The following is a 57,671-nucleotide window of genomic DNA, read 5'->3' as shown; positions in this document are numbered from 1 at the left end:
AGCAAACCTGGTATTTTTAGTTTTAATGCAGCACAGATCACAAGTTCTATGAGGGGACAGTACCGTGCTGTTCAACCCTATGAGAAACTTAGTCTGCAACCAGGTGAGCAAGGACTTTCTTTGGTGATAGAGTTGCCAATGGATGCGCGTATTGATGACCGAGTTAACGTTGTACTAACAAAGCACGGTGAGCGAAATGCGAAGTGCGAGGTCTCTTTGGTGGTTGATCCGGAGTCTTATCTCACTAAGATTGTAGAAATCAAAGTAAAGCAATCGCTTGATGCAGGTCCTTACTTTATGCAATTGAATCTAGTGGGACTCCACGATTACCTAAAGAATGCGGCTGAGTTTGATATCATTTTGAATGAACGAATTATCGTAAGCGAGCCAGTATCTGAAGTGGTTACAACTCAGACTACTGGCTTCAAACGTATTTTTAACTCGGCGGTCAGCGCTGTATTATCCGTTTTTTAGCGACTATGTTGGTAATGAAATCTTACCCATAGAAAAAGGCAGCGCATCGCTACCACCTGATACGGTTTCATTCGCAAGTAGGGCAAATAAGGCGGCCTCTTTGGCATCAGGGTTGATACCCAGTTGTGAGAAATCCTTGATTAAAACACGGTTATTCAAATGGCTTTCAATTCGCGCCATTAAAAACACATTATGAATTCCACCTCCGCTAACATATAGCTCTAATTCAGTTGTACCAAGCTCGTTCACAGCATTTGCGACAGTGATAGCTGTGAATTCGGTCAGTGTCGTGATGATATCTTCATGATTATAATCTTTTCCGTCCAATGCATGATGCACGAAGGTTTGATTAAATAACTCTTGTCCAGTTGATTTTGGAAGTGGCATATCAAAGAATTCGTGTGACAGTAAGGCTTCGAGAAATGGCAATTGAATTTTTCCACTTGACGCAATCTCACCATTCTCATCAAACGGCAGCCCTAATACGTGGCGACAATATTGGTCTACTAATGTGTTTCCTGGACCGATGTCACTACTCATACTCTGCGCTAGTGCACAATTTTTTGGCAAATAAGTAAGGTTTGAAATACCGCCAATATTGAGTAAAACCCTATCGATACTTGTGTGCGAATATAACAAATAGTCACCATATTGCACGAGAGGGGCTCCCTCATATCCTTTGGCGATATGCTTTTGTCTAAAGTCTGAGATGGTTATGATGTTCGTTTTTGCCGCAATAATATCGCCGTCAACGATCTGCAATGTGCTATTTAATTTTTCAACGTCTGCAAAGGCCTGTTTTGGACAATGGTAAAGTGTTTGTCCATGACTCGCTATTAAATCAACAGTGTCGGCTGCGACTTGCCATTCTTTCAAAGCATTATTGATTAGACTTGCATACAACTCGCCTAGCCACGCATTTAATTGACATAACGTTTTAAGACTTACCTGTGATTTAGACGCATGGTCACTGAGAAGCTGCTTTTGCGAAGAGTCGTATTCTATCGTGGTAAATTGTTCGACTGTTAGCTGTGTTCTTTTCCCTGCACCTTCAATTTTACATAACGCAATATCTAATCCATCCAATGAGGTACCGCTCATAAGTCCGACTATATATTTGGTCTTTTTTTCCGCGATCGTGGCGAGTTTAATAATATCTGTTTTCATTTATAATGCGCGCTCCATGATCAATGCTTTTGCCTGTTCATACTTTACGCCGGACAAGCTGCCAAATCCTTCAAGTTGTCTGAATTTATATTTAGTAAAATAGGGGCAATTTAAGCCTAGTAAAAACAACGTTTTGAGGTGAGTAGAAAAATTTACGCCGCGTTGCGATGCAAACTGCGAAGCGTCTCTTAAAATATTTCGTGTTGTTTCAATATCTAATTCCCGGCTCTCTTGTGCATTGACGATCAAATGCTTACCGCTGCAGACCCCGCAGTGACCGCATTGTTCTGGTGCGTGCATATCGCCGAAGTAGCTGGCAAGCGCTTTGTGATAGCATGAAGTTAGCTGGAAAAATTTGAGTAAATGTCTTAGCCGTGCAAGTTCGCCTTGCTCTTTAATTTGTGATTGCTGGTAGAAAGACTCAACCAGTTCATTAATGTTAACTTGTTGGATAGGCTTTGAATAAACCGACGTATATTTAGCGACTTTTACGTCAATCAATTGTTGGTTTTGCAAATACTCAACGACTTCTTGGGCTTTAGCCTGTGGGATGTTTTGCTCGCTTAATGCTTGATGTGAAAGTAATCCCCATTTCTTTTTGAATTCAAAACACGAGAATAGCTGAGTCAAAAACCGTTGCCGCTCAGGCGAGTACTTGGCTAATATTTTATCTTTGTCTTGGCTGAATGCGATGCTTAGCTCCGCAAAATAGCTGTAGTTTACTTGTAAGTAACCTTGCAGTTCGAGCTGGACAATAAGTGTTTTTAGTACCAATTGATTAATATTGGTTTTATAGGCGAGATCGTATTCATTGAGGTGAAAATCTTTAGCTGGATCACCGAAAAGTTCATTAAAAAGCAGCGTTAATGACTCTCGCTCTAATGTACTGGCATAAACGAAGTTCTCTAATGTGGCAATTTTTTCATTATTAATTAAAGCAACGCAATGTGCATTCTCGCCATCTCTGCCTGCCCTACCCACCTCTTGGCTATATCCCTCAATAGATTTTGGCATATCATAATGTAGTACCCAGCGAACATCGGGTTTGTCTACACCCATACCAAATGCAATGGTAGCTACAACGATAAGATTAGCTTTCGCTAGAAAATCTGCTTGAATTTGGGCCTTTTTCTCGCTCTGCAATGATGCGTGAAAAGCTTCTGCAGGAAAGCCACAAGCAGTTATCATTTTTGCTACTTCTTCTGCTTGCTTTTGCTGCGTGACATAAACGATACCAGCGCCTTTTGCCTTTTTTAAAAAGGCGAGTAAATATTCGTCTTTTTGAGATTCGCTAATATGCGCCGCACTTAAGAATAGATTCTTCCTGTAAAAGCCCGTTCTAATGATATTTTGATCGGATACATCGAATTTACCCGCCATATCGCGTGCAACTTTATTTGTTGCTGTCGCGGTGAGTAATAGCACTTGGTTGATACCAAGTTCATGGCGATATTTGGCCACTTTTAGGTAATCTGGCCTGAAATTATGTCCCCACTCAGAAATACAATGCGCCTCATCAATGACAAGAAATGAGATATTGCTTTGTGATAACAAGGTACGTGCTTTTTGGCTATTAAGCCGCTCGACTGATATAAAGAGGACTTTAAGTGCATTGTCTCGCACCGCATTTTCTATGCGCAACGTTTCCTCTTTGCTTTGAGTACTATCAAGACAAGCAGTCGCAACTCCTTTACTTTGTAGGTAATCTCGTTGCTCGTGCATTAGTGCTAATAGTGGTGAAACGACTAAGCACATTCCTTGCTTCAATATTGCTGGTAACTGATAACACAACGACTTGCCTGCACCAGTTGCAAAAATAGCGATTGCATTTTGGCCTTGAAGTATAGATTCAATGACTTCCGATTGCCCCGGGCGAAGTGTCGTATGTCCAAATGTACTTTGTAGTGTTTGAAAGAGTTGCTGCTGTTGAGTCATCCTGAATCTTTTCTATATTTTTCTGAGATATTCGCTATTGTGCCATTTAAATTGGTGATTGCTTCATTAACGCGCTCAATGTCACTACGCTTAAATGCATGACGTCCAAGCATAAAATGTATAGCGTTATCGTTAACTACATAAGGGTGTAGCTGAATGCTTTGGTAGCCTAGCTTGTTGATATAGTAGTAGCCTGCGTCCTCATCTTCAATCAGAAAATCGACGCGGTTTTTAGCCACCATTTCTATTCGCCGGTCTAAGCTCGCGATTTCAAATAAACGCCTGTCGTACCAATCGATTTTTTTTATTTGTTTCACTTCCTCACCGTAGTAGGCTCCAGGATTGGCCGTGAATGTATAGCCTGCAGAAAACAACTCGATTAAGTTGCTATCGAGATCTATTTCCTTGTTAGCAAACAAGCGCATTTTTTCACGCCGATATGGCGAGGAGAAGTAAGCGATTTTTGCTCTATCAACGCTAAAACTTGCGGATGGCAGGACATCAATTAAGCCCTTTTCTAGCTCAGTGATCCCACGAGCCGATGAAGGAAGCTGAATGAACTCGATACAAAACCCTGCTCGTTCAAAAACTGCTCTAGTGATATCTACGTCTATGCCGTAAGGACGAGTGCCATACATAACAAAAGGCGGCCAGCTAGAGCCAATGCCGATTTTTAGGGATGGCTGATCCGCGCAGTCGGACGCGTAGCTTTTTGGAAAAACTAAAACGAATAATAAAACGGATAGACGAATAAGCACTGCCAGAACTTATGACTCTTTTATGAAGTTCATTATGTCATTATGAAAGACCAAGCAGAAAAAGAAAGAAGAAATTGGTGATAAAAGCCAGATAATGGGTAACTTTATGTTTATGTGAATAAAAAATGAGCTTGACTGGCAAGCTCATTAATTGGGGATGGTTAGATTAGTTAGTTACTGCCTTCCATACATCAGCGGTTCCAGGTTCTTCACCTTGAGTCCACCATTTTGCTTCAAAGACATTGCCGTTATGAATTACTCGGTCGCCACCGACATATACTGTAGAGCGATCCCAAGTCGGGTATTGGGCGCCACCGTCTTTAATCGTAACATTAAATGTTGTATCAACAGCGTTCACCCCGTCTGATACGGTAACAGTTACTGGGACGGTTGTGTCGACAGTGACATTTGCAGCAGTAATAGTCGCTGAGCTACCATTTGCTACTACGCTCAGCTCGGCTGGTGCACTCCAGCTATAGCTAAGCGCTGCGCCTTCAGGGTCAGTTGCTGACACATTGACAGTAGCCGAGGCCCCTTCATTAACCGAAATATCTGAAACCGGTGTAACGACAGGCGCTGCATTTGCACCTTCTGGGTTTACAACAACAACGATTGTTTTGGTTGTTGATAACACGCCATCATTGACCGTTACAGTCAAGTCGTAGCTTGTCTGTTGATTGACTGAAGGCGCGGTTACAGCGACAGCTGCGGTGTTGTTAGCAGATAAAGCCAAACCAGGCGCAGCAACCCATGAATAGGTTAATGGATCATTGTCTAAATCGCTTGCTTGCGCATCGACATTCACAACCTGACCTGAGGTCACATTGATTGGTCCAGAAACTCCGATAGAAGGTGCACGATTAGGGATCTCACCTGCTGTAAGGCCATCATACATTGCATTGAGAATGTCGCCATTATCAGCGTCAATTTCCCAACCAAATAAACCAGCCAGTTGATGAGTGTTTGCATACTGACCTTTTGCGATAACGCTGCGTGGGCTATCGTAAGTGATGAGTTTACCGTTACTTCTGTTCCAAACATATGCTGCTTGTGCTTGCTCATCGTAGCCTACTTCATAACCATTAACACCTGAACCACCTTGGCCTACAGCGTTCGCTGCAATTGCTTTATAATCCATAATGCCTGGTTCCCACACGCCTTCAGAGGTGGAACCTGTCAATGGGCCATTGCCCGGCGCCGTCATCGGATTACCAGGAATGGTTGCATTTGCATCTAGCACACCTTCCCAGCCGCGGCCGTACATTGCAACGCCCATAACGAGCTTAGAGGGCTGCACACCTTGTTGAAGTAGCAATTGAATTGCATGGTCGCCAGTATATGCCGGGCCTTTGCGTGGCACACCATTGTCGTCAACGCCTGTCCCGTTACATTCATCAGTACTGAGATGAGAGCCACAGTAGATACCGGTTTGATGACCCGTTTCATTGTTCCAAGCGCCATAGAAGTCATAGGTCATCGCAAAGATATAGTCCATATACTGCTGAGCAGCTTGGTAATCTACATCTTCAATCTTGTCATAACCTGCACCTATTGCAGAAGTGAGCTCATATTGACGGCCGGTTTCAGCTTCTAATTCATCTAGCATTGCGCGAAGCTCTTGCATTAGCGCCACATAGGCTGGACCGTCGTTAATTGGATCGCCTAAGTCTGGATTTGGACCATCACCACCTGGGAATTCCCAGTCGATATCTACACCGTCATAAAATTTCCACGTTTTAAGGAATTGTTTTACAGACGCAACGAAAGTGTCGCGGTTTGCTTTATTTGTAAAGCCATGGAACGGATCAGATAGCGTCCAACCACCCACTGAAGGCAGAATTTTAAGGTCTGGATAACGTTGTTTTAGCGCCATTAATTGAGAATATACACCGCGAATAGGATCTTTTGCATCCACCCCTGGCATAGACTTTTGCACTGCAGCCCAAGGGTCGTGAATGACGACTTCATAATCTTGAGAGTCAGCACATGCAGTTTGAAGCGCTCTCCAACTATTACCATTTTCGATGGATTTTAGCGACTCGTTAGGTCCGCAAATCGGAATAAAGCCATATAAAATGTGCGATAGGTTATGAGCTGGGATCTTAGTTACGTCGTAATTACGGCCATAAATGCCCCATTCAACGAAATAAGCACCCGTTACACGGCCTGGTATTGTACCGTTATTACGGTTGTTCGGATCTACATTCATAGGAAGTGGCGCTAGATGTGCACCGTCAGTGTCGGCAATGACGATTTCTTTCCCTGCGCTTCTTGCACATATGGTACCTTCACACAGTTCTAAATAAAGCTGATGGCGACCCGATTTAGTGTAGGGGAATTGTACTACTCCGCTTTTAGTACCAGCTGCAAGCGTACCTTGGTTTACGAGTAGATCATCAAAATATACTTTATAGTTATCACCGCCAGAGCCACTCCAAGCATTCCATTTGATGCTAATATCGACAACATCTTTGGCTTTTACCAGTTGCTTGTACGAGCCAAGCCCATCGACGTTAACTTCAACGAACGAATACTGTTGTGGCTGCCAATCTAATGTTGGTGTAGAAGGGGCTGCAAGTGCACCGCCACTCAGTAAGGCAAGTCCTATATAGCTGGTTATTTTATTAAGTTTCATATCTTCAACCTTTTTGTAGTTACATGTTGTACCCAATTAATTTGGGTTTTCTTTAAATTGCTTTCCAAACATCGGACGCGCCGGGCTCTTCTCCCTGGGTCCACCACTTGGCTTCATACACTTTCTGTTGATGCGTTACTCTGTCGCCTGCAACATAGGTAGTTGTACTATTCCAAGCTGGGTATTGGTTATTGGTGCTATCTTGAACGGTAATTGAGAAACTTACGGTCGTGCTTGCTTTGCCATCGGTGACATTAAGTTCAGCCTGAAAGGTTTGATCAGCCGTCACTTCAGGTGTTGAGATGGAAATCGTGTCACCTTCGCCACTAAAGCTAAGCGGTGCAGGAATACTCCAAATGAATGTCAGTGGGTCATTTTGGTCGTCAAACGCATGAGCATGCACTGTCGCTTGGCTATTTTCTGCGATGCTTTGGTTAGAAATTGGATTCACCGTAGGCGCGGTGTTGTCACCCCCTTTTACAACGCTAAGATTGCTGGTGTAAGCGGCATGCGGCAAAAATACTTCGTTTGCTAATAAGGCGTTTGCATCAAATGCAATTGAACCGTCCGGTTGCTTAACACCAATGTTGACCTTATTTCCGTAATTGCTATTAAGATAAAGAGCTAACTCAGCTTGCCATGTTGATGCATTAGTGGAGGTTACATTCAAATTATGGCTAATTAATTCATTTCCAGATTGATCAAACGTCCTAAACCACACGCTATCACCGGCTTTAGCATCTTGACCTTGCTTTAAGAAATAGCCGCTGCTCACCCATTCTGGTGGCGTGCCTGTTGAGGTTATTGTGATATCAGAACAATTGTAAAATCCCTCTCCTGCGACATCAAACCGCTGCCAACGGGTATATAAAACTGCATTGCCCTCACGGCCTTGCGGTATATCTATTTCCATTTTATAGAAGCGTTTACCTTCAGGATCCACAACGAAATCAATATTGCCAAATTCATTAATAAGCTCTAAATCATTCCAAGTCAGAGGAGATGTATCGCCATCGTAGTTTGGCTTTGACAGGAAAAACTGCCAAAAACTGGGATTATGAGGTGTTGTCGCCCTAAAGCTAATGGCAAGTTTATTTTTAGCGTTTGGCTCTACAACTGTACGCTGCCAGTGTGGTGAAACAACACTTATGCCACTTTTGTTTGGGTCACCAGCTGAGCAAAGCGTACCATTGGGGATATTCGCTTTTACCGCCTCTAGGTTATTGTAGTCAGCTGTATTGGTCGAAAATTCATGCTCTTGTACAAACTGAAAGTGGCCTGAGTCTAGAAAAGCTGCTCGACACGCTAGGTTTGGGATATTTGAGCCATCATCCGGCCACCAATAGCCTCCTTGCGCTTGACAGATTGCTTGCCTTGCTTTGGGAAAGTCCATAAAACCATGAGCTGAAACTGCGCTTGAAAGCAAAGCTGAGGTTGCGCCAAAAAGACCAAGCGCATATTTACGGTGTAAACTATTCATGCTTATTCGCCTTTTATAAAGGGGAGCAAAGCTCCCCATTTATTATTTACAAGTTGCAAACCTTGGTATAGTCGCTACTGACTGATGGTTGCTTATTGCTCCACCATTTCGCTTCATACACCGCGTTTCCTTCAACAATTAAATCACCTTGAGCTGCATGTGTGCCCTGTGGCAAGTTCGGGTAAACCACAATTTGACTGATAGGTGTACCTTTACAGCTAGTTACCGGATCTGTAGGCCCTGTACCAGGTGTTGCGATTGGTAGGTCGTTATATTCGCTGGTAAATGCATAGCGATTACCGTCTTTCTCAACCACAAAGTTAACAGGACCAGAAATCGGCATGTAGTACATGACTTGGGCATTGATGGTTTCACCAGGAGCAAAAGACTTAGGCGTTCCACCCCACTCGTTCACAAGCGTGATTGAGAATCGGTGGAATTCGTTTTCGAAGCCGCCAATATTATTACCCGCAGCATTTGAGCCATTTACGTCCACTGCCATACCAAGCTTTTCTTGTGCATTCCAGTTAGATTTGAAAATTGCCGATGTTGCAACAGGAACATCAAACGAAATTTTTGCGCCACTCAAATCTATCGCTGAGTTGTTGGTAAAGGCAAAAGTTGGTGCAATTGGATAGTTAGCATCTCCGGCTGGGAAATCTTTAGCAACGAATGTGACATCAACTGCAGAAGCTGGTTTTACAAAGGTCTTATTTCCTTGTTTAACCGAGTATGGCGTGCCACTTTGGTTAAACTTGTTGTAGGCTAAGCTTGTTAGCGATGAACCCATGAAATATTCATTTTTGCTTACATCATAATCGAAGTCACCAGCAAGCTCCCAGAACATGATTCCGCCTAGTTCTTGGTTGATGACATAGTCGACTTTCGCAGCCATTGACTCTTCATCTTCAATGGATAAGAAAACATTCTTGCTGGCATTCCAGAGCCAAGGAGCAACCGCTACTGAATCATAATGGCGGGCATAGGTACCGCTAATTTGATGCTCTGGGTTGTTAACTGGATCTAGTCCATAATCACTTAGGTAACTTCCTAACACGCCATTTTGAAGGTTTTTAACATGCCAAAGCGGATTAGAACCTGCGGGTACTTCTAAGCCAACATCGTTCTTGTCGTGCCACAAGTTATCGATACCCACAGCACCATTACCACACTTGTTCTTTTCACCGCTGCCAGTCCCCGGAGGACAATCAGCTTGGTTAGGTAATGCAGCTTGCCCCCAAAGGCCATTTGTACCACCCGTTACATCTCTAAAACCACGAGTATAATAAGGGATACCGATGTTGATGCGCCCAGCAGAGACAGAGCCTCTAAAATATTTGACCGCCCAATCAGTGTTTAGGTAACCAATACCTTCAAACTCTTTGGTGCCGTAAACATTCCACTGTTTTAGCTCGGAATCTTCGCCGGTGTCGAATAGCGATGCGTTATGACCAACGTGCTGGTTCCACGCTCCATGTAAGTCATAAGACATGATATTGACGTAGTCTAGATACTTGGTGACTTGGAATGTCTCCATACCACGTAGAAGGTAACCAGAAGACGGTGATGCGATCGTCAATAGATAGTGTGTATTGTCTTGCTGACCTGCTTGATCTAATGCTTCTCTTAGCTTTTTCATTAACACTTGATAAGAAGCATTCAATGCTGCTCGACGCGGGTTTGATATCGCAAAATCATCCGGGTGACCAGAGTCATTCATAGAAGATGGATATTCATAGTCGATATCGACACCATCAAAGTTGTATTTACGGATAAATTCAACTGAACTTGCTACAAACGCGTCAATACCAGCGTGATTCACGCTGCCATCTGCATTGGTCGTCATCGTATAGAAGCCGCCGCTGGCAACTCGCTTACCTGTTTCGTCAAAGTAGCCACCGGTTTCTGCCCAACCGCCGACTGAGATCAAGGTTTTAACATCAGGATGCTGTTTCTTAAATTTGTTCAGCAAGTTAAAGTGACCGGTATAGGGAAGAGATGGATCCATCTCTGCACCAGCAACCCCCGGCCAAGTCATATTCGTCGCTGCATTGTTAGGAGCTGTTGGATTACCTATTGAAACCTTGTTATTGGCATCAACGTGCGCGAAAGCGTAATTGATATGGGTGATCTTATCCCATGGAATATCATCAACTAAATAGCTCGGTTGACCATTCTTACCTGTCCTCCAACTGGTGAAGTAACCGATGACGCGTCTTGGGTGATCGGTGCCCATTTTTTCTCGACCGCTTTCATCATAAATATCACAGTAATTAGGCGATGTGTTTGGAGTCTGATAAAGACCATGCGGAACACAGCTGTTTACAACTGGCGGTGTTTCAACCACATTTGCGTTGAGTATGCTCTCTGCTGTCGCACCGGTATTATCTTCAACAACAAGCTTTAATGTTACTGTGCCCAGTTGCGTTGGTGTCCAAGTATGTTGAGCTGGTGCTGTTGCACTTTCAAATGCGACTTGGTCGTTAATAAGCAGGGTTAGTTTTGCTATTGAACCGTCGGGATCTGAACCATCAAGAACGATGTCTACAGGCTGATTAATAACCAGATTATTACCTCCGCCTAACGAAAGGTTTGCTGTAGGTAACTGATTTCCTGCCGTATTAACGATAATATTGGTTATTAATGTGTTGGATACAGCTTGCTTGTCATCTGTTGCAATTACTGAAATTGTGTGTGTTCCAGCGGTTGCTGACCAGTTAAATGAAAAATTATCACCTGTCGCTGTGGTATCAATACCAACTGACGTGCCATCTACAAAAAACTCTACCTGTGCTACTTGGCCATCACTATCTGTTGCATTTACAGAAATGGCAACGCTGTCATTTTCGATAAAAGCGCTGCCATCAGCTGGAAGTAAGCTCTGTACTGTCGGTGGTGTGTTGGTGACAACGCTGTCACAGTCGCCCAATTTTTTCCAATCATCCCACTGTCCAGAGTGGGTTACTGGATCTGCCTGAGTCCACCATTTCGCTTCAAAAGCTTGTTGCGATTTTTGTACTTGAGCGCCGCCATTATATGCCGAATTTTGTGACCATTCAGGTAAGCCATCACAATTATAAGCATATGAGTTAGCGCATAAAATGGCTCCGAGGATAGAAGCCATTTGCGATAATTTAAGGGTCTTTACATGTTGTTTCATAGTTTGGTTCTCCAACCATTTATTGTATTTGGTTAACAATAACAACATAAACCTAACACATAAAATCAATATGGCAACAACATTTTTCTCTAGCTGATAACGTTAACGTAAGCGTAAATTGGAGCTTGCTTTTCATCAAAATGTAATACTAAATTATTGATTAATATGCTTAGTTTTAGTTTTCTGACACATAGAAATAAAACTGTAATTATTTAATATTAAGCGATAGTTACTAGCCTACTTCTCTAAAGTTTATACAGTTATCAGTTTGTTTTTTAAGCATATATTGAAAAGTTATTAATAAGGTTGAAGGGTAATATTAGACTTAAGGCGTATTTTAATGGTTTCTTGTCGTGGCTTCCTTTTTGAACTAAGTTTAAATTAATTCATTTAGGAGATTGAACTTTGGAATTTGCTGAGCTATCAACGACTTCAAATGAAGCGATACGAGTGCTTTGTCTCGATGATGAGACGAATGTGATACGGTCATTAAATCGATTATTCCGTCAAAATGGAATACACGCAGAGCTCTGTAGTGATCCACAGCAAGCCTTGGCGCTGATCCGAGACTCCTCATTTGAAGTTGTTATTAGTGATATGCGGATGCCTGAAATGGATGGCGCTACATTTTTGCATGAAGTAAAGCGTATATGCCCGGACACGCAACGGATATTACTGACAGGATACTCAGATCTCGCTTCAACAATTAAAGCCATCAATGAAAGTGGGATCCATGCATATATTCAAAAGCCTTGGGATAACGATATACTCGTACATACCGTGAGAGAATGTTCAGAGAAATACAGATTAAAAAGCGTAAATAAGAGACTAAATGAAGAGATAGTACAAAAAAATGCGCAACTCACTGAGTTAAATGAAAACCTTGAAGGACTTGTACAAAAACGCACTGCGCAGATCCGCAAAGTGTTAAGTCAATTAGAGCAAGCGAATCAAAAAGAACGTAAAGAACATCGGGCTACCGTCGAGTTACTTTATAATTTTCTGAATGCAAATCCATTTATCGATGGTAAAAAAGCGAAGAGCATAGCCAAATTATGTAAAATTATAGCTAATAAGCTAGAACTTTCTAGTGAAGTAGCTGAAACGGCTATGATGTCAGGGTATTTAGCGGAAGTAGGTTTACTTGCTATGGACCCAGAAATTTATAAATCGCCACCCAGAAAACTAAGCGAAGCACAAAAGAAAATTTATTATACGCATCCTTCCATTGCACAGCTTATGTTGATGCCAGCGCAGCACTTATCTGACGTATCCGAGGCGATTTATCATCAATTTGAAAAATTTAATGGCCAAGGGATCCCTAAAGGTCTTAAAGGCAAAGAAATTCCTTTGGGCTCACAGATACTTGCTGTCGCCCGAGATTATTATGACAATTTATACAGCGCTAACGGTTCTGATAAAGAGAAAGCCGATTTAGCGCTAGATCTTATCCGAACCTATAGAGGAAATTTCTACTCCCCAGAAGTAGTTGATATTTTAGAGAAAGCAGTGAGTAACAACGAGCTAGGCCAAGAGCAAGTCGGTTCGGTTGATATATTGACAACTGAAAAACTCAAGCCTGGCATGATATTAGGTTTAGCGCTTCACAGTAATCAAGGAATTTTATTGCTACCAAAAGGCCATATCTTTACTGATAAGTCGATAGATAAACTTAAGCAGTTGGAAACACAACGCCCAATCCCCTTTCGAATTATGGTCAAGCGATAATAATAGCTTATCGACGACTGTACTATCGAATACTCGTTTGCTGGTGTTGTATAGATGATGGTAAATATAGCTTTTGAGTCTTTAATTGGATCAATATCATTGAGCGGTTCAATTATACTGGTTCGAGAATAAGGAACTTGTATTCGCGCAACACGGCCCATAGAACACATCATACAATAAAGTAAATTAACTCAGTTTATCTTCAGCTAAAACTATTAATAGAAAAAGCCCAGTAAACTGGGCTCGTTTGGCTACTACATTAATCTAGTAGTTTATTAAGTGCTTGAAGCGGGTGTTTTGGTTTTTCTCCACTAAAGCGTTTAACCTGACATCGACAAGAGAAGCCAGTCACTAATATTTCATCTTGAGCTGCGTTATCAATATGATGCTGCCATGAGGATTCATAGAGCGCTTTTGAGTTTTCTTGATTTTGCGCTTCGTGGCCATAAGTTCCCGCCATGCCACAACATCCCGTATTAACCGCTTCTAAATTAGAGTTCAACTTATTAAAAATACCTTGCCAAACATTTTTAGATTCAGGCATCGCTGTTGTTTCTGTACAGTGACTTATCAACGTAAATTTTGATGGACTGATTGTCGCAGCCGTTGGGATATCGACTGTTGCAAGCCATTCATGCGCTAATTGTACCTTAAAGTCTCCCCTGCTCTCTTTAAGAATATCATTATATTCATCGCGATAGCACATCACCAAAGAGGCATCGAGCCCAACTAAAGGCCTGTTATATTCACTGACAGTATTTAAAAACTGTGCGGCAGTCTTAGCGGTCGATTTAAATTCCTTTAAAAAGCCTTTAACGTGTTGTGGCTTACCGTTTGGCTTGAATGGTAATACGAGTGGATAAAACCCTAGTTTTGATATAACTTGCACAAAGTCCGATACTAATTCTGCTTCATAGAAACTAGTAAACGGATCTTGAACAACAAATACCACGCTTTTTTGTTCTTCATCGCTTAACTTTTCAAAACTGCGCTCTGAATAAAAGTGTTTGTTTGGCACTAACTTGCTAAGCTGCACCTTACTTAGCGCCGGAGAGTCAATATAGCCAATCAGCCGTTCAACAAAAAAGTTTGATATGCGATTACTTTGTAGAGCGTTAACTAAATTTGGAAACTTAGCCATGGTAGGCAGTGCACGCTCTATATTCGCAACTAAGTAGTCTTTAAGTGGACGATTGTAACGGCTGTAGTAAAAGTTTAAAAACTTAGCTCGAAACGTAGGAACATCCACTTTTATTGGGCATGCCGTTGTGCACGCTTTACAGGCTAAACATTCATCCATTGATGCTTTAACTTCATGGGAAAAGTCATATTGGTTTTTCTTTCGGGTATTGAGAAAGCGCTCCCACCAAGTGGTATCATTTTCATGGTTGATTAATTGCTTTTCTGCAGCAATCAAATCGACCCCTTTATTGCTTTGTAGTCGTAACCACTCTTTGAATAATCCAGCGCGTCCTTTTGGAGAGTTTCTACGATCTTTGGTTACCTTATACGATGGGCACATTGGTGAGTTGTCATCATAGTTAAAGCAAAGTCCGTTACCATTACAATTGATTGGCGCTTCGTAGTTTACTTTTACTTCAGTTGGGATTGTACGGTCAAACCAAGCTCTTTTCTGTGCATCGACTGACACTAATTGATCACTTGAATCCAGTGGTGTACAAATTTTTCCAGGATTTAGGCGATTGTTTTTATCAAATAAGCTTTTAATTTTACGAAGTTCATTAAATAGTTGCTCACCGAAAAACTCGGGCCCATATTCACTTCGGTAACCTTTTCCATGCTCACCCCACATTAGTCCTCGGTATTTTGCAGTTAACGCTACTACTTTATCTGAGATCACACGTAGTAGTCTTTCCTGTTCGGGGTCGCACATATCAAGCGCAGGGCGCACGTGTAAAACACCGGCGTCAACATGACCAAACATGCCATAATCTAATTGGTAACTATCAAGCAACTCTCTAAATTCAATGATAAAATCAGCAAGGTTTTCAGGTGGAACGGCTGTATCTTCAGCAAAAGCAAGTGGCTTTTTATTACCTTTTGCGTTACCCAATAAGCCAACTGATTTTTTACGCATTGCATAGATCTTAAGGATATCTGCTTTATCATTGGTAAGCTGATAACCAATTACACCCGCTTCTTTATTTGCAATAAGCTGATCTAATCGGTGACATAAACTATCGACTTTAGACGAAATTTCATCTTCGGATTCACCATTAAACTCAACCATGTTAAGACCTTGCATCTCAACACCTGGTACATCTTGAATTAAGTCCGATACTGAATGCCAAATGATGTCTTCTTTGGCAAGACCTAGAACTTTACTGTCTACGGTTTCGACTGATGTAGCATTAGCGGAAACTAAGAAAGGGCTGTTTCTAAGCGCTGATTCAAATGAGTCATATTTGATATTGATAAGGGTTTTATATGGCTGAATTGGCGTTAAATTAAGCTTTGCTTCGGTTACAACACCAAGCGAACCTTCAGAACCCGTAATAATTCGTGACAAATCAAAAGTAGTTAGTGAATCGTCGAATACATTTTCGAGGTCATAACCAGTTAAAAAACGGTTTAGTCTTGGAAATTTTTCAAGTATAAGTGCTCGATTGCTTCGACAGATCTCGATGACATTCGCATAAATGTGCGAAGTCTTTGAATTTTGCTCAGCTAGTAGCTCGGCTTTATCGATTGCTAACTTCGAGGTATTTAGCTCTGTTCCATCCACTAAAAAGGTTTTAAGCCCAAGAACATGATCGCTTGTTTTGCCATAAACGAGTGAACCTTGGCCCGACGCATCAGTATTTACCATACCACCTATTGTTGCTCGGTTACTGGTGGAAAGATCTGGAGAAAAGAAATAGCCGTAAGGTCTTAGAAAGTCATTAAGCTGATCTTTGATCACACCCGCCTGAACTCGAACCCAGCCTTCTTGTTCATTGATCTCAAGAATTTCTCTCATGTGTCTCGATAGATCAATCACGATACCGGGTGTAAGTGATTGACCATTCGTACCAGTTCCTCCGCCTCTAGGGCCAAAAGTGAGAGACAAAAATGGGTCTTGTTGGGCGATTTCAAGTGCAAGTTGTACGTCTCGATTTGTTCTAGGAAATAATACTGCTTGAGGGATTTCCTGATAGATACTATTGTCGGTTGACGTAACAAGACGAGTTGCATAACTCGTATCAATGTCCCCACTAAAACCTGCATCAGTTAGTTTACTTTGATAGAGGTTGATAAGTTCGTTTGCAGAATCCTGCTGACTAATATTTGCGATCATGACGGTATATTTTACTTGCTTTGAATTAATTGTATCACGAAGGATTAATGATCAACTTGAGAATTTTATGGTTTGTTACAATTGGAAATAGTTTATTTCACCACACACCTTATACTCATATTGTATAGGAGGAAATAACATGAAAATTATTTACGACCTTGCTGGTATTGTGTTTTGTATTCTAGCATTGATCTTCTTTGTTGTGCCCGGTCCATCGGTTATCTTTTTACTTGCGGCCTTGGTGTGTTTCTCGATGAATCATGAAGGCGCAAAGAAGCACCTAAAAAATGTGCAGCGTCTGTTTAAGCTTGGCTGCGAAAAGTTAGATAGGACATTTCAGAAATGAAATAGCCCCAATGTGGTGCATTGGGGCCATTAAATTATTTAGTAAACTTTTCAGCTAGATAAAGCCAAGTTTCAAGTACTGTATCTGGGTTAAGTGAAACCGAGTCAATCCCCTCTTCAACTAACCAAGCTGCAAAATCTTCATGATCCGATGGACCTTGACCACAAATACCTACATATTTGCCTTTTGCTTTAGCAGTTTGAATTGCCATTGAAAGTAGTTTCTTGATAGCTGGATTTCGCTCATCAAATAGATGCGCGATAAGACCAGAATCGCGGTCCAGACCGAGTGTTAACTGGGTAAGGTCATTTGAACCAATCGAGAAGCCATCAAAATATTCTAAAAACTCTTCGGCAAGCAGGCAGTTTGATGGAAGTTCACACATCATAATGACTTTTAGACCATTCTCGCCACGTTTTAGACCATGAGCTTCAAGGATTTCAATAACTTGAGCTGCTTCTTCTAGGGTACGAACGAATGGGATCATGATTTCAACGTTGGTTAGATCCATCTCATTTCGAACACGTTTAATGGCTTCACACTCTAATGCAAAGCACTCTCTAAAGTCTTCAGAAATGTAACGAGATGCGCCGCGGAAACCAATCATTGGGTTTTCTTCTTCCGGCTCATACTGCTGGCCGCCAACCAAGTTTGCATACTCGTTTGACTTAAAGTCAGACATACGAACGATTACACGCTCTGGAGCAAATGCTGCACCTAGCGTAGAAATTCCTTCAACTAGCTTGCTGATATAAAACTCTACTGGTGATTCATATCCTGCGATTAGCTCATTAATTTCAGCCTGTAGCTCTGCATCTTGCTTATCAAAATGAAGTAGTGCTTTAGGGTGAATACCAATCATACGGTTGATGATAAATTCAAGACGCGCAAGACCGATACCTGCATGTGGTAACTTCGCAAAATCAAACGCGCGATCTGGGTTACCTACGTTCATCATTATCTTCATCGGAATAGCTGGCATTGAATCGATGCGAGAAGAAATAACATCGAATTCAAGCTCACCTTTGTAGATATAACCTGTATCGCCTTCGGCACATGATACTGTTACCGTGTCGCCATTGGTGATCAAATCGGTTGCATTACCACATCCAACCACAGCTGGGATCCCCAGCTCACGTGCAATGATTGCAGCGTGACAAGTACGTCCACCACGATTCGTTACGATAGCAGAGGCACGCTTCATGATAGGTTCCCAATCAGGATCCGTCATATCAGTAACAAGTACATCGCCTTGCTTTACCGAGTCCATTTGATCAATTGAAGACAGGACTTTAACTACGCCTGAGCCAATCTTATGACCGATTGCACGACCTTCAACAATAACTTCAGACTTTGATTTTAGCTGGAAGCGCTCCATTACGTTCGCATCTTCATTTGAACGAACGGTTTCTGGACGGGCTTGTACGATATAAAGCTTGCCGTCATTACCATCTTTTGCCCATTCGATATCCATTGGACGACCGTAGTGCTTTTCGATAATAACAGCTTGTTTTGCTAATTCTTCTACCTCTGCGTCTGTAATCGAGAATTGGTTAGATAGTGCTGAGTCTACATCAACAATCTCTACTTGCTTGCCGTGAGACTCATCACTTGAGTAGATCATTTGGATTGCTTTTGAGCCAATATTTCTCTTAAGAACAGCAGGTTTTTCTTTTGCAAGCGTTTGCTTATGAACATAAAATTCATCTGGGTTTACTGCGCCCTGAACTACCATCTCGCCCAAACCATAGCTAGAAGTAACGAAGACAACGTCTTCAAAGCCTGATTCAGTATCGATTGAGAACATAACACCAGACGATGCTTTGTCTGAACGCACCATACGCTGAATACCAGCAGAAAGCGCCACGCCTCTGTGATCATAGCCTTGGTGTACACGATAAGAAATTGCACGGTCATTGAATAGCGAAGCAAAAACATGCTTGATAGCGACCATTACGGCATCAATGCCACGAACATTTAGGAAAGTTTCTTGTTGGCCAGCAAAGGAGGCGTCTGGCATATCTTCTGCTGTTGCTGATGAACGAACAGCAAAGGAGACATCTTGGCTTGCGTCACCGTGTAACTGGCTATATGCCTCACGGATTGCTTTATCTAATTCTGGTTGGAATGGTGTATCGATAACCCATTGTCTAATCTGGGTGCCGACTTTGGCTAATTCGTTGACATCGTCAACATCGAGAGTATCTAGGATTGAGTGGATTTTTTCATTGAGGCCTGATTGCTCAAGAAATTCATTAAACGCATCAGCAGTTGTTGCGAATCCACCAGGTACTTGTACACCAGCGTTAGCAAGGTTAGATATCATTTCACCTAGAGAAGCGTTTTTACCACCAACTCGAGGTACATCTTGCATACCCAACTCTTGATACCAGAGAACGTAGTCTTGCACGGAACTGTCTCCAAAACAAATTGTATTAAATGTGAGAGATTAATTGACCTTTCCACTTGGTCAAGGGCATTCTACAACGGTAAGGCAGTCTTCGTAAACCGCGATGGCTTATTTTCAACAATTTCTGAATGAATAATAGCAAAATGAGAACAGCATTTTATATTTCCGATGGTACCGCTATCACCTCTGAAGTGTTTGGTCACGCAACGCTTTCAATGTTCCCTGTAGAATTTAATCACCAAACGATACCATTTGTAGAAACAGTAAAAAAAGCAAATGAAATCAAAAAATTAATAGACTCGATTGCTGAGACTTCAGGTGAAAAACCATTGGTGTTTTTTACATTCGTTAATCCAGAATTGTCCGATATTATTTTATCGTCGCAAGGGGTTTGTTACGACTTTTTATCTTATGCGAGCGAAATAGTAAAAAGAGAGCTAAAAGTTCAGCCGGTGCCAAAAATGCACCGCACGCATAGCATTCACGAATCTTCTTATGATTTTAGAATAGATGCCGTTAACTACGCACTTGCAAATGATGACGGCGCAAATATTAAAGATTATGACGAGGCAGACATCATATTGGTTGGTGTCAGCCGCAGCGGTAAAACGCCGACAAGCTTATATTTAGCATTGCAATATGGGATAAAAGCCGCGAATTATCCGATGACAGAGGATGATTTAGAAAGTGGAAAACTACCCAAATGTCTGGATAAATACAAAGGTAAGCTCTTTGGCTTAACCATAGATCCCGAAAGACTAGCCGCAATAAGGCAAGAGAGAATGGCAAACTCCAAGTACGCATCAATCAGACAATGCCGTATTGAAGTCAAAGAAGTCGAGATGCTATTTAAAAAGAATAGAACGCCTTACTTGAACAGTACACGTTATTCCGTTGAGGAAATATCAGCAAAGATTATTTCTGAAACTGGGTTAAAGCGCCATAAATACTAAAAAGGCCGCAATGCGGCCCTTTGTTTGTTGTTTATACTGTTTTACGAGCGTCTTTTAGTAGATCAGCAACTAAAAATCCTAGCTCTAAAACTTGGTCTGCGTTTAGACGCGGATCACACTGGGTGCGGTAACGCTGAGATAAGTCTTCGTCTGATAGACCATAGGCACCACCAACACACTCAGTGACGTGTTGCCCTGTCATTTCTAAGTGCACACCGCCAGGGTAGCTACCCTCCGCTTTATGCACTGCGAAGAACTGACTGATTTCTCTTAGGATATTGTTAAAGCTACGTGTCTTATATCCAGTCGTCGCTTTTTCAGTGTTTCCGTGCATCGGATCCGAAGTCCAAATAACTTTGCGGCCTTCTTCTTGAATTCTGCGAACTAATTTAGGGAGTTTTTCCGGCAACACATCTGCACCCATGCGAGTGATAAGTGTTAGACGACCAGGAATATCATCAGGGTTAAGCGCATCGACAAGCTTAATTAACTCATCTTCTTGCATCCCTGGGCCAACTTTTACGCCAATTGGATTTTTAATACCACGGAAAAATTCGATATGTGCGTGATCTAATTGACGCGTACGTTCACCAATCCAAACAAAGTGAGCAGAACAATCGTACCAATCCCCCGATAAGTGGTCTCGTCTAGTTAACGCTTCTTCATAACCTAACAATAGCGCTTCGTGTGAGGTATAAAGCGGAGTTTCCTTCAGGCTTGGTGCTACTGTTGAATCGATGCCACAAACTTCCATAAACTCAAGTGCTTCTTGAATACGCTCTGCGAGTTGTTGAAATTTGTCTTTTAACGGATTTGCAGCTACGAAACTCATATTCCAGCGATTTACCTGATGCAGATCAGCAAGGCCACCCTGCGCAAACGCGCGAAGTAGGTTAAGTGTTGCTGCTGACTGATGATATGCTTTCATCAATCTATCAGGATCTGGGATACGCGCTTCTTCCGTAAACTCAAAACTATTAACGATATCACCACGGTATGAAGGTAAAGAAACACCATCAATAGTCTCAAAATCTGAAGAACGGGGCTTAGCATACTGCCCTGCCATTCTAGCAATTTTTACTACCGGGCATTTACCGCCATATGTTAATACGACAGCCATTTGCAAAAGTGTCTTGAACGTATCACGAATATTAGCGGCACTAAAATCTGAAAACGATTCTGCGCAATCACCACCTTGCAATATAAAAGCTTTACCTTCGCAAACATCTGCTAGGCTTTTATACAAGCTTCGCGTCTCTTCTGCAAAAACGAGCGGTGGTGCTGAATTTAGTTCTTTTTCAACTGATTTTAACTTCTCTGAATTTGGGTATTCAGGTTGCTGCAAGATAGGTTTATCTCTCCAGCTATTTGGGCTCCAATTAGCCATTGTATTTTCCTCATTCCAATATGTGTTACCACCATTGAACAGTACCCCAAGCCCCCTTATTCATCAAGGAAAAACTTTAGTTTGTTTTCACTAAAGAACACATCATACTAATGTTAGTTTAATAATATGAAGCTTTAGCTAAAACTGTTCAAGAAATTTAACAAAGTATTGTACTTCTTGAGATATGGTGGTTTTTAATACATCTTTTCAGCTTGCAAAAAAAGCAGACCTAAAGTTGGCGACTATCAGACTTGGAAGATCTGATCTTTAAATCGCTATAATGAGTATCATCACGCATTTTGAGTGAATTGAAGACCCTGAAACCTATACCAGTATCAAATATAATCTTGTCGACGTCTTGTTTTTCACTTTGAGTGTCTTGATTAGTTGCGCTGACGAATGGAAGTCAATTGAAGAGTTTGTGAGCTAGCGGAATCCCACCCTACTGCTTCAGCAAATCTTCTGACAAAGCATTTATATACAAAGACGACACACTGACCTTAGCTTACTGTTATGTTAAATTGATGTTTGTTTAAGTTCAGACTAGTAAATTCATTGGGTAGTGACTCGTCGTATTTTATGAGTAGGAAGGAAGCAAGAAAAAATGAGTCTATAGTGATTGCTATGAGCACTAATCATATGTGCTATATAGTTTTTGGAAGTATTAACACGTATAGGTACTTCCAACAGCCAACTCCTCCAATAAGAACTCAATGCTGAAAAATTGGGGAGATTTATCTTTAGTGATCTGGGTTATTAAAATAAATTTTCCTGATTAAGCTATCTTATTGAAACGGCGAGACCTCGCCGGCCAATCTAGCACTCAATAGATAAAAATAAAACTCTACTGTCAAAAAGGTGGTATTGATTACGTAGTACTACTGAGTTTACTCTTGCCCCTCATTCTTTTCTTGATATCTTAACACAACGACTTTTATTCTTACAGATAGTCACTTTGCCTAATATAATTAGGCATAAGGTTACTCGCTTAATAGCTATTTTCATTTCCAAAACTCTCGCTAGTTTCTGGCCAGTTAATTTCAGAGATATTTTTCCGTGAACAGTTAGCTAATCTAGCTTGACTCGTTCGCAAACAAGTTGTTCAGACGCTTGAAAAGATCTCTGTCTACTTTGCTCGTTGACGATCAGACCATGAATTCATGGTGTAAAAACTATATGATATTTAAATAATAAAAGCACAGGAGCTGTGTCTTCTATCTACTCGTGTTTTTCCGTTATTTTAACTTCGCTACAAAACGAGTACGGCATAGACATTAGTTATTCCGGCGAAGTTTGAATAATAGTAAGCAATCTGAAGTAGCTGGTTTAGTTATTATAAAGTTAGTACTAGCGTTGCAATTCCGAACTGAGCATATGCATGAAGCAAAAGAAACTTGTACTATAACCGTCTTCGTGTTTTAGTCAGGTACGACTGCAAAAGTGCGGATGTTACTCGAAGATTCATAGCCAAGAAAAGGAGTGGTACGGTTGTTCTCTTTGAAAGTGCAAAATTAAACTCAGTGTTCTACTCTATAATTTAGCCAATCCCTTTAAAGGATCCCAAATGATGCTTATTGCAAAGTGAGTACACACTTACTAACCATCTCTCATCTTCCCTTTCCGGCCTAACTAGAATTTATCAAACCTTCATGCCTACGGAAAAGTGCTCGGTCGAAACAAAATAAGTGAACACTTACTATTGCTTTTAACGACTAAGATCTTGAACAAGAAGAAGACTCTGTCAGTATCAAAAGTTGACTTTAATTTATAAAAAAGCGTATTATCGCGAGGGACTTCAAGGAACACATCATACATTTTGAATGATTTATATAAAATCAATACCGAATTTAAACATTAATCAAAAAGCTGATAAGTAGCGTTGTCATTCTGAGTGATTACTAGCCACCGCTATTAAATGACTATTGCCCGTTAAGAACTCCTTCCAAAATTTATCAACATCCAATTTTATAGGAGAAATCCAAAAAAATTTGATATAATTTTGCCTACCCATAAAGAACACATCATACAAAGATAGGTAAAACAATCTCAGCTCCACAAAACTAATTAGCAATTTCATCAAGACAACATAGAATCATTTTCCTATTTTAAAATTCACTAACTGATATTTTATTTCTCAAAAAAACCTAGACGCTCCGAATAAAATCTTAATAAGTGAAAATAAATATGAGCTATCAGAGTATTTCTGATATAATTTGAATATACCTCAGAGAACACATCATACTTATGAGATAGATAAACGTATGCATCATCACAAAATACCCAAGCTACTTGATCAAATAACTAAGTCTCAACACTGATCTTCTAAAACGGATATCTAGCTTAATTTAGCAAACGGCAAGTGATATGGTTAGTTTGTTCCATTAGGGACTAATAGTAAAATCGCTTAGCGAGATTTCATTCTTTTTGATATAATATAAAAGAGATAATAAGAACACATCATACAATGAATAAATTTAATATACGTTCAACTTTCGATATTCTTAACGAACATATTAATCAGCTATGCCATGAACTGACTGAAGCCGATATAAAAAAGGCAACTTTTTATGAACTGCCTGATATAAAAAAACAAGATGAAGAAACCGCTCCAACAAATATAGCAGTTACAAAAATAGAAGGTGAAAAAGCACTTTCTAAATGTTTAGATGCTTATCGCGATCTCTATTTAAACGACCGCGAAAGCGGAAAGTTGTTGCAAAGGTTCCCAGGTCTTTTGTTAGTTAATGACCCTAAAGACGTTATCAAGTCTAGGGTGAATGCTGTGAATCTTGCCAAAGAAAATTTTAAAAATGCTATTCTGGAAATTTCTAACAATGATGCCAGATTCGAAGCTGTTCATAGTGCAGTTCCTAACTTAATGACTTTGGCTGCCTATCGAAAAATACATAGCGAGTCCGAAGCTCCCTATTCCGTTCGATTTACCTGGATGAAAAAACATGCAACCAGAGTTTTGAGTAAAGAACTTGCTATGGAGATGTTGAATCGCTCTTCACTATATTCAAATCCGAGGATGATAGATCAGGAAAAGTGGCAACAACTAGTAGAACAAGAAAAATATAGAGTTTCTAGTCTATCAGAAAATGCTAAGCTCAGAATTAGAAGGCCAACCCGAGTAACGCCTGAGGTGAATGTAAGATATACAGCTCAGAATCGCTATCATGTGAGTGCCGCACTTCCATTTATACTCTTTAACCCGAATCCAGACACTAAACTTGGAGAGCTAAGTCATTTTACACAAAAAGATGATCATCCAAGAAAGCGAGAGTACAACTTTCTAGTCGATAGAATTTATTTAGAAAGATTTGAGTAATAAGAAGGTAATTCATACGGAATCTAAAGATAGTACGCAATTTAACATAATCTTGTTAAATTAGTATAGTCCATGGCAAGTACTAACTGAGTAGTCCTCATTATAGTACGATGTGTTCTATCTATTTTAAAACTTATAGCAATTAACTTGATTAAGTGATCTCTTTTGAGGCGAAGAAAATTTTGTCGATAACACCATTGCTGCGCCAGCTATCCCAAAGGTACTTACATCCATGTAGGCAAGGCGGAAATCTTGCTATTTAGTTGTTCTAAATGAGAAATTTTTAACGCAGTTAGCATCAGATTTGCTCCTTCAAATTGAACAAGTATCAAGACTAATTGGTATTATAAGACTTTGATGAAATCGTTATCTTCACAGATTAAGTACTAAATTTCTTCAGGTTAAATTTTGATTTATCATTAAATTTTAAGCTCTGAAATAGCTTATCGACCACGGACTCGTATCTAGAAATCACTAATAAATTAACTACTATCGGATAACAAATTTTTTCTATTCGATTGTTCTAAATAGGAAAATTTCAATTATTGATATACTTGTTCCCTCTCCCAAGGATTAAAAATTAATTTGATCCGCTGATGTAGTTCAAGATTTATTGATGTCAGTATTTTTTCATCGCAGAAAATTTTTAAGAAGGCTTTTAGCTCTTTAGACTGCATCGTTTTTAAGAATTAGGTAGTGAGCAATTTCGGTCGGGAAGTACCCTCAGTTGGGATAGAAATTAGCTTTGATATCAAAGTTCTTTATTTTGGCTAGAAATACCATTCTAGCCAAAATAAGAAATCTTATTTTTTAACGATTTCTTCTAATGTATCTTCATCAATTACTTCGACATTTTCAACGATACGCTTTCCACCTTGAATTTCGATACGTTTATGGTGTTTATTGAGCGCCAATATCTCGTCACAGAATTGAGCAGATGGGTGCATTTCGTACACATAATCAACGATTTTTCCGGACTTTTCATCCTTAACATTTGAAATATTGTATTCGGATATCGCCCCTTTCTCGATTAAATCTTTCATTGTTGTGGTCATATCACGACGAAGTGCCTTCAATTTATTCTCTGTAATTTCATCATCAGAATAAATTGAGCCGTATTTTTCCATAATTGAAATTAGGCGAAAATGATAAGTTTTACCTGGAGCTGCGTAACGCCATAGATGATACAAACGTAGCATCATCCAACGAGATAAACCACGTTTTAACTCTTGAGCACTGTTGAAGTAATAACCTTTATACTCCAAGTTATCGATCATGTTATGAACAAATGCATTTAAACATGCAACACATTTTATGTTCCCGCCCTGTCCTTTTTTGCCACTAAAGTGTAGCGACGACAGAAAGTTCATGTTTGATTCGTAAAATGAATCATCAATACTTGGGTTTTTGGTATCTGTAGCCGTATATTTGAACGAAAGTTTAGAACCTTGAAGGGCTTCCAAAGATTCCTTAATTTGTGGATAAGGCATTGATTGGCCAACAGCTTTTAATTCTTGAGCAAGCTCGTTCATCGAAAAAATAACTGCGTATTGAATACCGGACTTAAAATTTATTTTAACAATCTTGCCTTTGGAAGCTAGACGGATCAGCGCACGCTCAACCTTTTCTTCTCGGTCAGATGGCCAAACTAAAAACTCTTCGTCATCACCATCTTTTTTAGTACTAACAACAGCAGGCGTAATTTTTATCTCACCTTCGTATAGAATACCATCTACTTTTTCAGATATTTTCCTCGTTACGATCGTTTTTTTAGGCGCTTCTTCTAACGGTAATTTTTTATGTCCCGAACGAACAAAGCGTCCCCATAAATCGTAATGATTAAAGGTGTTAGAATAAGCTCTTAACCCATGGGCAGCATTTTCTAAAGATACTCGAACATCTTTATTATCCGTAAACAACGCCAAACTTTCGTTATCGATTGCACTTTCTACACCATGGATCTGTCCACGAAGTGAATCGGGCAAATTGTCAACAGAGATGTTCACCTTCCGGCTCATTGTTTTACTTCCAAATTTTCATGACGTCTAATAACAACATATTCGACAGAAAAAGTTAATGATTAAAGTTAGTAAAAAAGTGATCCGAAGTAACTTTTTTTGTTAGGATCATTTTTTTACTAACTAGGGGCTATTTTCAGATCAAGCTTTTACTAACAGAGGTGAAATTAACGCTGAAAAACCTTTGTTTAAGGCCTATTTAGCGGAATTACAACGACAAACCAGACGTCCTTGTGGAAAACTCTACTATTAATTAGTAAAGATCTGATCTATGCTAGGTAGAGATCAGATCTATACATACCTTAAAGTACTTGATCTTATACCATCTGTGCATAACTATTTGATCTTACTTAGTAAAAAATTGATCTCCACCACCGCATCTGTGAACAATTCTGTGCATAAGCTGTTTATATATATCTTTTTAAAATAGTAGTTAGTAAAATTTCGATCTCGGAGTTATAAGAGATCTGATCTTAACCTAGTAAAAAGTAGATCTATAGAAATTAAAAAAAATGATGTAAAACAGTTAGATAGGTTATAATTTCGGTGCCTTAGCCTTTAATACCTATATATTTAACCATATCTAAACTTTCTTATTTATACTTAGATGTAAATCAAAATTACAAATGTCTTTGTTTTTTTGTGTTTACAGCAAAATATATGGACATTATAATAATCGTTATCAAATAAAGGATAATGTGTATGTCTATAAATAACAATGCGCTATCAACGTACCGGCTCTTAAAAGCTACAGCAGAAGTAGCAGAACAATCACTTGCTGGTCGTATTCAACATTATAGAGCTCATCTTAAAACTGAAGAAAAAGAGCTTAGAACTTACACGCAAAAAGCTGCCGCAGATCTACTTGGTGTAAATAATAGAACACTCAAAAGACGTCATGACCAAGGTGACTTTGATACCATCAATATAAAGAAAGGCGCAAACGGTCATTATGCATACACATTAGCAAATATCTTTGCGATGGCAGATGTTCTCGGGGTAAATGCTGATCAACGAAAGTCTAGCGATAAATTACAAGTCATTGTGATTAATAGTTTGAAAGGCGGTTGTGGTAAAACAACAAGTTTGGTGAATATCGCAGCAGCACTAGCTACAACTAACATTAAGCGCTATCGCATCGGGATCATTGATCTTGATCCACAAGGATCGTCATCAAGCTTTTTTCCATCTAATGATCATGAACCGATCACAGTTGGCGATCTGATGAGAGATTGCATTGAATTAGATGAAGGTGAAACATGGAAAGATCTTGTCTCTAATTCATTCCAAGAAACCCACATTCCAAATATTCGCGTATTACCTTCTGGTATGGATGACTTTTACTTTGAACACGAAACAGCAACAGAGCTAAAAGAAAGTTCAAGCTACGAGAAGACACGCCATTATCATAAGCTTAAAGAGAAGGTTATAGAGCCCGTACAAGACGAGTTTGATATTATCCTAGTAGATACCGCACCTTCACTTAATTTTATGTTCTATAACGCATTGATGGCGTCTACAGCTATGTTAATACCTGTACACCCGGAGGCCGTAGACTTCGACGCTAATAATAAATACCTGAAGCGTCTTGGTGAGATATACCATACCGTTGCTGCTCTTGGTCACGAAGGCTGGGACTTTATGCAATTTTTAGTCACTAACTATGTTAAAGGCAACCATTCTCAGCGTGATATCGTTAAAGACGTACGTAGTGCTTTTGGCCGTCAAGTAATGAGCTACCCAATCAATCACAGCTCTGCAATTACAGCGAGCTCTTCATCGTTTAACACTATTTTTGACCAAAAGACTTCAGACAGTTTGGCAAGTCGTGAAGCATTGCTAAAAGCGCAAGAAAATATCAAAGACGTGGTTGATGAATTAGAGATGCTGATCCGTTCAAATTGGCCTTCAACACAATCCTCGCTAGCAGAATAAAAAGGTATTAATAATGGCTAGAAAACGTAAAAATGACACACGAATAGATCCTTTTGCTACTGCGGTTGAAGGTAGTAGCCTCGACGATCTTTTAGATCAGGCTAAAGTAGGCGATGTGGTTACTATGCCTGCGCCAAGCGATCCGACAAAAACTATAGTACTGACTTGTGAAGTAGTGCCGTTTAGCGAAATTGAGAGTAAAACCACAGTTTATGGGCAGAATCGCCGCGAGCAATCCTTATTAAGCGAAAAAGCGGTCGCAGATATATTACCTGCCATTAAAAAAGACAAGCGAAATCTCCACCCTGCCCTATGCTGGCAACACAATGGCAAACTTCACGTTTTATCAGGCTCAAGACGCCGTAAAGCCTGTTTGCTGGCCGAAGCAGATTACGTGGTGTTGAGCTCGAAAGACTTTAGTGACGAAGATGCAAAAACATTAGCGGTATCTTCCGATCAATACATCGCCCCGAGCCTTTGGGAATTGGGCAAAGCCTATTTTGATACTAAGCATAACTTGATCGAACAAGGCCAAAAAGGATCGTATCGAGAAATCGCTGCCGTGGAAGGTGTTTCTCACACAGCTATCGCAGACGCATTGAAAGCTTATGAAAGCATTCCGGTCGAAGTATTGCAGTTGTATCCAACGGCGAATCATTTAGGCCGTGAAGCGGCTAAAAAGCTCATCACTGCGAAACAAGAACAACCTGAGCAGTTTTCAGAGCAAATTGCTGCACTTAAAGCGCAAGATTTTATGACTGAAGAGATGTCAGATGAGAAACGTGCTGTTCAGATCACCAAATTCTTGACTACTTTCGGAAGTAGCGACTCACGTGTTGAATCCATGCTAGAGAACGACTACATTCGAGTACAAAGAAATCTTAAAAGCGGTGATGTTACCGTGAAAATAGATAATCGAGTATTGACTGATAAGCGTTTGGAACAACTGCAAAAATTACTTAGCAGTTATAATTAAGGTTCGTTCAAAAATTGCCGCGTTGGTTGAATTATCAAGCAACTCGGCGCTTTTTCTAGTCAGTTGACCTCCAACCAGTCCTTTTTTAGCGAATTTCTCGCATTTCTCTCTTTAGCTCAAATCACTAATTTCATATACTGGCTTTTTATTTTAATTTTGACGTGCACTTAATGTCTTCGCAGTTATCTAAAGAGCAACTTTTCGCCTTATTTGAAGAAATCAAACAGGAGCAGGCTAATCAATTTCCTTTGTCGGAACGTTTTCTTCGTCAGTACTTCAATTCAGCTTTACTTGCGAAAGCTAAGGAGTATTTGAAAGACGAACAAGTCTGCTACCTTCAACACAGCGAAAACTTTGCGCAAATCGACGCGCAGGTATTGGGAAATTACGGCAATACCTTCACTCAGCACATCAAAATAAACCAATCACAAGGTACCGTTTCGGTCGAAGCAAACTGCTCTTGTTCAAATAATCCTAAATGTCGGCACATTGCCGCGGTATTGCTCAAACTTAAAATCGAACATTCTGGTGGCTTTGGTGAGGCTTATTTGGTTAATGACTGGTTTAATGAACTCGGGCAGTTGCAGCAAGTCGATAAAGCAGACGCGGAAAACGTCTTACTCTTTGTGTTAGAGCCTCGAGCAAACGAAGTCCTTGTAAGTCCTAAGGTATCGCCAAATCGGCCCGATGGTGTTTACCCCTTAGGTCGAGTGTTAACCGAGCAGCAGCTTAACAGTCAGGTCGCTCCTGCTGGTTTATTAGAAAACGATTTTCGCTTATTTAGCTGGATCCGCTCGCAAAATACACCGGGTCATTTTGAGCTATTTGGCGCCTGGGGCTTTAATGCACTCACACAACTTGTACATACCCATCGCTGTTTTTATCGTAACCAGCGCCAACCTTTGGAGCTTGGGCATAAGCAAACGCTAGATTTTTACTGGCATCAAGAAGGCAATGAATACCAACTTAAAAGCCGCCTAGCGAATGTTGAACACTGGCGCTTGATTAAAACCGAACCTCCGGTGTATCTAGATACTGAAAACTTGGTCGTCGGCCGAATTGAGTCAGAGCTTACCGCGCAGGAAATCGCCCACCTTCATACTATGCCTACCATCACGGCTGAAAAGCTAGAGCAGGTAATAGCACGTTTCCAAGATATCTTTACCGATGATGTTATTGCGCCTCCTGCAGGGTTTTCGCAGTTAGCGAGTAAGCAATCTAATGTTGCTAAGCTTATAAAACTAGATAGGCCAAATAAAATTCGCTTTGCAATTGAGCCACTTGGAAAAGGTGCGACGAAAAAGCAGTTAGCACGGCTGGAGCAGGTACTCACAGGTCTGGGCTTTGTCCATGAGGGCGACGAATTTTTATTACCAACTGAGGATGGCGTTGAAGTCCATTGGTTTAACCGGGAGATCAGGCCGCTTTTACAGGGTAAACGTTGGATTGTTGACGAGCTGCCAAGCAATGGCCTCGTTGTTACACCTAAAGTGCTGTTAAGCCTTAAACGAGATAAGCAACATCATGTGCTCGGAAAGGTGATGTTAGATGACAAGCCCGTTACGCTCAACTGGGATAAGCATCCGGTTCATGAGCTTAACAACCTCGCCCATGAATATCGCTACGTCGAAATCGGCGAGCAGTTCTATGCCATTAGCAAATCCATATTTGATGAATTGCTGGAGCTGAAATCTCGTTTTAGTTATTACCTTTCGAGCTCACAATTTAAGTTTCCGTTGTCGTATGCCAAAAAACTGTTTGAATTGACTCATATTCATGCCGACTCAGACGATCAAAAGCTACTTGAGTATCTCGCTGAGCTAGATAAACCGATAGAAAATCTTGACGTGATCCCAGCCAGTGAAGGACAGAGCTTTACCTTACGAGATTATCAAGTGCAAGGTGTTAACTGGCTTAAGTTTCTTAATCGTCATCAGTTAGGTGGCATTTTGGCCGATGATATGGGCCTTGGAAAAACGCTTCAGGTAATTGCTTACTTTATTTCTCAGCACAATACGCTGGTGACACAACCAAGTTTAATTGTCTGTCCGACGAGTTTAGTGGGGAACTGGCGTGACGAATTTAAACGTTTCGCACCGCATCTACCTCTCACTATTATTCATGGCTCCAATAGAGAGGAAGCACTCACTAACTTGTCAGGTGCACGATTTATTCTAACGACGTATCCGCTACTTAAGCGCGATGTGGCGTATTATAAAGGGCTTGATTTTGATTCTATTGTGTTGGATGAGGCGCAATATATTAAAAACGAAAGCGCACAAATATCTAAATGCGTAAAGAGCCTATCCGCGCGTTTCAAACTTTGTTTAAGCGGCACACCGGTAGAGAACAATTTACTCGAGCTTAAATCGCTGCTCGATTTTGTCATGCCTGATGTGTTGGGTACTAAGCAGCAGTTTAAGCAACACTTCCAGATCCCAATTGAAAAAGAACAAGATCGCCCTAGAGCTCGAGAACTCAGATCGCTGATCGCACCTTTTATTCTTCGTCGTACCAAAGCTGAGGTAGTGAAAGAGCTACCCAATAAGACAGAACTCATCAAAGAATTAGAGTTCTCTGATGAACAACATAAGCTATATCAGGGTGTTCAGCACCAAGTAGAAAGCAAATTGCTCAATCTATTTCAGGAGCAAGGCGTTGAAAGAAGCAAGCTGGCGTTCCTCGATGCCTTGTTAAAGTTACGTCAGATCTGCTGTCACCCACAATTGGTTGATAAATCACTGACCGATCAACATGGCGCTAAATTTGAGTGGCTCGCACAACACCTGCCTGTGCTACTCAGTGAGGGCCGTAAGATAATTATCTTCAGCCAGTTCACCAGCGTGTTAGATCTCATTGCTGAGCAGTGCCAGCAGCAACAATTGAAATACACCATGCTGACAGGGCAGACAAGGCAACGGGATAAAGCTATTGAGGCGTTTACCCAAGGTAAATGCAATGTCTTTTTGATAAGCCTAAAAGCTGGGGGAACTGGTTTGAATTTGACTCAAGCTGATACGGTTATCCATTTCGACCCTTGGTGGAATCCTGCGGTAGAAAATCAAGCAACAGATCGCGCCTATCGTATCGGTCAAGATAAGCCGGTGTTCGTGTACAAGTTGATTATGGCGAATTCTATCGAAGAGAAAGTGTTTAAGATGCAGCGCGATAAGCAAGCCCTTGTTGACGCCCTATTTGCTGAGTCTGGTGTCAATCTTGGTCAGTTTGATGAGTCGCAAATGCTAGCGCTGATAAAAAATTAAAAATAATTTGGAACTAACCAACAAAGGTGAAGGTCTATTATAGTGCTTGTTGTGACATTGTTGAAACAGTAGGCATATGTTGATTTTCCCCCTTTGTTACTGATTGTAATAAGCCAGCTTAATTAAGTTGGCTTTTCTTTTTTCTGGCTCTAGGGCCTGTTTATCTTTCAAGTTTGTTTTTGCAGCAGTTTGACTGGCATTTATACAAGGCAGAGCCTGCGTAGCATAGTCATTCTATGTAAGTCTGGCGATAAAGACTTTGTGCTCCTGCAAAGTCACCTTACCCCACATCCTTGTGGGGCAACACAGAGAAAATGACAATCAAGCGCTGCCCTTTGGGTTCACCTGAGTGCGCTTTGTTCATTGTTGCTCAACTTTTGCCTAGATTACTAGGCGGCAAGTCGAGCGTCGCTACCAAAACACACTCAGAAGAACAAAAATCAAACAGCAAAGGTCAACAGGCCCTAAAACATCTTTCACTCCATTTTTATTCCATAATCTCGCGCTTTAATAGCTACAACGGAGAAACGCCATAGACTAATTAGGATAACGTTATGCTTTGCTACGATGCGACAATTTCACACTTAAACTTTATTGAGACACAATCAGAATCAGACTATGATCTACTTAATGAAGTGGCGAGTTCAGAAGATTTGTCTAGTATACTAACCATGTTACTGTTCGATGACACGCTTTCAGACAAGTTAAAGCGTCAAGTTAGACAACAATTGAAAAAGTTAAAAGCAAAGAGTAAATAAATCCTATGTTTACCCCATCAAGAATTTTGCTCGTCGAAGACGACCAAGATATTGCAGAGCAGGTGCTGTTGTTTTTTAGAGCATCCGGTTTTGAAATGTTTCATATTGCAGACGGTGCAGAAGTTGTACCTTGGGTAAAGTTAAACCAACCTGATGCAATCTTGATGGATATCATGTTGCCGAACCAAGATGGCGTAGAGTGTATGCGTCAAATTCGAGCGTTTTCTGAAGTACCTATTGTGATGCTGACTGCCAAAGTGGCAGAAGCAGACCGTTTAAAGGGCTTAGAAGTCGGCGCAGATGATTATGTATGTAAACCTTTTAGCGCCGCTGAATTAGTGATGCGCATGAAAGCGATCTTACGTCGTTGTGTAAATACCAATGCGTATCAAAAGCCTATCGAAGTAAATCGCGAAGAATTAACGGTTAAACTGAATGGCAGTACATTAGGCTTAACCAAAGTTGAGTTTGACGTCTTTGCGCTTTTATATGACGCACCAAACCGCGTCTTTTCAAGACAGCAAATTCTTGATTATATTCAACCGGATAACTTTGATATTTCGGATCGCGTAATCGACAGCCACATTAAAAATATCAGAAAGAAAATCAAAGGATTAGATTTATCTCCGAAAATTGTAGAGTCGGTATATGGCGCCGGGTATCGCTACAATGGTCAACAGATCACTGAATGACTAAGTGATTGAAATTTATATCTAAGGTATTATCAAAGTAGAAGAACCGATGAGATCTCAATATGCTTTGGTCAATGCTCTCCAATACGCCTGCATGGTTTAGTCTTGCGCTATTTGCAGGCGGTGCGGCTACCCTGCTCCCCGTTGTTTGGGTCATACGCAGCACTTTCAAAAATCAACTCAATACTCAACTCGCCTTCGAGCAAGCACTTAGGTCGCAACTAAGCCAAGCCGAGCAACTCGCTGAGCAATTAAGAGCGCAGCAACTACAAAGTCATGGCCAACAGCAGCAATTGCAAGCAAGATTAGCTGAGCGTCAACGGCAAGCTGCTGAATATCAGCAGCTGTGGCAGCGAGAGCTCGATGCCAAGGAAGAAATTCAAGTGCATGCTCATGAGTTAGAAGTTGAAATGGCCAATCTACAAACCTTGCTGGAGCAAAAGCAACTAAGCTTTGAGCAACAGCTTGCGCAGCTTGAACAAGCGAAAGTCCAGCTTAAAGAAGAGTTTCACAATCTCGCGAATCAAATATTTGATGAGAAAAGCGAGCGCTTTAGTCACCAAAGTAAAGAAAAAATCCAGCAGTTGTTGCAGCCAGTACAAGGTGAGTTAAAGGGCTTTAGAGATAAAATGGAAGCCATTCATAGTGAAGAGCTTAAGCAACGGGCGTCATTGAAAACTGAACTGCTGCACTTACAAGCCAACAATAAAGCCATGACTGAGCAAGCAGATCGTTTGACCACTGCGTTACAGGGGCAAAAGAAAGCACAAGGTAATTGGGGTGAACTCATGCTTGAAAATGTGCTTGATAGCGCTGGGCTACGTCCGGGTTACGACTATCAGCGAGAAGTCAACTTTAATACCGACGAAGGCAAGCTTCGCCCTGACGTCGTGGTTTACTTACCGCAATCCCGTCATCTGGTAATTGACGCTAAAACCTCATTGAATGCCTATACAAGATATATTAATGCCACAACCGATAGTGAAGCGAATCAAGCCATTGTGGCACACACCGAAGCCATCACTGCACGGATCAAAGAGTTAGGTAGTAAATCTTATGAGCGCTTACCAGGTCTTAACTCCCCAGAGGTGGTCATCATGTTTATCCCTGTGGAATCTGCATTTGTTGAGGCGGTTAAGCATAAGCCAACGCTTTATCAGGACGCTTTACAAAATAATGTATTAGTGGCAACGCCAACAACGCTTTTAACCAGTCTTAATATCGTTAAACAGTTATGGCGTTTTGAAGAGCAAAGCAAGCACACCAGAGAGCTGGCGCTTCGAGCTGAGAAGTTTTATAACAAGCTCAATAGCTTCCTACATAGTATGGAAGGGGTGGGTAAACAGCTTGATAAAGCAAAAGAGAGCTACGAGCGAGCGTTTTCTCAGTTATATATGGGTAAAGGCAACTTAATTAAGCAAGCTTCTGAATTTAAAGAACTAGGCGTTGCCGTAGTCAAGGAGCTACCCGAAGAACTCGAAGAAAAAGCTAAACTTGAGCTCGAGCCGGTAAGTCAGCTTGGCAACCACGATAGCTCGAAATAACCCTTGAAATCCAAAAACAAAAAAGGCCCATTGGGCCTTTGAACGAAAGATAAAAGAATTTAACTTGAAATGATTAAGGTGCCTTGCACTTGGCATAGTCACTGTGGCGTGGCGTATCCGAATACAAGTGCATATAAAGCGCAAATTGGCTGACATCACGCCAAACATTGCTACTGGCCGGTGGGCATAGTGACTGCTCGATATAACCCTTAAGTGCCTGTCCCGTTAATGCAAGTTTAGTCGGGATACGGATAAACACATTGATGTCATCTTTACTGGTTTTTAAATGTGAGAATTGCCAGCTACCAACCATATACTGTTTGGTAAAGTAGCGGTTGATACGCATTTGGGATTCTTTACTAAGCTGCTGAGTGGGTGCCTCAGGCGTTTCGGTAACAAATGCCCATGCACTTACCAGTGAAATAATAGTGGCTAGTACAAAAGTCCAAATCACAGCAGGTGATAGTTTATTTTTTGGCTTTATTTGAAGTTGCTGCTGGCTCGCTCTAGATTCAACAATTTTTAACCACTCAGCATGTTTTAGCGTCCGTTGTGTCATTGGTACTCTCCGTTTCTGCATACTGGTATTTAAGCGCTTCAATGTGGAGTAAAGATGGAGTGGGCAAACATCAGACCAGTGCCCTTATGAGGTATAAGGTAGATCAAAAAATTCTTTATTATTGATAAAAGAATAATTCTAAAATCCGCGTCTTTTCTTATGATAGTGACCTAATTTTAGGCTGGTATTGAATTAGTAAGTACCAACATTTTGGTCATAAGTCGAATGGGTATCGTACCGCATTTTGTGTTATTTACTTGGGTACCTTATTCAGTCTTGATTTATCTTCATATTGACTAAATTAAGTAGTAATCGGTCTTTTACAGACTCTGCGTTCAACATATTCACGGGACAAACTATGCAATTTATTAATAACAAGCTGGAAAACGCTGTTCGCAAGCCAATCTCGTTGGCTGTCGGTGCCGCGCTTCTTTCAACTATTTCAATTCATGCGCAAGCAGAAAGTAACAACACTGAAGCCAAAGAAAGTGTTGAAGTCATCGAAATCACTGGTACGCGAAGAAGTCTTCGTAGTGTCGCCGAGAGCACGGTGCCGGTAGATGTGATTTCTTTAGAAGATATGCAAAGTACCGGTCAGCTGGAGCTAAGCCAAGTACTAACAACTCTAGTGCCTAGTTTTAACTTCCCAAATTCAACGCTGGCGGATGGCACGGATCACGCCCGTCCGGCAGTGCTTAGAGGTTTAGCACCGGATCACACCTTAGTGCTGGTAAATGGTAAACGTCGTCATGCCGGCGCATTATTGAATTTAAATGGTACCGTTGGTCGTGGTTCAACGGCGGTTGATTTAAATACCATTCCAGCTGCCGCGATTAAGCGTATAGAAGTACTGCGTGATGGCGCTGCTGCTCAATACGGCTCAGATGCCATTGCTGGCGTTATTAATATTGTGCTTAAAGATGCGGAAGAAGGCGGCAGTATTAGTGTGACCTATGGTGAGCACGATACACAGATGGCGGGTGTCCCTGACTTATTACAAACCCGTGCAAACGCTGCGGGCGATTTAGACTTTGTATTAGGAGATGACCGCAAGCGTAATGATGGTGGTACTACAACAATTGGTGCCAACATTGGTTTTGCTTTAGGCAATGATGGTTTTATTAACCTATCTGCCGAATATAGAGATAAAAAACCAACTAATCGTTCAGGCTTCGATCCAAGAGAGCAATATGCTCGTGATGAAAATGGTCAACTTGACTCAAGAGAGTTTTCATTTGATCGCTACAACCACCGTTTTGGTAAAGCCGAAGTGGAAGACTTTGCACTATTTTACAATGCGGGTTACAACCTAGATGCGGAAACCGAGCTTTATTCATTTGGTAGCTACTCGACACGTGAAGGTAACTCCGGTGGTTTCTATCGTCGCGCAAATGACAGCCGCAACTTAACTGCGGTTTACCCAGATGGTTTCTTGCCTCAAATCGTCAGCGATGTAGATGATTACTCTTTTGCGGTTGGTGTAAAAGGCACTCAAGGTGAGTGGGATTACGATATCAGTACAAACTATGGTGTGAATGACTTCGCTTTGGGTGTCGTAAATAGTTTGAATACTTCGATGGGGGTAACAAGCCCGACTGAGTTTAATAACGGCGCTTTAGTTTATTCACAGTGGCTTGTGAATGCTGATGCTAAAACGGCATTGGATTTGGGCTTACCGGATGACGTATTTTTCACGATTGGTGCAGAATATCGCCGCGAAACCTATGAAATTGAAGTCGGTGAAGAAGCGTCTTACCTCACCGTGCTTGATGCAGAAGGCAATCCCGTTGCAGCTGGTGGTGCGCAGGTGCTCGCTGGTTTCTCACCAGCAAGTGCTGTCGATGAATCTCGTCATAACATCGCTTTATTCGCAGAGTTTGATACCTACTTAACGCAGGACTGGAATGTCGTCTTGGCGGGTCGCTTTGAAGATTATAGTGATTTTGGCAGCACTTTCACCAGTAAATTGGCATCGCGCTATGTAGTGTCGGATAACTTTTCACTACGTGGTGCAGTAAGCACAGGTTTTAGAGCGCCTTCATTGGCTCAAACGTCCTATAAATCAATTGCTACGGTATTTGAAAATGGCGTACCGAGTGAAGTTGGCCACTTCCCTGTTGATACGCCAGCTGCAAAAGCGCTGGGTGCTCGAGAGCTTGAACCGGAAGAGTCGGTCAATTTGACGGCGGGCTTTGTCTACACACTAGACGCGTTCTCATTTACTGTGGATGCCTATCGCATTGACATCGACGATCGCATCGTCCTTTCTGAGAACTTGGGTGGTCCTGAGGTCATTAATATTTTGCAGCAAGCGGGTGAGCTCAATACGCAAAGTGTAAGGTACTTCACTAATGCTATTGACTCGCGTACTCAAGGTGTGGATATCGTGGCAACGTACAGTTTTGATCTTGCCGACTACGGTAATCTGCGTTTAAGTGCCGCGGTAAACATCAATGACACTGAAGTGACGCATGTAAAAGCAAACCCTGCTGAGCTTGAAGCCCTTGGTGACAGCTATGAGTACTTTGCTCGTCGTGAAATTGCACGATTTGAAGATGGGACACCAAAAGACAAATGGAACCTAGCTGCAATTTGGCAATTTGGCGATTGGCAGACGACATTACGTGCCACACGCTATGGTGAAACGGTAGATTCTTCGAGCGCAGTAGAGGGCGATGAAGTATTAGATGCTAAATGGATCACTGATTTAGAAGTGGCTTATAACCTAGGTGACAACTGGAAGTTTGCTGTAGGCGCTAACAATCTATTTGATCAATATCCACAAGATACTGTTAGTAATATTGGTTATACAACGTTTAACCAGATCTTTCCTTACTCTGCGTTCTCGGCATATAACACCGATGGTCGTTTTGTGTATGGCAACATCAGCTACCGATTCTAAGCTTGCTTAGAAAGACGAAAGGCCAAGCATCTGCTTGGCCTTTCGTACATTACTTACTTAATATCAACTTACATTTTATGCGGGTACTTTATGCTGGTACATCTATCGCATGAGGTAAGTTTATCTGAATACACAAACCGCCATACTTCCCGGACTTCACTGTGATTTTTCCATTCATCGCTTCAATTAAGCTCTTACAAATCGATAAACCAAGACCTGAGCCTCCTGTTGCACGACTTCTCGATGCCTCGACACGGTACAAGCGTTCAAACAGTTTGTTTTGCTCGGCCTCCGATACGCCTGGTGAGCTATCATCTACTTGTAGGAATTGTCCTTGTTTATTGACCACGGCTTTAAACCTTACCTTGCCGGGTTTATCTGTATATAAACATGCATTCTTAGCAAGATTATCGATAACCCTATCCAGCTTTGGTTTATCAATGTAAATACTCATATCATCGACGTGAATGTCGGCGATAAATTGCAGCTGATTACTAGTTACTAATCTTTCAATATCGTACACATAGCTTTGGATAACCGTTTTTGCGCCATGCTGTTGGGGATGTATCACAAGCGCGTCATGATCAGCTTGAGACAATTGATATACGTTCGAGATCAATTCATTTAGCTGATTTATCTTGTTGTTGATCTTGGCATATGCAAGTGTGCTGTCATCAATAAGATTGTGTTCCATCGCTTCGATATGGAGTTTTAATACACTAAGTGGTGTACGTAACTCGTGGGAAATATCGGCCAGCATTTTATCTTTATGTTCAATATTCAATTGATACATTTTTGCTTTTAGCGCCGCATTTCTATGTTTGACGACAAAAAATCCGACTAGAAATAATCCAGCTAAAAAGGTCGAGATTGCAGTGATCACCCACATTTGTGTGGATAGCTTGGCATTTTGTAAGTTAACCTCGGTTATGGCTTGTGCAGAACGTGCTTGCTCCAGTTGTTGAGATTGAATAAGCGCGTCAATACTGGCTTTATAGGTACTTACTTGTTTTTCTAGTAATGTTTCATGAAGTTGAGTCTGTAGCTCTGAAGTCGACTTCATAAACTGATAGGCTTGGGCGTATTCATGATGTGCAGCAAGCGTTATTGCTTTAAGGCGATGATATTTTTCGAGCAGTAGCTCTGCCGTTTCAACTTCGGTTAGGGCGTCCAGCTTGGTGAGTAGTGTTTTTGCTTTGTTTAATTCTTTGCGTTTTAGCCTAACTTCTAACTCCGTCAGGTAGGCGTAAAATTGTTGCAGCGTTGAACTGGTTTGAGTGGCATATTCAATGCCTGCAAGTGCATCCGACAGGGCATTGTCTAAGTCTGCCTTGGCTATATGGATCAATGCGGAGTTACGATATGCCCTAGCGAGTGAAACCCTTGCATTGAGTTCTTTTAGAAATTCAATGGCCTCTTTTGTTTGCGCTAATGCTTCGTCCGTTTTACCGTTCTTAAACTTCAGCTCTCCCAAGCGAAGGGCCGTGCCTGCGACGTTGCGTAATTCTTTTGAAGCTTTATCCGCAACGAGAGCTTGTTGAAAGAAATACTCTGCATTTTCCTCATCCCCCATACGCACAGAAATATCACCGAGATTATAAAAGTTAGCCCCTTGCTTTTCGTACTGATCAGTTCCTTTTAGTAATTCATAGGCTTTTAAATGATATTGCATAGATTGCGCAAGCAAATTTCTGTGGTCGGCAACAACACCTAGATTATTATAGGTTTGCGCCACTAAACTTGACTTGTTCATCGCTTCGGCTGAAGCGAGCGCTTTTAAGTAAAAAGACTCGGCCTGTTCAAGCTGGCTTAAGTTACGATAGTTAATGCCTATCTCTCTGTATAAATCATACTTGCGCGCTTCGGTAAGGAAAAACTGCTTTTCGATATAGCTAAGGGTAGATATTGATTTCTCATATAAGTCTTGCTTTCGATAAATCATGGCCTGCAAATAAATCGCTTGATATCGCGTTTCTTCTTCTTCACTGACGCTGGCCGTTTCAATTTTAACTAAGGCTTCGGTGTATTTGCCTGCCTTTTCTAAATCTTCTATTTCCTTGATAACTGTATTCCCGGCCTGGCAATGTATCGCTGTAAGCAGTGCTACTGCTTTTATTAAGTTCTTAATAGGGGTCATGAATCAACTTCAACGTACTATAATCAGTTTTATAGTTTTACATGGAAAAGTGGGGTAAATATGGAAAGTGTAAAGGGGGTTTACAGCATAATGAAGAGCTTATAAATCTGAGGTTAGTCATATTTTGATTTTTAGTCAAAATAAACTCAGAACAAAATTTTACTAAGTAAGTTAGTAAAAATGTGACCTGTCGCTGGTTTAGTTAGTAAAATTTTGGTTTGTGAAAGTGAAAAAAGTCACAAATGCGCTCTTTTTTGTCTGGATCTTAGATCTTTACTGTAAAGATCGGGATCGTTAGATGTTGAGTTAATAAAATTCTGATCTCAAATAGGTATATGTTAGTAAAAATATGATCTGAATAACTGACGTTGGTAAATACGTGATCTCAGTTACCAGTAGCTAGTAAAAATCTGATCCACATAGATAAAAGGGCCTGACGGCCCTTGCTGATTAAGGAACTATATAAGTCGTTATCTAAATCCAGTGTTTAGAACTGGTTCATGGTGTTGGCTTCACCGCCAGCTTTGAGTGCGTTCTCACCAGAGAAATACTCTTTGTGCGTGTCACCGATATTAGAGCCCGCCAAGTCTTGGTGTTTAACTGATGCTTGCTCGCGACGGATTTCTTGTCGTTGCACATCGCGTACATAGGTAAGCATACCCGCGTCACCAAAATAGCCTTCAGCCAGAATATCAGTGCTGAGCGCTGCTGTATGGTAAGTTGGCAGTGTAATAAGGTGATGGAAAATTCCCGCTTCTCTTGCCGAGTCACGCTGGAAGTTTTGCACCAGTAGATCGGCTTCGGTTGCCAACTCGGTTGCGTCTAACTCTGGCGCCATCAATACTTTTGCATCCGCGCTTGGATTTGGGTATGCCGATAAGTCTTTACCTTGCTCTTGCCATTGTTGGTATACCTGTTCACGGAATTTTAATGTCCAGTTGAACGATGGCGAGTTGTTGTACACAAGCTTAGCGTTAGGCACCTGTTCGCGAACTCGGTTAACTAGCTCGGCAATTTGCTCGATATTTGGCTTTTCGGTTTCAATCCACAATAGATCTGCGCCTGATTGAAGACTGGTTACACAGTCTAGTACCACACGATCTTTTTCCGTGCCTGCTCTGAACTGGTATAGACCGTTGTCTAAGCGAACTGGCTTTTGCAGTTCGCCACCCAATTTAATTGCCATCTCACCTTCTTGTAAGTCAGCGGCCGAGGTAACTGGCGTGGTGTCTAAATAGCTGGTGTATTGGCTCGCAAGGTCGCCCTGCGCTTTTGATACTGGCACTTTTTGCGTCAAACTTGCACCCAATGAGTCAGTGCGTGCGACGATAACGCCATCTTCAACACCAAGCTCAAGGAAAGCATATCGTACAGCGTTAATCTTAGCTAAAAAGTCCTCATGGGGAACCGTTACTTTACCTGCTTGGTGGCCACACTGCTTTGCGTCCGATACTTGGTTTTCGATTTGAATTGCACAAGCACCCGCTTCAATCATTTGTTTAGCTAATAGGTAGGTTGCTTCTTCATTACCAAAACCGGCATCAATATCAGCAATGATAGGCACTACATGAGTTTCGAAGTTGTCGATTTTGTTAAGGATTTCAGTTGTGTCTTGGCCTTTTGCTCTTGCTGCATCAAGATCTTTGTAAAGATGATCTAGCTCTCTTGCGTCGGCTTGCTTGAGGAAGGTGTAGATCTCTTCAATCAAAGCAGGAACCGCAGTTTTTTCATGCATACTTTGGTCAGGTAGTGGACCAAACTCTGAGCGCAGTGCAGCAACCATCCAGCCACTTAGGTATACGTAAGAGCGTTTTGTGGTTTTATTGTGACGCTTTACTGCCATCATCATTTGTTGCGCGGTAAAACCGTGCCAACAACCAAGCGATTGCGTGTATTGGCTGCTATCTGCGTCGTACGCTGCCATGTCTTCACGCATCACTTTTGCCGTGTATTTTGCAATGTCCAAACCGGTTTTAAAACGGTTTTGTAGGTGCATACGGCTGGCATACTCAGGACTGATAGACTGCCAAGTTTTTCCTTGGCTTTGGCATAGACTAGAGAAATGATCTAACTGAGTTTGATACTGAGACATAATTAGCTTCCTTTGAACGGGTACTATAAATCAAATTAAATTCTGGTTGTTTGTTACACGAAACCAACCGGTGTGAGAGTGGTTGGCTGCGGGCTTAATTAAACACTAGGCCGATAAATTAGATTTTTTAAATTTATAGTTATTATTGCGAGTATATTTTTTGTGAATGGGAAAAGGGGTTCGTTTTTCCAAAAATTGTTTTATGTTTGACCTATCCCGTTCAAAAAATGTTAATCAAGGACTCTCCATGAGCAAGTATGTCACTCATTCAGGCTTCCAAATTGCGACTCCACTGGCGCAGTTTGTTGAGCAATCTTTACTTCCCGGCACGGGGATCGCGGTCAATCAATTTTGGCAAGGCGTAGTGGATATTTTTTCGGAACTTGGGAAGCAAAACCAAGCGTTACTCAACAAACGCGATACCCTGCAACAGCAAATTGACGATTACCACCTCTCTCATCCTGATTGGCAATCTGCAGAATATCGGACATTTCTTGAATCTATCGGTTATTTGCAGCCTGAGCCTGAAGATTTTGCCATCGAAACCGAACATGTAGAGCCTGAAATTGCGAGCGCAGCCGGTCCTCAGTTAGTGGTGCCTGTCAGTAACGCAAGGTTTGCGCTCAATGCGGCGAATGCGCGCTGGGGCTCTTTGTATGATGCGCTCTATGGAACGGATGTTCTTGGCGAAGAGGATGGTGCTGAGCGTACTCAAGCCTATAATCCGAACCGTGGGTTTAAAGTAATGGCTTATGCTAGGCAATTTCTCGATAAAGCACTGCCGTTGGCTGAAGGTTCTCACATAGAAAGTACGAACTACGCGATTCTAGACGGCAATTTGGTGATTACACTCAACGACAGCACCCAAGTTGCACTGCAAAAGCCTGATCAGCTAGTGGGTTATCAGGGGGAGGCACAAAATCCAAGCGCGGTATTGCTGCGTCATCATGATCTGCATATTGAGATCCAAATTGATCCACACCATCCGATAGGACAGGCAGACAAAGCCGGGATCAAAGATGTCGTCCTTGAGGCTGCACTTACGACAATCATGGATTGTGAAGACTCAGTTGCGGCGGTGGATGCACAAGACAAAGTATTGGTATACCAAAATTGGTTAGGCTTGATGAAAGGGAGCTTGAGTGAGACCTTCGAAAAGTCAGGTCAATCGCTGACTCGGACGCTAAATGCCGACCGAAGTTACGTAGATACACAAGGCCAGCGTATGACACTAAAAGGTCGCTCTATGATGTTCGTGCGCAATGTTGGCCACCTAATGACAACGCCAGCGATACTGGATGCAGAAGGAAACGAGCAGTTCGAAGGGATTTTAGATGCCATCATGACAAGCACGGCTGCGCTGCATGATTTACAAGGTAATAGTCCGTTTAAAAACTCGACGGCAGCAAGTATCAATATCGTGAAGCCAAAGATGCACGGGCCTGAAGAAGTCGCTTTCACTGATACCCTATTTAGCCGAGTTGAAGCGCTGCTCTCGCTACCCAAAAATACCATTAAAATGGGGATTATGGATGAAGAACGCCGTACTTCGGTAAACTTAAAAGCGTGTATTGCTGCCGCTAAGCAGCGTGTAGTATTTATCAATACTGGCTTTTTGGATAGAACAGGCGATGAAATTCATACCTCAATGCTGGCGGGCCCTGTATTGCCCAAAGTGGCAATTAAAGGACAGTCTTGGATAGCGGCCTATGAAGATCAAAACGTGGATATTGGCCTTAAAACCGGTTTTAGGAAAAAGGCACAAATAGGCAAAGGAATGTGGCCAATGCCAGATAAAATGGCGCTGATGATGGAGCAAAAGCAAGGCCATCCGGAGTCTGGTGCTAATACTGCGTGGGTGCCCTCTCCTACCGCAGCAACGCTCCATGCAATGCACTATCACTATGTGGATGTGTTTGCACGCCAACTTGAGATAAAAACACGTCAGCAAGCATCGCTCGATAACTTACTCACGCCCCCGTTGATGTTAGAAAACGATTTGTCTGCGGAGGATATTCAAGCCGAATTAGACAATAATGCGCAGGGCATTTTGGGCTACGTGGTGCGCTGGATAGACCAAGGCGTAGGCTGCTCAAAAGTGCCTGATATCAATCACGTTGGATTAATGGAAGACAGAGCAACGCTTAGGATTTCAAGCCAGCATATCGCCAATTGGTTATATCATGGCATTTGTAGCGAAGAACAAGTAGAAAAAACCTTTAGACGCATGGCCGCTGTTGTAGATGGTCAAAACGAAGGTGACAGCCTCTACCAACCAATGCTCAATGACCATAAACCGCTTAGTGAAAACCTCGCCTATAAAGCGGCGTTATCTTTGGTATTTGAAGGCCGAGTACAACCCAATGGTTACACCGAGCCGCTACTTCACGCCTATCGACAAGCCTATAAGCAGCAGGCTAATTAGCACCTTTTCATTTCGATGTCACTCAAATCAAGGCTGGTCAATCCAGCCTTTTTGGTTTTTCTGCTTGTGTCGAGGTAAACCTCGACCCACGTTGGATTTGTAGGTCGTGATTTATCACGACGAGCTTTTTTGTTTTGGGTTGTTTAGGTGCTTGTCGAAATATGTGTTGAGATAGGTGTCGAGGTAAACCTCGACCTACGTTGGGTTTGTAGGTTGTGATTTATCACGACGAGCTTCTTCATCGTAGATTGTTTAGGTGCTTGTCGAGATATTTGTTGAGATTTTTGTCGAGGTAAACCTCGACCTCCGTTGGGTTTGTAGGTCGTGATTTATCACGACGAGCTTCTATTTATATCTCGCAGTTATAGGCTACATTTGCGATGCAGTGATTAACGGTACTCGTGTTGAAACACCGTTGAGTGCAATTTTGTGGATCATTTCATCTATGGTAGTGCAGCAATCACTGAGAATGTAGACATTGTACTGCTCCGCCGATTTCGATAGCGCGGTATGGGTTACACAGTTTTGTGTCATCATGCCGCAGATATATAAAGTGTCGATACCTTTAGATTGGAGCAAATCGTTTAAGGAGGTTTGCTCAAAGCTGTCGGCATAGGACTTTACGATATGGTGGCCATTTTCTTGCGCTTGGCGTAGGCCATTATGAAGCTCTACACCGCTTGTTTCGGCATTGAAAAATGGTGCTTTTCCTTGCTCTGGATTAGCTATGTGCTGGACATAAATGACTTCCATATTTTGCTCTGCTGCTTTTTTGATAGCTGTATTGATGTTTGCTAGTGTATTTTCGCTATTCCATAGCGGGAAAAGTCCTCCAGAAAAGTAGTCATTTTGAATATCGATAACCAATAGTGCACTGTTGTTCATTTCTTTTACCTCGTTAGTTAATTTGCAGAGGTATTGTGCTGGAGTTGTAACTTTGACTGGAGTGTCTAAAATGACATTTTTGAGTTCAAATTCGACAACGTAGATGAAACCAATCAAAGTGGCGATTTGTCACTATCCTTATGCGATGAAGTCGGCTGTGTATGGTCTAGAAGAGTTGTTTTTTCTAGCAGATAGAATTTGTATCGAAGAGTCACAGGATACCCGCTTTATAACAAATGTTGTCACCTTTAGTGGTGCTGTAAAGGGGGATTACAATATTGTGTTATTGCCGCCGAGTGTTAATTCTGATTACTACCTTAAACCTGAGCCTCAATTACTTGCTTGGTTAACCGAGCAGCACCAACGAGGCGCAGTTATTGCCTCTGCCTGTGCGGGGGCTTTTATACTTGCGGCCTCGGGGCTAAGTCATCAGCGCTTACTTACCACGCATTGGGGGTTAACTGAGGCATTTAAACGGCACTTCCCTAACCAGCCTATTGATACGCGAAAAATTTTAATCGATCACAATGATATTATGTCGGCTGGCGGCATGATGTCATGGCTTGATCTTGGATTAGAGCTAGTCAAAAAATATAGCGGTCACATAGTCATGCGCAAGTTAGGCAAAACGCTAGTCGTAGATACGGCTCAGCGGGAGCAGAGCTACTATCATCAATTTCAGCCAAACTTTCAACATGGTGACGATGCTGTGCTGCGCGCTCAGCAGTACATTAACACCCATTATGGTCACAATATTTCAATTACAGAACTGGCTGATATCGCTCTACTTACGCAAAGAACCTTACAGCGACGTTTTGCTAAGGTGCTCGGACTCAATCCAAATCAATATCTGCAGCGGTTTCGGGTGCAGAAAATGTGTGATTTATTAGAAAGCACGAGTAAGCCATTTGATTGGATTGCGCACCAGGTCGGATACGAGGATACGACAGCCTGCCGTAAGGTGTTTAATAAGTGTATGGGCTTAACACCAAGCGAGTTTCGAAAACGTTTCTAGTTAACCTGACCCGGGATAACAACTTGTTCTCTAGCAGCTGTTATCCCTTACTACTGAGTTAAATTTGCTTGCAATAGGCCAGCTATTGACGCACAAATTTGCCTTGTATTAAGAAATAACTTCTGGCTAGAGTGATATTACACTTTTGAGCTTAGTGAATTTAGGTGGATTAACTTACTTCTTATCCCGAGTTCAGGTTGGTTATTTAAACTTGACTTAAAGTAAAAAATATTTGACTTGTGGTTGAGCAAAGTTTACGCTTTTAATGTAAAAAATACTTAACCTTGAGTAAAGTGAGGGTAACATGGAAAGCAACAATAAGATTAAAGCGTTTTTAGACTCGTTGAGTTTCCGTGACTTAACGATTGCGATAGAGTTTTTGGTAACAGGTTATATCTTGTATTTTTATTTAGGCGAAATAACAGCGGCTACAGAGCAGTTACGTCAAGATCCGAGTTGGGTATCAGGATTGTTGCTCAAGGTGATTGTTATTTCTATCGTGACATCTATTGCAGGTCAGCTGCTACTGAGCTTTGTTAGCGATAAAGATATGGATAAGCCGTTAGATGAGCGTGAAAAATTGGTTGCGCTATCTGGATGCAAACCTGCCTACTGGGTGCTTCAGGTTGGTGTGTGTATCTCTATTTTCCAGTATTCTGCTGAAGCGCAAAATTGGTCGCAAGCGCTTCCTTTTGAACTACCATTTACACCACTTCATATTTTAGTGATTGCATTTTTGCTGGCTGAATTGGTCGGTTATGGAACTCAGCTCGTCAAAGCTCGTTTGGGAGCTGTGTATGGCTGATTTACCAATAAAAAACAAAATCAGAATGCTACGTTTTATGAGTGGTGAAATGACACAAAAAGAGCTTGCTGAGCGAGTGGGGGTTACGAGACAAACGATTATGGCGATCGAGGCTGCAAAATACTCACCTTCGCTCGAAGTAGCATTTAAGATAGCGCATGTATTTAATGTCTCTATTGAAGAAGTATTCGAATATCAGCCGTAAAGTGCCAAAACAAGCGTGATGTAAAGGGGGTTTACGTCACGCTTTTTTGTTTCTGTGAGCACCGATACGTTTTTTGATTTAAATAGTTTAATAATTAGGCATTGTAATCTAGGCTTTAGGTAAATATATTGTTACTAATAAAGATAGTGCCTATGCAATGAACAGAGTCGTCATGTTATAAGGCCGATTGTCATAGACTTGCTCACGAGGTGTCATGGTTAAGCAGTACATATCAGTGAATAACTTGATTGGCACGATTATTTTGGTGTGGGGCTTGGTAATTCCCCCTGCCAGTGCAAGCGAATGCAGTAAAACGGTGAATATCGGCGTTGTTGCCGATTGGCCGCCATTAACTGTCTTTGATGAGCTTGGACCTTGGGGCCTAGACGTAGACATTGCCGAAATGGTGTTCCAGCATGTTGCCGTGTGTACCTCCTATATTCGCCTCCCTTCCAGCGCTCGCACTTTTGAAGAAATGTCAAAAGGAGTGATAGATGTTGCGGTAATGGTTAGCTACACTAAAGATAGAGAAGCATACGGAGATTTCTCTCTGCCCTACCGTTTTGAACGTATGCGATTATTCTCGTTATCACCTCCCACAGCGCTTGCTGATCTCGCTTCATTACTAAAGCAATCGAAAACCATAGGGTTGAGCATCGGATCTTACTATGGAGAGGAGCTTGGTAAGCTTAAACAAGATCCCCGCTATAAAGATCAATTTGTGAGTATTGCCAGTGCGCAGCGGCGGGTTGAAATGTTAATGAAAGCGCGTGTTGATTTTATTGTGGATGATATGATCACGGGGAACTATTTTATCAAAGAGCGAGGACTTGACGCTGCACAGGCTTGGCCTTATGTGGTACATGATAACCAAGTACATTTTTTGCTGCGTAAAAATGTTTTTAGTGCGAGGCTGAAAAGTAAAATTGATGAGGCGATCTTAGCGCTTAAGCCTAAGATTGAATTGTTAGTGGCGAGTTATCAGTCAAACGCGTCTTTTGGGGTTTCAACTGTCTCAAATAGATTTCCTAGTTACCAATCGTTACCGCTTTCAAATCTTAACTAGCAAGGATGTTTAGTCTTACTCAGTTCCATCATTTGATTCGGTTTTGGTTGTTTTCCAGCCAAACCAAACTTAATCAAATTGTCACATCAAAACGGTAAATTATCGCAAATACCTGCAAAATATCAGATTTTTTAAAATTTTTTAAGATTTTTTGTAATCCTTTAAAACCCCTTAGCTATCATGGGATTAACCTAGGTACAAACGTCAAAAATTTGGCTTTTTACAAAAAGTCAACCTTGAAGTCTCATCTTTATCACCCTAAGATTTATTTTAATTGAACGGTCAATTAATAAAAAGCTATGCCAAAAGTCGGAATGGAACCTGTTCGTCGTCAGCAGCTAATTGACGCCACTTTAGAGTCAGTTGCCGAGTTAGGATTACAAGCAACCACGATTAATAGTATCAGTAAAAGAGCCGGTCTCTCATCAGGGATCATCAGTCACTATTTTGGTGGTAAACAAGGCTTGATTGAAGCAACCGTGCGCTATCTATTAAACAACTTGAAATACAGTTTGTTGGACAAAACCTACGGTGGTTGTAGTGCCGAGCAGCGACTCATGTATATCGTAGAAGCTAACTTTGCCATGGTGCAGCAGCAGTCAAATACGACGCGCACTTGGTTGAGTTTCTGGGCGCAGTCCATGCACGATGACGAGCTACACCGACTACAGCGTGTTAACAGTCGCCGTCTGCAGAGTAACCTAGCGACTTCGTTTGCTGCTTTTATGCCGCGAGCACAGGCAAAAGAAGCGGCTGAGCTTGCCGCCGGTATGATTGACGGACTCTGGTTAAGAGCTGTGCTAAGCAAAGCTGACCATCATGCGTTTCATCACAGTGAAACGCTCGCAAAACGCTACATTCAATCACTTATTAAGCAGTTTGGAGGATAATGTGACAGTCCCTGTATATCAAAATTTTATTCATGGCCAGTTCTTGGCAAACCACTCAGGCGAAAAGTTTGCAGTAAAAAATCCAGCAACGGATGAAGTGATCTATGAGGTAGAGGTTGCTGACAGTCATGTTCAGCAAGCTGCGATTGAAAGTGCTAAAGCGGGCTTTGCATTATGGTCAGCGATGGCGCCAATTGAGCGTAGTCGTGTTTTACATAAAGCGGTATCTCTGTTGCGCGAGCGCAATGATGAGCTTGCTAAGATTGAAGTGTTAGATACAGGTAAACCTTGGCAAGAGGCTGAATGTGTAGACATTCAAACTGGCGCTGATGTGATTGAATATTTTGCAGGGTTGGCTCCCGCTCAAGTTGGCACTCAGCAGCCAGTGGGAGGGGACTTTTTCTATACCCGTAAAGAGCCCTTGGGGATTTGTGCAGGCATTGGCGCGTGGAATTATCCACTGCAAATTGCGTGTTGGAAATCAGGCCCTGCACTTGCTGCTGGTAACGCCCTCATTTTCAAGCCATCGGAAGAAACACCTCTAGGCGCGATTAAGCTGGCCGAAATCTTTATTGAAGCCGGTGTCCCAGCGGGCGTATTCAATGTGGTGCAAGGTGCCGCTGAGGTGGGCCAATGGCTTACTACCAGCCCTGATATTGAAAAAGTATCGTTCACCGGTGAAGTGGGTACTGGCAAAAAAGTAATGCAAAGTGCGGCAAGCAATTTAAAAGAAGTGACGATGGAGCTAGGCGGCAAATCACCGCTTATCGTTTTTGAAGATGCTGATATCTCTCAAGCGATAAGTGCCGCGATGTTGGGCAACTTCTACACCCAAGGTGAAGTGTGTACCAACTGCACACGCGTATTTGTACAGCGTAAGGTTTACGACGCCTTTTTGGCTGAGTTAAAGCAGCGTACCGAACAAAATATCATCGCGGGCGATCCGCTCGATCCAAACGTGAATCTTGGCGCCCTAATCTCAAAGCAGCATCACACACTGGTGATGGATTACATTGCAAAAGGCAAAGCTGAAGGCGCAACCGTACTGACCGGTGGTGAGGCACTTAGTCCTGAAACTGCGCCAAACGGCTATTTTGTCGCACCGACCGTATTTATCAACTGTCATGATGATATGACCATAGTGAAAGAAGAGATCTTTGGTCCGGTGATGTCGGTATTGGTATTTGATGACGAGGAGGAAGTCATTCAACGTGCAAACAACACCCACTTAGGTTTGGCTGCAGGTGTATTTAGTAAAGATATTCAACGTGCTCACCGTGTCATCCACCAGCTAGAAGCTGGTATTTGTTGGATCAATAGTTATGGCAACTCACCCGCCGAAATGCCCGTTGGAGGCTATAAGCAGTCGGGCATTGGTCGCGAAAATGGCATCGAGACGCTAGATCAATATACTCAGACTAAGTCCGTGTATGTTGGTATGAGCGATATTGAAAGTCCATTTTAATCGAGGAGTATGATGACTGATTTTGATTATATTATTGTAGGTGCAGGTTCTGCAGGCTGTGTGCTTGCAAACCGCCTATCGGAAAATCCAGCGCACAAAGTACTAATACTCGAAACTGGCGGTAGTGATAAGAGTATTTTTATTCAGATGCCAACCGCGCTATCTATTCCAATGAATACCGATAAATATGCTTGGCAGTTCCATACTGAGCCCGAGCCGCACTTAGACAATCGCGTTATGCATTGTCCTCGCGGCAAGGTACTTGGTGGTTCATCGTCAATCAATGGCATGGTGTACGTTCGAGGTCATGCTAAAGACTTTGACGAGTGGCAAGACAGTGGTGCACAAGGTTGGGATTATCAGTCTTGTTTGCCTTACTTCAAGCGCGCTGAATCTTGGTATTTAGGTGGCGACGAGTACCGTGGTGAGCAAGGTCCGCTTGGCACCAATAATGGTAATGAAATGGCAAACCCGCTCTATCGTGCGTTTATTAGCGCTGGTGAGCAAGCGGGTTATGCGTTTACTAAAGACTATAACGGTGAGCAGCAAGAAGGCTTTGGGCCGATGCATATGACCGTAAAAGGTGGTAAACGTTGCTCGTCTAGCCGAGCCTATTTAGACCCCATTAAACATCGCAGTAACCTCACCATAGTCACGGGTGCTTTGGTACAAAAAGTACTGTTAGATGGCAAAACCGCTACAGGCGTTGAATACAGTGTGAAAGGAAACCTGAAAAAAGCGAATGCAGCGAAGGAAGTGATCCTAAGTGCAGGTTCAATTGGTTCACCACATTTATTACAGTTATCTGGCATTGGTGATACAGAGGCTTTAACCGCAGCGGGTGTTGAAGTAAAACACCATTTACCTGGGGTTGGCAAAAACCTTCAAGATCACTTGGAGTTTTATTTCCAATACAAGTGTAAGCAGCCTATCACCTTAAACGGCAAGCTGGGGTTAATTTCTAAAGGTTTGATCGGTGCAAGATGGTTGCTTGATAAATCAGGTCTTGGCGCGACCAATCACTTTGAATCTTGTGCCTTTATTCGTTCGGAAGCAGGCGTTGAGTGGCCAGATCTTCAGTACCACTTTTTACCTGCGGCCATTCGCTACGATGGTAAAAGTGCCTTTGATGGTCATGGGTTCCAAGTTCATGTCGGCCACAATAAACCAAAGAGCCGTGGTGAAGTAACGATTAAGTCAGCAGATCCAACGGTGGCGCCTAAAATACAGTTTAATTACCTAGCTGAACAAGAAGACATCGAAGGGTTTAGAGCTTGTGTCAGGTTGACTCGTGAAATCATCGAGCAGAGTGCGTTTGATGATTTTCGGGAGAGCGAGATCCAACCTGGTGAGCAAGTGCAAACCGATGAAGAAATTGATGCCTTTGTGCGTCAAGCGGTAGAAAGTGCTTATCACCCTTCTTGTTCATGCAAAATGGGTGAGGATGAAATGGCGGTTGTAGACTCGCAAACCCGTGTGCACGGTGTAAAGGGGCTACGCGTTGTGGATTCATCTATTTTCCCGACCATTCCAAACGGCAACCTCAATGCGCCGACTATTATGGTCGCGGAAAAAGCAGCGGATATGATTTTAGGCAATTCACCACTTGCCGCTGAGGGAGCAAACGTTGCTATGACACAAAACTGGCAACAGGTTCAACGTAGTTCGGAGATCTAGTTTCGCCACTCGTATGGGAAAGTTCGTGCCCCATATGAGACCTGCAGTGGCATGCAGTGCAAATCGTTTGCACTGCATTAATGCGGGAATAATGTAAATAAAAACAACGGAGAAAAAATGAGTTACTTCTATCAATTTTGGGAGGGTGACAATGACAGTATGGCTTAGTGCAGGCATCATTTTCACCCTATTGGCAATTGCCTTTATTTTATTGAAGTGGGGGAATTTACAGTGCGTTGGTGTTACACCGGTTAAAACGTTCACTTTTATTGCAATCTTATTTACTTCTGGCCTAGATGTTGGCCTGATCATGTTTCCGCTTACGGAGTTTGCGGGTTACGCAGACATAAAAGCAAGCCCAGAGTATGCATTTACTAATCCGCTGGCCATAGAGTTTGGCTTTTGGGGATTTTTAATCTGGGGGTTCTACTTTCTTACGTGCTTTTATTTCTGCGTAATAGAGCCCAAAGTGAAATTCTTTGAAATTCCTTGGGTTAAATTCATTAATAACCTAGTTATTATCGGTACTTGTGCGTTTACCGCATTCTTATTGTTGTCTAATCTACCTTGGTATTTACCAAGCTTAGGTGACGGTGAATCGGTTATTCCTAGTTTCTATTTGATAGTGTTTGCGGCGATTGCTTTTGCGGTTTATTCAAGCACCAGCCTGAAGTACGTCCGCTTTTTAAGCATTACGACGACTTGGGTCTTTATCGGTTTAATTGCCTTTATGTGGGCGTCAGCGTTTGTCTTTGGTGACAGTGCAATGTCGAGTTATACCAACAACTTGGCGCTGATCGGTGGCTATTTTACTAATTTAGATCAGTTTGTGCTGCCACTGAATGACTATCACGAGTTTTATCTGTTTTGGTGGTTTGCGTGGAGCATCATGATAGGGCAATTCACATCGCGTTTTGTCGGTGGTTTGAAAACCTATCAAGTGCTAGCGGCGATGCTGGTTTTCCCGTCTATTCCAATCGCAGCGTGGTTTAGTGTGCTTTATCACTACCATGAGGCTGGGATCCCAACTGCGGGTATTAAAAACTTTGCAATGGTCTTTGTTGGCGTGGTGTTTGTAATTAATTCACTCGACTCTTTGATCCGCCTATATACAGACAACCTAAACCTCACGGTTAGCCGTTTGGGAAAAAGAAACTATATTTTATTTAATATCGTGGCGTTATCACTGCTTACGCTGTTATTTAAACTAAACTTTTTACAGATCCAATGGGTTGGTGCGTTAGTCATAGGCTTGTTCTTCTCATGTTTTGGTTACATTGCATATAGCAAATACAAAACCGTGAGCAAGATTGATAGCTCGCCAAAAGACAACCTTATCGACTTTAGCAAAATTGAATCAGTAAACTAGGGATACAACTACATGACAACTTTAAAGAAAACACTTTGTGCATTCCCACTTGTACTCGCGTCTAACTATGCGGTGGCAGACTGGTCTGCAACGCTTACTGGTGCATCTGACTATACCTTTAACGGTGTGAGTCAAACGCAAAATGACCCAGCTCTACAAGGTAGCATCGATAAAGCCTTTGCTAATGGCGTGTATGCTGGGAGCTGGGCGTCTAACGTCGATTTTGGTGATGACACGGATCTAGAGTGGGACTTTTACGTTGGTCGCTTTATCGAGCTGAACCAAAGCTGGAGCCTTGACTATGGTATTGCTTACTATTCTTATCATGGTGGTGACAACTCAAGCGATGGTAACTACCCAGAGATCTATACTAAGTTTGGTTACGCGAGTGAGTTTGGCCAAACTGAGTTTAATTTTTGGTACAGCTGGGACTATTTCGGAACCGAAGCGGGTCACACTATTGCGATGGTAGCACATACTTTTGAAATTGCAGAAGGTCATGCACTACGAGCAAGCTTTGATATCTCCAATTCATTGGATGGCGATAAATATACGTGGGATGGTAACGATAAATCTTACAATCACTATCGCCTTGCTTATCAAACGGCATTTAAAGGGTTTGATATTGAAGTGGCGGCTGAAAATACGAGCTTAGATTGGGATACGGCTGATGAACGTATCGTACTTTCTGTGTCGAGAACATTTGATTTATAACTCGTATTAAGATGTGATGATTGTAATACCAGCCTAACCTAGGCTGGTATTTTTTTGCCTACAAGGCACAATGATTCAGTATTGTTATAAGGATGATGATTATGAATCTTAACCAAGTTACCCTGCCCGTTGATGATATGGATGCAGCTTGTCAATTCTATCGAACGCTAGGCTTTACTCAAATTGTTGATACACCTCACTATGCTCGATTTGAATGCCCTGAAGGTAATGCAACCTTCTCCTTGTCGTTAGAAGCGCCTCCCATTAATAATGGTGCGGTTATTTACTTCGAGCATGAACAGTTAGATGAGTGGGTCACAGAGCTTGAGGCCCGGGGTATCGTATTTGAGCAACTGCCTACAGAGCAGCGCTATCTGTGGCGAGAAGCCATACTGTTTGACCCTGCAGGGAACAAGATCAAATTATACTGGGCTGGTGAAAATCGACTGGATCCTCCTTGGCGTGTGGAACTTAAAGGATTTTAGTAAATTCATTCTTGTTTATTTAATGTTAAAATTTGTTTTACAAACATTGTTAAATTGTGTAACTTTAATGGTGACTGTACAACTGGGTAAGAAGTCCGAGTGGAGTCGCTTAAGTTAGGGGATTTTTCACCAATCGCCTGATGGATTGTTTTGAAAGATTGAGAACGACGTATTGAACATTTCTACAGATCAAGTTGTACCATTCTCCCAATTTGCCGTTACCAGATAAACGGATGTGCTGTTGCGGCAAATTATTTCTCTATCCTTGACTAATTGCTAGGCCCAAGTTTCAAACTTATGAACTTTCTAAAAGATATTCCAGCTGATGTAACCGAAGAAATTTTTGAAACGGTGCTGTCTCATCCAAATATTCGTATTGAACGGATAGTATCAAACGGTCATACCTCTCCAAGCTCTGGATATTACGACCAAGACGAAAACGAATGGGTACTGGTATTAAAGGGCTGTGGTGAGTTGACTTTTGATGATGGTAAAATAGTAACCTTAAAGGCGGGTGATAGTCTTAATATTCCCGCACATCAAAAGCATAAAGTAAGTTATACAGACACTTCTGAGCCAACTATATGGCTCGCAATTTTTTATTAACTAACCTGAGGTTTGGATAAGTAATGTTCCAACTCATTGTTGCTAAAGTACAACTTAGTTTTTTCCTTGTCTAGCCAGAGAGTTTTAGGGAAAACACCGCTTCCGTCTCGCTAAGGTACCTATATC

At 41.8% G+C, this 57,671-nt stretch carries 39 protein-coding genes (1 of these 39 running past the window's edge); 25 read left to right on the top strand and 14 right to left on the bottom strand.

Annotated features, from left to right (window positions below; all coding sequences use genetic code 11):
• On the top strand, nt 1–474 hold the 3' portion of the coding sequence (locus BB427_RS05265; protein ID WP_069019180.1) for a hypothetical protein. The gene continues 6 nt to the left of window position 1, outside the view; 474 of the gene's 480 nt are visible here — the last part of the coding sequence; the start codon falls outside the window, past its left edge; its stop codon occupies nt 472–474.
• Nucleotides 475–477: 3 nt separating this feature from the next.
• Here the strand turns inward: BB427_RS05265 and BB427_RS05260 are convergent, their stop codons facing one another.
• The 6 genes from BB427_RS05260 to BB427_RS05235 form a co-directional block, all read right to left on the bottom strand.
• Nucleotides 478–1,641 (bottom strand): anhydro-N-acetylmuramic acid kinase, encoded by a 1,164-nt coding sequence (locus tag BB427_RS05260; RefSeq protein WP_069019179.1) that lies wholly within the window; start codon nt 1,639–1,641, stop codon nt 478–480.
• Nucleotides 1,642–3,576 (bottom strand): RecQ family ATP-dependent DNA helicase, encoded by a 1,935-nt coding sequence (locus BB427_RS05255; protein ID WP_069019178.1) that lies wholly within the window; start codon nt 3,574–3,576, stop codon nt 1,642–1,644.
• Entirely contained in the window at nt 3,573–4,334 is a 762-nt protein-coding gene (locus tag BB427_RS05250; protein ID WP_039495328.1) for a substrate-binding periplasmic protein, read from the bottom strand. Before BB427_RS05250 ends, BB427_RS05255 begins: the two co-directional genes overlap by 4 nt.
• Nucleotides 4,335–4,500: 166 nt before the next feature.
• Nucleotides 4,501–6,969: a glycosyl hydrolase family 18 protein gene (locus BB427_RS05245; protein WP_069019177.1), complete on the bottom strand. Its 2,469-nt coding sequence runs from the start codon at nt 6,967–6,969 to the stop codon at nt 4,501–4,503.
• 52 nt (nt 6,970–7,021) lie between these two features.
• Nucleotides 7,022–8,449, bottom strand: coding sequence for a lytic polysaccharide monooxygenase (locus BB427_RS05240; RefSeq protein WP_069019176.1), 1,428 nt, complete (start codon nt 8,447–8,449; stop codon nt 7,022–7,024).
• 46 nt (nt 8,450–8,495) lie between these two features.
• The gene (locus tag BB427_RS05235) at nt 8,496–11,609 is read right to left on the bottom strand and encodes a glycosyl hydrolase family 18 protein (protein ID WP_069019175.1); all 3,114 of its coding nucleotides are present in this window, start codon (nt 11,607–11,609) and stop codon (nt 8,496–8,498) included.
• A 405-nt stretch (nt 11,610–12,014) separates the two neighbouring features.
• Here BB427_RS05235 and BB427_RS05230 point away from each other — a divergent pair, with 405 nt between their 5' ends.
• Complete coding sequence (locus BB427_RS05230) at nt 12,015–13,337, top strand: HD domain-containing phosphohydrolase (protein ID WP_039495332.1); 1,323 nt, start codon at nt 12,015–12,017, stop codon at nt 13,335–13,337.
• Between the two features lie 259 nt (nt 13,338–13,596).
• Here the strand turns inward: BB427_RS05230 and ydiJ are convergent, their stop codons facing one another.
• Nucleotides 13,597–16,635, bottom strand: coding sequence for a D-2-hydroxyglutarate dehydrogenase YdiJ (gene ydiJ, locus BB427_RS05225; protein ID WP_069019174.1), 3,039 nt, complete (start codon nt 16,633–16,635; stop codon nt 13,597–13,599).
• Between the two features lie 139 nt (nt 16,636–16,774).
• On the opposite strand from ydiJ, the gene BB427_RS05220 reads away from it, so the two are divergent.
• Nucleotides 16,775–16,981 carry a PGPGW domain-containing protein gene (locus BB427_RS05220; protein ID WP_010605524.1) on the top strand — a complete coding sequence of 69 codons (207 nt, stop codon included), beginning with the start codon at nt 16,775–16,777 and terminating at the stop codon, nt 16,979–16,981.
• A 34-nt stretch (nt 16,982–17,015) separates the two neighbouring features.
• Here BB427_RS05220 and ppsA read toward each other — a convergent pair whose 3' ends face one another.
• Nucleotides 17,016–19,391 (bottom strand): phosphoenolpyruvate synthase, encoded by a 2,376-nt coding sequence (ppsA, locus tag BB427_RS05215; RefSeq protein WP_069019173.1) that lies wholly within the window; start codon nt 19,389–19,391, stop codon nt 17,016–17,018.
• Nucleotides 19,392–19,534: 143 nt separating this feature from the next.
• On the opposite strand from ppsA, the gene ppsR reads away from it, so the two are divergent.
• Entirely contained in the window at nt 19,535–20,344 is an 810-nt protein-coding gene (gene ppsR, locus BB427_RS05210) for a posphoenolpyruvate synthetase regulatory kinase/phosphorylase PpsR (RefSeq protein ID WP_069019172.1), read from the top strand.
• Between the two features lie 31 nt (nt 20,345–20,375).
• Here the strand turns inward: ppsR and BB427_RS05205 are convergent, their stop codons facing one another.
• Nucleotides 20,376–21,731 carry a class II 3-deoxy-7-phosphoheptulonate synthase gene (locus BB427_RS05205; RefSeq protein WP_069019171.1) on the bottom strand — a complete coding sequence of 452 codons (1,356 nt, stop codon included), beginning with the start codon at nt 21,729–21,731 and terminating at the stop codon, nt 20,376–20,378.
• 2,464 nt (nt 21,732–24,195) lie between these two features.
• On the opposite strand from BB427_RS05205, the gene BB427_RS05195 reads away from it, so the two are divergent.
• Nucleotides 24,196–25,062, top strand: coding sequence for a DNA replication terminus site-binding protein (locus BB427_RS05195; protein ID WP_069019169.1), 867 nt, complete (start codon nt 24,196–24,198; stop codon nt 25,060–25,062).
• An 803-nt stretch (nt 25,063–25,865) separates the two neighbouring features.
• On the opposite strand, the gene BB427_RS05190 is transcribed toward BB427_RS05195, so the two are convergent.
• Nucleotides 25,866–27,080, bottom strand: a complete 1,215-nt coding sequence (locus BB427_RS05190; RefSeq protein WP_017216875.1) for a hypothetical protein — start codon at nt 27,078–27,080, stop codon at nt 25,866–25,868.
• Nucleotides 27,081–27,782: 702 nt separating this feature from the next.
• On the opposite strand from BB427_RS05190, the gene BB427_RS05185 reads away from it, so the two are divergent.
• The 7 genes from BB427_RS05185 to rmuC all read left to right on the top strand — a co-directional run bounded on the left by BB427_RS05185 (nt 27,783) and on the right by rmuC (nt 36,248).
• Nucleotides 27,783–29,015: an AAA family ATPase gene (locus tag BB427_RS05185; protein ID WP_017216876.1), complete on the top strand. Its 1,233-nt coding sequence runs from the start codon at nt 27,783–27,785 to the stop codon at nt 29,013–29,015.
• A 13-nt stretch (nt 29,016–29,028) separates the two neighbouring features.
• The gene (locus BB427_RS05180) at nt 29,029–29,991 is read left to right on the top strand and encodes a ParB N-terminal domain-containing protein (protein WP_069019168.1); all 963 of its coding nucleotides are present in this window, start codon (nt 29,029–29,031) and stop codon (nt 29,989–29,991) included.
• 170 nt (nt 29,992–30,161) lie between these two features.
• Nucleotides 30,162–33,254 (top strand): DEAD/DEAH box helicase, encoded by a 3,093-nt coding sequence (locus BB427_RS05175; protein WP_069019167.1) that lies wholly within the window; start codon nt 30,162–30,164, stop codon nt 33,252–33,254.
• Between the two features lie 314 nt (nt 33,255–33,568).
• Nucleotides 33,569–33,790 carry a hypothetical protein gene (locus BB427_RS24850; protein WP_083229838.1) on the top strand — a complete coding sequence of 74 codons (222 nt, stop codon included), beginning with the start codon at nt 33,569–33,571 and terminating at the stop codon, nt 33,788–33,790.
• Nucleotides 33,791–33,808: 18 nt separating this feature from the next.
• Complete coding sequence (locus tag BB427_RS05170) at nt 33,809–34,012, top strand: hypothetical protein (protein WP_010376203.1); 204 nt, start codon at nt 33,809–33,811, stop codon at nt 34,010–34,012.
• Between the two features lie 5 nt (nt 34,013–34,017).
• Entirely contained in the window at nt 34,018–34,704 is a 687-nt protein-coding gene (locus BB427_RS05165; protein ID WP_069019166.1) for a response regulator, read from the top strand.
• A gap of 62 nt (nt 34,705–34,766) precedes the next feature.
• Complete coding sequence (rmuC, locus tag BB427_RS05160; protein WP_069019165.1) at nt 34,767–36,248, top strand: DNA recombination protein RmuC; 1,482 nt, start codon at nt 34,767–34,769, stop codon at nt 36,246–36,248.
• A 73-nt stretch (nt 36,249–36,321) separates the two neighbouring features.
• Here the strand turns inward: rmuC and BB427_RS05155 are convergent, their stop codons facing one another.
• On the bottom strand, nt 36,322–36,807 hold the full coding sequence (locus tag BB427_RS05155) for a hypothetical protein (protein WP_039495343.1): 486 nt from the start codon (nt 36,805–36,807) through the stop codon (nt 36,322–36,324).
• 358 nt (nt 36,808–37,165) lie between these two features.
• Here BB427_RS05155 and BB427_RS05150 point away from each other — a divergent pair, with 358 nt between their 5' ends.
• The gene (locus BB427_RS05150; protein WP_069019164.1) at nt 37,166–39,709 is read left to right on the top strand and encodes a TonB-dependent receptor plug domain-containing protein; all 2,544 of its coding nucleotides are present in this window, start codon (nt 37,166–37,168) and stop codon (nt 39,707–39,709) included.
• An 88-nt stretch (nt 39,710–39,797) separates the two neighbouring features.
• On the opposite strand, the gene BB427_RS05145 is transcribed toward BB427_RS05150, so the two are convergent.
• Nucleotides 39,798–41,846, bottom strand: a complete 2,049-nt coding sequence (locus BB427_RS05145; protein ID WP_069019163.1) for an ATP-binding protein — start codon at nt 41,844–41,846, stop codon at nt 39,798–39,800.
• A gap of 487 nt (nt 41,847–42,333) precedes the next feature.
• Nucleotides 42,334–43,938 (bottom strand): isocitrate lyase, encoded by a 1,605-nt coding sequence (locus BB427_RS05140; RefSeq protein ID WP_069019162.1) that lies wholly within the window; start codon nt 43,936–43,938, stop codon nt 42,334–42,336.
• A gap of 247 nt (nt 43,939–44,185) precedes the next feature.
• On the opposite strand from BB427_RS05140, the gene BB427_RS05135 reads away from it, so the two are divergent.
• On the top strand, nt 44,186–46,363 hold the full coding sequence (locus tag BB427_RS05135; protein WP_069019161.1) for a malate synthase G: 2,178 nt from the start codon (nt 44,186–44,188) through the stop codon (nt 46,361–46,363).
• 369 nt (nt 46,364–46,732) lie between these two features.
• Here the strand turns inward: BB427_RS05135 and BB427_RS05130 are convergent, their stop codons facing one another.
• The gene (locus tag BB427_RS05130) at nt 46,733–47,248 is read right to left on the bottom strand and encodes a cysteine hydrolase family protein (protein ID WP_069019685.1); all 516 of its coding nucleotides are present in this window, start codon (nt 47,246–47,248) and stop codon (nt 46,733–46,735) included.
• 103 nt (nt 47,249–47,351) lie between these two features.
• Between BB427_RS05130 and BB427_RS05125 the strand changes: the two genes are divergently transcribed.
• From BB427_RS05125 to BB427_RS05075, 11 genes are all read left to right on the top strand, one after another.
• Nucleotides 47,352–48,263, top strand: a complete 912-nt coding sequence (locus BB427_RS05125; RefSeq protein ID WP_069019160.1) for a GlxA family transcriptional regulator — start codon at nt 47,352–47,354, stop codon at nt 48,261–48,263.
• Between the two features lie 304 nt (nt 48,264–48,567).
• Entirely contained in the window at nt 48,568–49,068 is a 501-nt protein-coding gene (locus BB427_RS05120; protein ID WP_069019159.1) for a hypothetical protein, read from the top strand.
• Nucleotides 49,061–49,273: a helix-turn-helix transcriptional regulator gene (locus BB427_RS05115; protein ID WP_045988593.1), complete on the top strand. Its 213-nt coding sequence runs from the start codon at nt 49,061–49,063 to the stop codon at nt 49,271–49,273. Before BB427_RS05120 ends, BB427_RS05115 begins: the two co-directional genes overlap by 8 nt.
• Nucleotides 49,274–49,487: 214 nt before the next feature.
• Complete coding sequence (locus BB427_RS05110) at nt 49,488–50,339, top strand: substrate-binding periplasmic protein (RefSeq protein ID WP_069019158.1); 852 nt, start codon at nt 49,488–49,490, stop codon at nt 50,337–50,339.
• A gap of 299 nt (nt 50,340–50,638) precedes the next feature.
• Nucleotides 50,639–51,229: a transcriptional regulator BetI gene (gene betI / locus BB427_RS05105; RefSeq protein WP_069019157.1), complete on the top strand. Its 591-nt coding sequence runs from the start codon at nt 50,639–50,641 to the stop codon at nt 51,227–51,229.
• A gap of 1 nt (nt 51,230) precedes the next feature.
• Nucleotides 51,231–52,694, top strand: coding sequence for a betaine-aldehyde dehydrogenase (gene betB / locus BB427_RS05100; protein WP_069019156.1), 1,464 nt, complete (start codon nt 51,231–51,233; stop codon nt 52,692–52,694).
• Between the two features lie 9 nt (nt 52,695–52,703).
• Nucleotides 52,704–54,371: a choline dehydrogenase gene (betA, locus tag BB427_RS05095; RefSeq protein ID WP_175401243.1), complete on the top strand. Its 1,668-nt coding sequence runs from the start codon at nt 52,704–52,706 to the stop codon at nt 54,369–54,371.
• 151 nt (nt 54,372–54,522) lie between these two features.
• The gene (locus BB427_RS05090; RefSeq protein WP_069019154.1) at nt 54,523–55,740 is read left to right on the top strand and encodes a choline transporter; all 1,218 of its coding nucleotides are present in this window, start codon (nt 54,523–54,525) and stop codon (nt 55,738–55,740) included.
• Between the two features lie 12 nt (nt 55,741–55,752).
• Complete coding sequence (locus BB427_RS05085) at nt 55,753–56,454, top strand: TorF family putative porin (protein WP_069019153.1); 702 nt, start codon at nt 55,753–55,755, stop codon at nt 56,452–56,454.
• A gap of 101 nt (nt 56,455–56,555) precedes the next feature.
• Nucleotides 56,556–56,939 carry a VOC family protein gene (locus BB427_RS05080; protein WP_069019152.1) on the top strand — a complete coding sequence of 128 codons (384 nt, stop codon included), beginning with the start codon at nt 56,556–56,558 and terminating at the stop codon, nt 56,937–56,939.
• Between the two features lie 297 nt (nt 56,940–57,236).
• On the top strand, nt 57,237–57,545 hold the full coding sequence (locus tag BB427_RS05075; RefSeq protein ID WP_039495367.1) for a cupin domain-containing protein: 309 nt from the start codon (nt 57,237–57,239) through the stop codon (nt 57,543–57,545).
• Nucleotides 57,546–57,671 lie beyond the last annotated feature (126 nt).

Source organism: Pseudoalteromonas sp. BMB, assembly GCF_001709235.1.
GTDB classification, from domain to species: Bacteria; Pseudomonadota; Gammaproteobacteria; order Enterobacterales; family Alteromonadaceae; genus Pseudoalteromonas; species Pseudoalteromonas maricaloris.
The sequence above is the reverse complement of the archived record's forward strand: the minus strand, read 5'-3'. Positions and strand labels throughout refer to the sequence as shown.

Coding starts and splice junctions, on each gene's coding strand:
- BB427_RS05195 (WP_069019169.1), top strand. CDS start 24,196: ATGAATAAATTTAATATACGTTCAACTTTCGATATTCTTAACGAACAT.
- ydiJ (WP_069019174.1), bottom strand. CDS start 16,635: ATGATCGCAAATATTAGTCAGCAGGATTCTGCAAACGAACTTATCAAC.
- BB427_RS05110 (WP_069019158.1), top strand. CDS start 49,488: ATGGTTAAGCAGTACATATCAGTGAATAACTTGATTGGCACGATTATT.
- BB427_RS05170 (WP_010376203.1), top strand. CDS start 33,809: ATGCTTTGCTACGATGCGACAATTTCACACTTAAACTTTATTGAGACA.
- BB427_RS05140 (WP_069019162.1), bottom strand. CDS start 43,938: ATGTCTCAGTATCAAACTCAGTTAGATCATTTCTCTAGTCTATGCCAA.
- BB427_RS05245 (WP_069019177.1), bottom strand. CDS start 6,969: ATGAAACTTAATAAAATAACCAGCTATATAGGACTTGCCTTACTGAGT.
- BB427_RS05205 (WP_069019171.1), bottom strand. CDS start 21,731: ATGGCTAATTGGAGCCCAAATAGCTGGAGAGATAAACCTATCTTGCAG.
- BB427_RS05255 (WP_069019178.1), bottom strand. CDS start 3,576: ATGACTCAACAGCAGCAACTCTTTCAAACACTACAAAGTACATTTGGA.
- BB427_RS05165 (WP_069019166.1), top strand. CDS start 34,018: ATGTTTACCCCATCAAGAATTTTGCTCGTCGAAGACGACCAAGATATT.
- BB427_RS05260 (WP_069019179.1), bottom strand. CDS start 1,641: ATGAAAACAGATATTATTAAACTCGCCACGATCGCGGAAAAAAAGACC.
- BB427_RS05150 (WP_069019164.1), top strand. CDS start 37,166: ATGCAATTTATTAATAACAAGCTGGAAAACGCTGTTCGCAAGCCAATC.
- BB427_RS05080 (WP_069019152.1), top strand. CDS start 56,556: ATGAATCTTAACCAAGTTACCCTGCCCGTTGATGATATGGATGCAGCT.
- ppsR (WP_069019172.1), top strand. CDS start 19,535: ATGAGAACAGCATTTTATATTTCCGATGGTACCGCTATCACCTCTGAA.
- BB427_RS05090 (WP_069019154.1), top strand. CDS start 54,523: ATGACAGTATGGCTTAGTGCAGGCATCATTTTCACCCTATTGGCAATT.
- BB427_RS05115 (WP_045988593.1), top strand. CDS start 49,061: ATGGCTGATTTACCAATAAAAAACAAAATCAGAATGCTACGTTTTATG.
- BB427_RS24850 (WP_083229838.1), top strand. CDS start 33,569: ATGACAATCAAGCGCTGCCCTTTGGGTTCACCTGAGTGCGCTTTGTTC.
- BB427_RS05085 (WP_069019153.1), top strand. CDS start 55,753: ATGACAACTTTAAAGAAAACACTTTGTGCATTCCCACTTGTACTCGCG.
- BB427_RS05145 (WP_069019163.1), bottom strand. CDS start 41,846: ATGACCCCTATTAAGAACTTAATAAAAGCAGTAGCACTGCTTACAGCG.
- BB427_RS05155 (WP_039495343.1), bottom strand. CDS start 36,807: ATGACACAACGGACGCTAAAACATGCTGAGTGGTTAAAAATTGTTGAA.
- BB427_RS05185 (WP_017216876.1), top strand. CDS start 27,783: ATGTCTATAAATAACAATGCGCTATCAACGTACCGGCTCTTAAAAGCT.
- rmuC (WP_069019165.1), top strand. CDS start 34,767: ATGCTTTGGTCAATGCTCTCCAATACGCCTGCATGGTTTAGTCTTGCG.
- BB427_RS05130 (WP_069019685.1), bottom strand. CDS start 47,248: ATGAACAACAGTGCACTATTGGTTATCGATATTCAAAATGACTACTTT.
- BB427_RS05135 (WP_069019161.1), top strand. CDS start 44,186: ATGAGCAAGTATGTCACTCATTCAGGCTTCCAAATTGCGACTCCACTG.
- BB427_RS05125 (WP_069019160.1), top strand. CDS start 47,352: ATGAAACCAATCAAAGTGGCGATTTGTCACTATCCTTATGCGATGAAG.
- BB427_RS05180 (WP_069019168.1), top strand. CDS start 29,029: ATGGCTAGAAAACGTAAAAATGACACACGAATAGATCCTTTTGCTACT.
- BB427_RS05190 (WP_017216875.1), bottom strand. CDS start 27,080: ATGAGCCGGAAGGTGAACATCTCTGTTGACAATTTGCCCGATTCACTT.
- betI (WP_069019157.1), top strand. CDS start 50,639: ATGCCAAAAGTCGGAATGGAACCTGTTCGTCGTCAGCAGCTAATTGAC.
- BB427_RS05235 (WP_069019175.1), bottom strand. CDS start 11,609: ATGAAACAACATGTAAAGACCCTTAAATTATCGCAAATGGCTTCTATC.
- BB427_RS05075 (WP_039495367.1), top strand. CDS start 57,237: ATGAACTTTCTAAAAGATATTCCAGCTGATGTAACCGAAGAAATTTTT.
- betA (WP_175401243.1), top strand. CDS start 52,704: ATGATGACTGATTTTGATTATATTATTGTAGGTGCAGGTTCTGCAGGC.
- BB427_RS05175 (WP_069019167.1), top strand. CDS start 30,162: ATGTCTTCGCAGTTATCTAAAGAGCAACTTTTCGCCTTATTTGAAGAA.
- BB427_RS05220 (WP_010605524.1), top strand. CDS start 16,775: ATGAAAATTATTTACGACCTTGCTGGTATTGTGTTTTGTATTCTAGCA.
- BB427_RS05120 (WP_069019159.1), top strand. CDS start 48,568: ATGGAAAGCAACAATAAGATTAAAGCGTTTTTAGACTCGTTGAGTTTC.
- BB427_RS05240 (WP_069019176.1), bottom strand. CDS start 8,449: ATGAATAGTTTACACCGTAAATATGCGCTTGGTCTTTTTGGCGCAACC.